The sequence below is a fragment of the Pelagibius litoralis genome, assembly GCF_011683915.1.
Classification (GTDB): domain Bacteria; phylum Pseudomonadota; class Alphaproteobacteria; order Kiloniellales; family Kiloniellaceae; genus Pelagibius; species Pelagibius litoralis.
In genome coordinates, this window is the sequence record NZ_JAAQPH010000009.1 from 1 (window position 1) to 56,405 (window position 56,405).

Consider the following 56,405-nt stretch of genomic DNA (forward strand, 5'->3'; position numbering starts at 1 on the left):
CTGGGCCTTCACCCTCACCGCCACCGCCTGCAATCTTGTGCGAATACCAAAGCTCCTGGCCCAAACATGAGACCAACGCTCCACCAAAGCGCCGATCACCCGGGATAGACCAGCACCCAAAACCACCCTCATAGGGGGCTGACCTCAAACCAAGGCCCAAAACCCTATACGTCAGACTTTTTCAGCAGCCTGCTAACTGTTTGATGGCGATCGGATCATGTTTTGGCGCAACCACGAAGTGGTTTCGTCAAAACATGATCCGATCTAGTCGCCGAGAACTTCCTTCACCTTGCCGGCCAACTGTTTGAGGCTGAAGGGTTTGGGCAGGAAATGGATGCCGGCATCCTCGTCCAGGCGCTTGCGGAAGCTGTCTTCGGCATAGCCTGAAATGAAGATGACTTTCAGATCCGGCCGCTGCGCCCGGACCTGCTTTACCAGACTGGGCCCATCCAGACGCGGCATCACCACATCGGTTACCAGCAGGTCGATGGGCTCGCGCTCGCCCGCCAGCATCTCCAGCGCCGTCTCGCCGGAGTTGGCCTCCAGCACATTATAGCCCTTATTGCGCAACGCCCGGGCGCTGAAGGCGCGCACCGCATCTTCGTCCTCGACCAGCATCAGCGTGCCGGCACCGGTAAGATCGCGGCGGTCCTGCGCATCGGCATCGGCCATGCTCTCCACCACCTCTTCCTCGGCGGCCTGGGGCAGATAGATCGAAAAGACCGTGCCTTCATCAATAGTACTGTCAACGAAAACGTAACCGCCGGTCTGCTTCACGATGCCATAGACCGTTGACAGACCCAGGCCGGTTCCCGCCCCGACCTCCTTGGTCGAAAAGAAGGGGTCGAAGATGCGGACCAGGTTTTCCGGTGGAATGCCGCAGCCGCTGTCCACTACCTCAATCAAGGCATAGTTGCCCGGCGGCATCGCTTCGTCTTTGGATTTGCGCTCCACGGTAACCTGCTCGATGGCGGTGCGGATGGTCAGTACCCCTCCCCCCTCCATGGCATCGCGCGCGTTCACGGCAAGATTGATGATCACCTGCTCAAGCTGGCCCTGGTCGGCCTTGATCATCCCCAGATCGCGCCCATGGCTCATCTTCAGCTCGATGTTCTCGCCAATCAGGCGGCGCAGCAGATGAGACAACTCGGCCAGGATATCGGTAATGTTGAGAAGCCTGGGCTGCAGCGTCTGCTGCCGCGAGAAGGCGAGCAGCTGGCGCACCAGATTGGCGGCCCGGTTCGCATTCTGCTTAACCTGCATGATGTCCGCGAAAGACTGGTCACCCGGCCGGTGGCGCAGCAACAGCAGATCGGAGAAACCGATCATCGCGGTCAGCAGATTGTTGAAGTCGTGCGCGATCCCGCCGGCCAACTGACCAACGGCCTGCATCTTCTGTGACTGCGCGAACTGCTGTTCCAGGTTCTTCTGTTCGGTGCTGTCGATGAAGTGAACGACAAACCCGTCCAGGGAACCATCGACCCCCTCCATGCGGTTGACATAGAGCGAGCAGATCTGCTCCTCCTCACCCGCAAGATGAGCTTCAAGAGGCCCGGCAAGGCCGGCATCGCCGCCCTTGCCGCTAGGCGCCAGAACCTGACGCAGGGCTGCAACGTCGTCTTTGGCCAAGAGGTCGAAGGTCGAGACAGAGCGGAGCTCGTCGGCCGGTTTGCCGATCAGCCTGCCGAAGGCATCGTTGCACTCCTGAACCGCACCCTCCGGATCGATCAGCACGATACCGGCCGGCGCCTTGGCAAACAGCTGCTCGAAGCGGCGCTCGGATTGCTCAAGAGCCTCGGCCATGGCCTCTTCGCGAGACAGGTCGCGCACGACGGAACGGGTGCGCAGCACGGCCCCGCCATCGCCGTGGACCACGTCCTGGCGTATCGATGCGCGAAAGCCCTCGCCGTTCGCCCCCTTCAGGATAACTTCACCCTGGGAACGCCCCCCTTCGCCGAAAGGATCAAAGGGCGAAGCACCACCCGGCAAGGTATCCTGCACCACGTCGTGCAGCCGGATGCGGCCCAGCTCCAGATCGTTCTGGGCCAGGCCCAGCCACTCGCAAAGCGTATGGTTGGCGAAGAGAAAACGCCCCTGCGCATCGCAGGAATAGAACCCGACCGGAGCGTTTTCCAGAAGATCGACGAAACGCTCCTGCTCCTCGCGCATGATCTGTTCCATCTGGCGCCGCGGTGTGATGTCGTCCACCACCCAATAGACGCAGCCGGGATGATCCGGCAGGGGGTAAGCGGCGACAAAGCGCCAATCGTAACCCTCGTCACCGGCGCCCTGATCGTCGCCGGCCCGACGCGAAGGCACCCGGATCTCGATAGAACCGGCTATGCCCGTGCGGGCCTGCTCAGCCAGTTGGCGAATCTCGCCGCTGGCCTCTGCGTCGTCTGCGACCTGTTCGCCCAGCAGATCGGGGATGGGACGGGTATCCCCGACAAAGAAGTGATCCAGCGCCGGGTTTGCCAAGAGCACACGCCCCTCGGCGGAAACCACCTGCCAGGGCTTCGGCACAGCGGCGAAAACCGCACGGCAGAGGCTGCGCCGTTGCAGCCAAAACCAGGTCACTGCTGCGCCGGCCAAGCCACCGAGCGTAAAGCAAAGCAGTTCCAGCACTAGTGGCGCCCCCGCCGGGCCAAGCGCAGCGGTTCAGCGGCAAAAGCCGGCAAATTCGGATATCCTCGGATCATCCCCTCGATCCTACTCTTCCAATGGTTAACCAAGATTAACCACGACGGCGGAGTCTTGGGCAAGATGATTGGCGTCAGGGGATTGGTTTCGGTGCCAGTGTCGCAAGCCGGGATCCCTGGTGGAGCGCCCTGGTATCAGCGCCGCGTCCGGCCTTTGAGGCCACGCCTCATATTCATCACGTAACCGATGATCTCAGCCACTGCCTTATAGTGCTCGGGGGGGATCTGATGGTCGATCTCCACGGCAGCGTGCAGGGCACGGGCGACCGGCGGATTCTCGACAATGGGAATATCGTATTCCTCGGCCAGCTCGCGGATCCGGAAGGCGACGTTGTCGACGCCCTTGGCCAGAAGCTTGGGCGCCTCCATGGTGACCTGATCGTATTTCAAAGCGACCGCGAAGTGGGTCGGGTTGGTAATCACGACATCCGCTTCGGGCACCGCAGCCATCATGCGTTTGCGGGCACGCTCGGCACGGATCTGCCGCAGACGCCCCTTGACCATGGGATCGCCCTCGGACTGCTTGTGCTCGTCTTTGATCTGCTGCTTGGTCATGCGCAGCTCTTTGTGGTGCTGATAGCGCTGATAGAGCACGTCGATCAAGGCGATGATGCTCATCACCGACAGGACCCCAATGATGACCTTCACCGATTCGTACTTCACCATCAGCAGGACAGCCGCCACATCCATGCTCGGCATATCGAGCACCATGTTCCGGTCCGGCCAGATGATGAGCGTGACGACCACCCCGACGATTGTAAGCTTCAAAAGGCCCTTGACGAAGTCGGTCAGCGCCCGGCTGGAGAACATCTTTTTGAAGCCTTTCTTGAACCCGATGTTCGAAAGCTTCGGCTGGATCTGCTCGGTGGTGATGATGATGCCGTTCTGGATCGTGCCAGCCAGCAACCCTGCCAACAGGATGATCGCCAGCGGAATGGCCGAGACGCGCAAAATATCCACGGCCGTGCCGCTCAGCATCTCCTTCAGCGCGCCATTATCCAGGGGCATCAGGTGGGGTTGCTGGAGGTAGGGCTGCAAAAGACCGCCGAAGTCCGTCATCAGCGATTCGGAAAAAATGCCGACGACGATGGCCAGGGCAAGAATCATAAACCAGTGCGAGACTTCCTGCGAGCGGGCCACTTGGCCCTTTTCGCGCGCATCGCTTAGGCGTTTGCCTGTCGGTTCCTCTGTTTTTTGTGAGTCGTCGTCTTCACCGGCCATCTTCCGCGCGCCTCACCGCGGTCCGACGAAGGGTAGCGTAACTTCCTGAAAGCCGGTCATGAACCAGCCCATGACCGCCGGCAGGGCGATCATCAGGACCGCCAGGCCGATCAGGATCTGCAAGGGGATCGCGATGAAGAAAACCTGCATCTGCGGCATCAACCGCGACAGCAGGCCGAGCCCAAGGTTGAAAATGAGCCCGATAGCGACGAAAGGCGAAGCTATCTGGAACCCGAGCAGAAAAGCCTTAGAGACAACGCGGGAGATCATCAGCGACATATCGCCGGCAAGAAGCGGCTGGCCCGGAACGAAAAGCTGATAGCTGTCGATCACACCGCGCAGCAGGAGATGATGCAGGTCGAGGACAATGATGATCAGCAGGGCCAGGGTCGACAGGAACGAACCGGCGATCGACCCTTGCTGGGCCGCCGTCGGGTCGTTGGTCAAGGCATTGGCCAAGCCGGTCACCGTCGCGATGATCATGCCCCCGATCGAGAGCGCCGCCATCAGGATCCGCGCCACGGACCCCAGAAACAGGCCGATGAAGGCCTCACCAAAGACAAGAAGCAGCAGCCCGGTCGGACTGGCCGGCAAGGCCGGCAGCGATGGCGCAATCGCCGGATGGATCACAAGGGAAACGAGGAGCGCCAGCAACAGCCGGATCCGCATTGAAATATAGCTTTCGCCAAACCCCGGCATCAGCATCAGCGCGGTGCCCATACGCGTGAAAATCAACAGCAGCGCGAAAACCTGGGCAGGAAGCAGTTCGGCCAACATGCCGGCTAACCCAGGGCGATCATACGGTCGAAAAGGGTTTGCGAGAAAGTCGTCAGGCTGGTCAGCATAAAGGGCAACAGCATCATGAGCCCGACGAACATGACGATAATCTTGGGAACGAAGGTAAGGGTCATTTCCTGGATCGACGTCAATGCCTGAAACAGCGCAATCACCAGGCCGACCCCAAGCGCGATCAGCATCAGCGGGGCGCCGATCTTCAGCATCACATAAATCGTATCGCGACCGATCTCGATCGCTTCAGTGCCGTTCACTTTGCGGGTTTCCTGCGCTGCGAGAGGAGATTGACGTACACCTTCGCGCGGGCCTAGATCGGCATGCGCAGGATGTCCTGGTAGGCTTGAACGACCTTGTCGCGCAACGTGACGACAGTCTGCAGGGTCATCTCGGCCTTGGACACAGCCATCACCACCTCGGTCAGGTCCGCGGTACCGGCAGCCGCCTGCAGGGTCTGGCTCTCGCCCTCCAGCATGGTGTCGGCGGCCCGTTCAGCGGCACGGTGCAGCATCGACGAGAAGTCGGCCCCCCCCTGGTCACGGGCCTCCAGACCGGCGGCCCCGCCCTGACGCAGCATTTTGTCATAGGCCTGTACGGCCCCACTGGGATTCGTAATCATGGCACACTCCTTGAGGCATCAAACCTGCCTCTGGGAGCCATCCTGGCGGTCGGCACCGCCATCCTGGCGGTGCAATAAAGCTGCGCGTCTAGCGCAGGATATCGATGGTCTTCTGCAACATGGCGCGCGAGGATTCGATGACTTTCAGGTTCGCCTCGTAGCTGCGCTGCGCCTCTCGCATGTCGGACATTTCCATGAGCGAGTTGACGTTGGGTGTCAGGACATAGCCGTCCTCGTCGGCGGCCGGGTGGCCGGGTTCGAAGCGGCGGCCGAAGGCGCCGCGGTCTGCGACGATCGAATCGACCCGCACCGTTTCCACGCCGATCGCATGATCGAGAACGTTCTCGAAGGTAACCAGCTTGCGGCGATAGGGTTCGCCGCCCGGCGTCTGGGCAGTCGAGCCGGCATTGGCAATGTTCTCGGCGATCACCCGCAGGCGCGTTCCCTGCGAGCGCATGCCGGCCGCCGAAATGTTCAGTGACTTATCCAGATCCATTCTGCTCAGGCCTCCTGCTCTAGCGTGACCGGCTGACCGTTACCGGCGCCCGTCACCTACTGGCGCCCCTCACCTATTGACGCCCCGTCAGCGCCATCTTCATCATCGCCACCTGCTTGCGGTAGAGATTGGTGATGGCGTTGTAGTCGTTCTGCGTCTGGGCGACCTTGATCAGCTGTTCCTCGACGACCACCGCGTTGCCGGAAGGCGCCGTCTCATAACGCTCCTTCTGCTCCACACTTCGGTTGTCGACACGCAGGCTGGAGGTCTGGATATGCCCGGCCTGTGTCGCTTCCGGTGTCGCCAGCGGCATGGCACTGCGTTCGACCATCCGGCGAAACTGCTGCGGCTTCAGATCACGGGGAACGAAGTCCGGGGTATCGGCATTGGCAATGTTCTGCGCCAGCACTTTCTGGCGCTGCCCGAGCCAGTCCATACGGCTGGCAAGCAAACTGAAGATTCCCGGTTTCCCGTCCATGACGTTCCTGATCAAGCATCGACAAGTCTCAGAACCCTAGGAAACCCCCCGTTCCACGGGTCTCTAGCCCCTATGATCAAGCCTGCCTTGTTAAGAATCCGTAAAACGCGCTAAATTGGATATATTAACCATGGTCGGGGGGCCGGGGAGCCGAGAGGGCGATGCTTTATCTGACACGCAAAATCGGCGAGTCCGTGATTATCAACGATGATATCGAGGTCACCGTGGTGGATATCCGCGGCAAATCGATAAAGCTCGGGTTTACTTTTCCGAGTGATGCAACGGTCTTGCGGCGCGAAATTTTTGAGCGCATCCAAGAGGAAAACCGGGCCGCCGCCGCTGTCGGCAGCGAGGCGCTGGCTGATGCTATCCGGGATGCCGGCGGGACGGGTGTGCCATCTGACCCGCCAAAAAGCGAGACCGGCTCCTAAAGTATTCTAGGTCTTCGGTTTTTCTCGTCTACTGGCGGCCATCTCTAACCATTCATTAAGCATGATGGGTCACCATCGCTAAACCAGCGAAGCGGGCTTCGTTGGCGATACTTGTTGCTCTGCCCCTACGAGGCGGCCAGGGCAGGAAGATAAAGCGACACAGGACCCGGTGTGACCCAGAAAGACCGACCAAAACAGACGAAGCTTGGGGCCGCTGCAGCGGCCTCGAAGGGCGCCGCGCAGGCACCTGCCAGCCTGGCTATCGCACTGGAGAACGTGACCCCCCGGGCGCTGGAAAGGCTGTCAGAATCGGGGGAGACGTCAGGCGGCGACCGCGTATCCGGCGCCGGGCCCAAGATTACCGCATCCGGCCGTGGCGCCGTCGCCGAGCAGATCCTGCAGATCGCCTTTGAGCGCGGGGTCAAGGTGCGCAAGGACAGCGATCTGGCCGAGATTCTTTCGGTGGTCGAGGTCGAGAGCGAAATCCCGCTGGCCGCCCTCGCCGGCGTCGCAGAGATCCTTCGCTACCTCTACCAGACAGACGCGGGAGCCGGCCCCACATCGGACGCGGCGGCGCAGCCCGCAGCAACCTCATTCGAAGAGAAGAGATCATGACCCAGGAAGAACTTATGCAGCGCAATTCCATCGAATCGGAGATGGGCGCCCTTGCCAACCGTCTGCGTACGGCCCGCCAGACCCTGGCCAAGGGAACGATCGTCGATCTCGCCCCTATCGAGCAGGATGTGCGCTGGCTCTGCAGCTCGATCGAATCTCTTCCCGGCGCACAAAAGCGGGAGCTGCATCCCCGCCTGGTCGGGCTGCTGGAAGAGATCAACTATCTGGGCGAAAACCTGCGCGCCGGGCTGGGGGAACTGGCGCAGCTGCTGGGCGCTGCCGGCGAGCGCACGCGCGCGCTTTCCGCCTATGCCACACAAAAAATGAACAAGCCCTAAGCCGCCGCGGTCCCGGAGAGCCTTTATGGATTTTGCGGAGTACATTCGCTTCTTTATGGCGCTGGGCTTTGTCCTGCTCCTGATCACCGTTCTGGCTGCCCTGGTGCGCCGCTCGGGCCTTGGTGATCGGCTTGCCGTGACCAAAGGCGGCAGCGACCGCCGCCTCGCCCTCGTCGAGGTACGACCCTTGGACGCCAAGCGTAAGCTGGTGCTGCTGCGGCGCGACGACCGCGAGCACCTTGTACTTCTGGGCAGCGGCAGCGATCTGCTCATCGAAACCAACATACCGGCGGCGGCCGTACGAAACGACGAATCCACGGCTGCCGAGCCCACCGCACCTGCCGCAGGCGGAACCATCGTCGAGCGCGTCCTCACCAAACTGCGGGCGACACCGTCATGACCGGGTGGTACGCCGGCCAACGGTTTGGCCTTGCTGCGGTCGCCACGCTGGCCTTGCTGCTGGCGCCGGATCCGGCCTGGGCACAGGCCCTGACCTTCGACCTCGGCGCCGAGACCGCCGGCACCACGACCGGGCGGATACTGCAGTTGATCGCGCTGATCACGGTGCTCTCTCTGGCGCCCTCGATCCTGGTGATGATGACCTCATTCACCCGCATCGTTGTGGTCTTGTCGTTCCTGCGCACCGCCCTGGGGCTGCAGCAGACGCCGCCAAACTCGGTCATCGTCAGCCTCGCGCTCTTCCTCACCGCCTTTATCATGATGCCCACGATAGAGGCGGTCTATGACGAGGCCCTGGAACCCTTGATCGCCGAGGACATCACCGAATTCGAAGCGCTGGACCGCGCTCAGGGCCCGGTCCGCGACTTCATGATGAGCCATGTGCGCGAATCCGATCTGCGTCTCTTCCTCGATCTGACGGATACGGAGACCTTGGAAGACCCGGAAGCAACGCCGATGCGCGCCCTGATTCCGGCCTTCATGATCAGCGAGCTGCGGCGTGCCTTTGAGATCGGCTTCCTGTTGTTCCTGCCCTTTTTGATCATCGACATGGTGGTCGCTTCGATTCTCATGTCCATGGGCATGATGATGCTGCCGCCGATCATGATCTCGCTGCCCTTCAAGCTGATCTTCTTCGTCCTGGTGGACGGCTGGTACATGGTTGCCGGCAGTCTGGTCCAGAGCTATGGCGGATAACCTCGGATAAGCTGAGCCGGGTTGGGCGGAAATTCTCCGCCGGTTGATTCCTGTCGCGACCTTCCGGGGCCGGATAAACCGCGCTAAAGTGGATGCCGCTCAGCAGCAGCGCCATCTTTTCCGGAGGACCTCTTGCTCAGGATCTCAGCCGCCGTCGTCGCCGCCCTCACTTTGGTAGCGACGGCCCTGCCCGCCTCCGCTTCTGAGGCCGCAAACCGGGTTATCAATCAGGCGCGCCAGGACTGCCGCATGTTCGAGGAAGGTATTCTCGAAACAACGCCGCAGGCCATCGCCTTCGCCGACCTGACGGGAGATGCAATGCCCGAGGAAATCGTCGACGCCAGCCAGTTCTCCTGCTCCACCGCCGCCTCCCTGTTCTGCGGCACCGGGGGGTGTACCATCACCGTGATCGTAGATGGGACTGCCACCGAGTTCCTGGCGAAGGGCTGGAAGGTCGTCGACTGGGGCGGCCAGCCGATCCTTCTGCTGGCGGTTCATGGAAGCGCGTGCGGCGGCACAAATCTGCGGCCGTGTTTCGAGGCTTTGGTCTGGAGCGAGGGTGACTTCAGGTCGGTCGATCCAAGACCTGACAACGACCGATAGCTGTTTCAGCGTCTTCGATCAGGTTTTTCAGTTGACCTGACTGAGCTCACCATCCTTCAGGCGTTCACGGTAGTTGGCCATGAAATCCTGGGCCTGGGCCACTTTGCCCAGCTCATCGGCGATCGATGAGATCGCGCTTTTCTCGCCGTCGCCAACCAGCAGGTTGAAGGTGTCACTGTGCGGCCCCTTGGCCATCGCAGCGCCGTAACGCCGGTTGAGGTCTTCCAGCTCGACAGCCTGATTGGAAAGCATCAAAGCGACCGCCAGGTTGACAACCTGTTGGCTTTCGGACAGCAGCATCGCCCGCGCGGGCGGCAGCAGGGGAACCAACTTGGCAAGCGAATCAACAGCTTGCGGCCATTGACGCAAGCGCCAGTGAATGTCCGCGCGCAGCATCTCCGCGTCCAGGCTGTCGTCGCCCTCCAGCATTTTCAGACCGTCGTCTGCTCTATTCAGATCTGAAAAAGCCCGCGCGCGGAGTTGCCGGCGCTGCGCCATCAAGGCCGCATCGCCCCCTTCGGCCTCGCTGACCTCAAGCGCCGAGAGGCTGGCATCGGGATTATGGTTCAGCAGATGGATAAGGGCCAGGCGCGCACCGATCCTTGCCTTTTCTTCGCCTTCCAGGCGATAGCGAACCTGACCTTCCAGCAGCTCAGCGGCGCGATCCAAAAGGTCCACCTCGACCAAACGGTCTGCAAGGCCGGTGATCAGCCGATCACCCTCGGCACCGGCAGGCGTGAGTTCCTTGAACTCCTGGTAAAGCGCCAAAGCCCGAAGGGGCGGCACATCGGGGTCGCCGACGTCGCGGTAGATCTCAGCAAAGGTTTGGCGCATCTTCTGTGCGGAATCCCTGGCGCCGGGACTGTCGGGAAAGCTGGTCACCGCCTGTCGCAGCGTATAGAGCGCTTCACGGTGCCGGTTTTCCGCCACGTACAGATCCGCAAGGCGGCGCAGCAGGGTAAATTCGAACTGGTCGCCGCGCCAGGCGAAGCGCAACCGCTCCAATTCCGCGATGGCATCATCGGCGGACAGGGACCCGTCTTCCAGGCCAAGATCGACCAGAGCCAGGCGCGCGCGCGCCTGGGAGGGTCCATGACGGCTGTCGCGCGCGGCATTCCATAGCCTGCGCGCCTCCTCGGCGTTACCGCGAACGAGCTGCAAAGCACCCTGTACGACCTTCACCTGGGCCTCTTCCCTGCGATTGAGGTCTTCCCGGCGTAGAGCGCCGAGTTGCAGGGTCGCGGCAGCGTCGTCGCCCGACATCAAAAAGGCGTCCGCCGCGGCCAGCCGCAGCCGCAGTCTTATCCGCCGGGCATAGCTGTCGATCAGATCATCGGTGGCGGCGAAGCCGTTCGCCGCGGCTTGCCAGTCCTCGGCCTGAGCCGCGAGGGCGGCCTGCCAAAGCAGAGCTTCTCGCTCGCCGGCTAAAGAGGCATGCGCAAGCCCGGCCGCTGCTGCCCGGAAATCCCGTATAAGCCACTGGCTGGCTGCCTGCATCAGTCGAATTTCGGGGTCCAGGGCCAGACGCGGATGCTTTTCCTCAATAACCCCAAGCGAACCAAGGGCTTCGCTGTCGAAACCATGCGCAAAATGAAAGCGCGCCAGCTCAACTCTCTGGACTCCCAGCTGATCGCCGCTGCTGCCGATCATCGCGCCCAACAGGTCACGGCGCTGAACCTGGTAGTCGTCCAGAGAACCGCGACGCCAGGCGACAAGATCGAACAGGCGCGGTTCTGTCTGCTCCGCTTCGCCGCGCCGCACGGCCTGGCGTTGCTGCGGATCGGAAACCAGAAGGCCGTTGGGGTCTCGAACCAGAACGCCGCTGCGGATCACGGCAACCTGCAGGCTGGATGCAAGCGGCTGCAGGACCACCCCCTGTTGGCTCTGAAGGCTGCGAAACTGGGGATAGGCGTAGGGCAGCGTCATCCCCATCCCCGCTCCGCGGGTGGGCACAATGACTAGACGATCGCCGGCGTCGGGGTCGGTCACCCAATGCAGCCGTTCGGCGCCCGACAGGGGAAAACGGACCCTGCTGTACTCCTTCTTCTCGACGACCGGTGCGGCCAAAGCCTTTTGCGGCAGGGTACTGCGGGGCCGCAGATCGACGATCCAGCTGTTGCCGTCCCGGGTAAGACGCGGGGCCACGGTCGGCAGAGCGCCGATCACCATCACTGTCGCACTGCCGGCTTCCACAAGGCGAACACTGCCAAGGTGGGGCGCGGTCGCTGCGATAAGCTTCACCAGGTTGCGTGGCGGTGGGCGATCAAAGGTGAGCCAAAGGTTCTCACCCCGTCGGAAAGCCGCCGCCGCAGTGGGTCGGTCCCAATCAAAGGTCAGAATCACCGGGACAAAACGGTCGGCAGTCGGGCCCTGAGCGGAAGAACTCTCGAATGTGATGACAGGCTCGAGCGCCACCGTCAAACGGCTGCGGGCAGAGTCAGCAAAGTCTACCGCCGTCGCGGACGTTTGCCCGTAGAACTGCGCGGCGGCTTTTTCATCGGTAGCCGAATCCTTCCCGGCCGATGCGCCAACCGATGCTGTCTGCAGGCCTGCCGGGGGCGATGAAGCCGCCACCCTGCCCTGCTCCGCCGACTCGTTCTCAACCACCTCCGGCGCCGGTGCTCCGGCTTTACCGCCCATGGACTCCGGAACCAGGGATGTAGGGCTGGCGGCCTTCGCTTTACTGTCGGCGGCCTCGGCCGGACCGGTGGCCGCCTCTGTCGGCAGAGCTGCCTCCTTCTCCGCGGCGGCGGCGGGCGCGGGCCGGGGCGTCACATCCGCGACCTTGGGCTTATCCTTTTGCGGCGCTACGGCCGCCTTGGCCGGCGCGGCCTGCTTGGCGGCAAGGACATCCAGGATAACCTTGGTACCACTGCGCTGGACGCGCAGTTGCGAGCTCTCAGGCAAGGTGATGCTGACGCCGTCGGGCTCGGCCGAGACCGCAGCGATCTGCGGCAGGCCTTTGGGTCTCACGGCCGAAGTATCGAAACGCGCCTGCCGGTCGAAGACGATGCGCGCGCGGCCGGGGCTCTCCTCCAGCCGGCTGGCGACCGCATCCGGCCAATCGAACACCAGGCGGCTGTACTCGGGATGCCTTCCGCCCCGTACCTTTACCGTCGGAAGCGCCGCCGTCTTCGCATCGGCCACAGTTTCGCCAGCAGTTTCGCCGGCAGTTTCAGCAGCGGCTTTGGCTTTCTGCGGTGCAGCCACGTCCTCGCGGCGTAATTCCAAGACCACCTTCGGACCGGCGCGGAAATGGTTCATGGCGAGCGCGCCGGTCAGACCAAAGCTGAGGCTGCGACCGTTGTCCGACACCTGCGGCGGCTCCGCATAACCGCGCAGGCCGTTGCGCAGCGGCTCACCGGCAAAAGCGGCTTCCTCCGCGAAACTGACGATCAACCGTCCCTCTTCAAGACGGGCTTCGTAACCGACCTCACGGGGCCAATCGAATACGATACGCCCATGGTCCGGGTGTAAACCGCCCCGCATGGTAACCGGCTCGGCCGCCTGAAGAGGCGGCCCCCAAAGACCAAGTATCAGGAAAAGCCCAAGCAGCCGAGGAAACATCATCGCCGCTCCGCCGCATAAGCATGGATGATGATATCCACCCGCCGGGCCGCAGCCATGCTGGCGGCAGTATCGCCGCCGTCGGGTGGCGCCTGATACTGGGCGTGACCATAGCCGCGCACCAGAATCTCACCCTGATACCCCGAAGTCGCGAGCATTTCGGAGAGCGCCGCTGCCCGGGCCAGCGAAAGCTCCCAATTTGTCGCAAAAGTACGCTTGGGCGGCGCCGGGTCGGCGTAACCGGCGACTTCGACGACATTGCTGAGATTGCGCAACACGCCCCCCAGGGCGAATATCGCGGCCTGTGCTTTGTCGTTCAGGGCCGTGGAGCCGGAGGCAAAAAGAAGGTCGCCGGGCAACGACAGGACGATCCGCTCGTCCCCTCGGTCGATCTCGGCCTTGGCCAGGATCTCGTCTTCTTTTACCTGATCTTTCAGAAGATTGGCGAGGTAGTCCAGATCCGTACCGGGAATACGTTCGACAGCTTCCGCGTCCCGGTCGCTGCTCGGCATTGCCACTGTGACTTCCTGAACACTGGACAATCTTGGCGACAAGGCCTCAATCAGATTCTGCCAATCATCGTCGTTGATCGTCGACATCGAATAGAGCAGCACGAAGAAGGTCAGCATCAATGCCGTCAAGTCGGTAAAGGTCAGCAGCCAGGCCTGACCGCCGTCATTCGCCTTTCCCCGGTAGGCTGGAGACCCTTGAGACAGGTCCAACCAGACAGGGCCGCGTCCGGGCTGTGCTTCGCCTGACCGGGACATGATCCTATTCGCCCCCTGAAGAGTCGGCAGCACCGCCGTCACGGGCCGGCGGAAGCGTGAAATGAATGCGGATGCTATCGGCAAAGGACGGCAACAGACCTGTCGAAAGACGCGCTGGAGGCAGCGCCTCGCGCTCGAGCGCCGTTACCAGGGCGCCGGCACGGCGCAGGGCCAGAAGCCGACCCTGGCTATCGCTGCTTCCCCCCGCAAGCCCATAGAGAAGGTCGACACGGTAATCCTCTCCGGCAAAGCGGTTGTCGCTTAGCACCACCGCAATGGCCGCCAGGGTATCAAGTGCCTCTCCATCGATCACCGCACTGCCGTCGGCGAAGAAATCCGCGATCGGCATGTCGATCTGCAGGATGCGATTGTTGGCTGAGTCGTTGCTCTCCACGATCGGCAAAGTCTCGTCGAACAGGCGCCCAAGTGCCTCGACAACGTCGTCTGAGCCATCCATGACACCCAGGCCGGCCGCGCCGATGGAAACGCTTTGCTGAGCGGGAACCACGCCACGGAAGGCTTCACGAACGCTGTCCAACACCGCTGTGCTGCGCTCGACCTCGAAACTCGAAAGGGCGTTCAACAGAATGAAAAAGGCAAGCAACAGCACCTTCAAGCTCAACAGCGCCATGATATGGCTGTTGCTCTGCCTTTGGCCGGTATGGTGTTGCACACCCGCCATGCCGGGTTCACCCGAAAAGGGCGTCGATGTCGTCCTGGCTGATCGCAGCCTCCGGCATTTGCGGCCCGTTCAACAGATCCTCGTCGGGGCGCGCGGGAGCACCGCTGGGTGTGGTGGTTTTCTTTTCCGGCTCTTTGGGTCGCTCGCTGCGCTTGATGTCGTCGCCGAAGGCATGAAGCAGGGCATCGACCTTCTCTTCAACCTTCTGCAACGCCGTCACCACCTTGGTGATCCGCTGACCGGTGATATCCTGAAAGCCGCAAGCCTCGAAGATCGACGTCACTGCCAGGGAGATTTGCTCCGCAACCTCCGGCGGCATCTTATCGGTAAGCCCCTCGATGCTTTCAACGGCTTCAAAGATGGTGTTGGTCGCCTGCTCGGTCGATCCGACAATGGCTGTCAGCTCATCGGTCGCCGCAGGAATATGCTCATCATTGATATCGTCCGGACGCAGATCCGCAATCTCGGCGCGGGCCGTATTGATATAGAGAGCCAGAGCCTCAATATCGGCATAAACCTTCAGTCCATCCGCAGACAGGTCACCCTGAACACTGTCCACGATCGACTCGACGATCGCGACAAGCTCTTCAGGATCGACCGACCCGTCAGCCTTCTGCAACACTTTCAATTGTGCTGCTATTTTCTCTTTGACCGCCGCGACAGCCATAATACGGCTCCTTACGCTGATGGGGGAGCTTAGAAATTACCGAGAACAGCAGAAAGTTTGGTCTTCAGCGTCGCCGCGTTGAACGGCTTGACGATGTAGTTGCTCACACCCGCTTCCTTGGCGGCGATCACATTCTCGGTCTTGCTTTCAGCCGTGATCATGATGAAGGGCAATTCCTTCAACTTGGTATCGGCGCGCACTTCGGTCAGAAGCTGCATGCCGCTCATCGGCTCCATGTTCCAGTCGGAGATGACCAGATGATAGTCCTTGTCACGCAGCTTCTGCAGCGCGGCGCTACCGTCGGTCGCCTCGTCCACGTTGTTGAAACCAAGCTGCTTCAGCAGATTGCGAATGATCCTAAGCATGGTCTTGTAATCGTCCACGATCAGGATCGGCATACCCATGTCGACTGTCGACATAACTCACTCCCGTAAAAGAATTCAGCCCTAGAAGGCGCGTATCCGTCTGCAGCGAAACTAGTCAATCGGCGTTAATAGTCAGTAAAAGGCACTGGAAAAGCTTGTGAATCGCCCTAATTCCGCGGGATCGGCAGCTCCCGCCGCTGCGCCAGTTCAAGGGTGACGGTCTTGGCGCGCTGCGGGTTCATCTGTGCCAGGATCGGCGCGGACTTACGCTCTTTCATGCGTTCGATCACCTCCAGCAGCACTTCCATATCGAGCTCTTCGAAGATGCGGGCCGCCTGTTTGGGCTTCATGCTCTCGTAGATCTTGACGAGGCTCTTCATCTGGGTCTCGCTCTGCTCGTCGTGCTCAACCAGCAGGGCCTCGATCGACTGCTGAAGACCTTCCAGCTCGCGGATCTTCTGCTCGATACGCTGCTCCGCCGCCTTCAGCAGAACCTCACGCTCGTCCACCTCGCGGGCGCGCTGTTCGAGCTCCTCGCGACGCTGGGACAATGCCTGGAGAAGCCCCAACTCCTCGTCGGTCAGATCGAAGAGGTCAGAGGAGAGGTCGGTGATCTGTCCTGCAGGCACGGGCGTATCCGCCACTGTAGCCAGCTCCTGGGGCGCGTCCCCCGTCGAAGCCGCTGCATCCGCCGGCTCTGCCGCCAAAGCCAGCGTGGGGCCGCCGACGCCCTGCCAGATGCCGGCAAGCTTCGCCGTCATACCAAGGCCGGCAATCAGGATAAAAACAGGCAGAAGCCTAAGACGCATTGTGAAAACTCACTTGGTAAAAACTCACTTGGGTTTCACCTCAGCGCATCGCCTGAAGCGTGCGCATCAGCTCACTGTCCGACCCTGAGAGCTTTCTCTTGGCCAGCTTGGCGAGCCCGCTCACCGGCTTGGCAGTCTCCGATGCAGCGGCGTGCTGGCTCTGGGACTGCGTTCTATCCATCTTGGTGATATCCATCGGCGCGCGATGAAGCTGCTGCTTGGCAAGTTTCTCGACAGACCGCGACTCCTCACGCTCCAGCTTGCGCGAAGCCGCGACGGCGACCTCCAGCCGGTCGGCAATCTCATGGCCTTTCTTGACCAGGAAAGCCATCTCGTCAGCCAGGCGGCAGGCATCGTCCACATTCTTGGCCAGACCTTCGCCGGCATCGACGCTGCGCTTTTTCAGCGTTTGCAGGCCGCCCTCCGCCTGGCCGGTCGCGGCCGTGAACTCGGTGATCATCTTTTCCATGTCACCACGTGCCGAGCGTAATTCGCTCAGTTTGCGGTTCAGGACCATCGCATAGCCAATGGTCGTCACCAGCAAAACGCAGATGGCGATATCGAAAACAAGACCGTAATCCTGTAACCAGATCATTAGGATTCTCCCTCACGCACAATCTTGTCGGCCACCTGCACGGCGATATGGCTGTTGCGGCGGCCCATGCGTCCCTTGAACATCGAGACGTCGCCGCAGCGCAGTTCAACTTTCGAATTGGGGCTGCAGTTCAACTCAAGTTGACTGCCTTCAACCCACTCCAGAATCTGTCCCAGCGGCATCTCCACCTGATCGAGAACCGCATCGATGCTGACATCGGTCTGCCAGAGTTCCGCCGTGAGATGGCCTTCCCAGATCGAATCCCGGCCGAACTTCTCACCCATGAACATCTGCAGCAGCAGCTCGCGCACCGGCTCCAGCGTGGCATAGGGAATCAACAGCTCGATCAGTCCACCCCGGTCTTCCATATCAACGCGCAGCGTGACCACGATGACCGCGTTGGCCGGGCGCGCGATGGTCGCGAAGCGGGGGTTGGTCTCCAGGCGGTCGAAGCGGAATGTAACCGGTGAAAGCGGGTCGAAAGCGGCCGAAAGGTCGGCCAGCACGACATGAACCATGCGCTCGACGAGATTGCGCTCGATGGTCGTATAGGGCCGCCCTTCGATCCGCATCGCCGCGGTCCCGCGCCGCCCGCCCAGAAGGACGTCGACGATCGAGTAGATCAAGGCGCTGTCGACGGTCATCAGGCCATAGTTGTCCCACTCCTCGGCCTTGAAGACAGACAGCATCGCCGGCAGCGGAATTGAGTTCATATGATCACCGAAGCGCGCCGAGGTGATGTTGTCCAGGCTGACTTCCACATTGTCGGAGGTGAAGTTCCGCAAGGAGGTGGACATCATGCGGACAAGGCGATCAAAGACCACCTCCAGCATCGGCAGGCGCTCATAGGAAACCAGGGCGGAGTTGAGAATCGCCTGGATACCGGATTCGTCGCCCTCGTCCTCACCACCACCGGCAACGCCGAGAAGACTGTCGATCTCGTTCTGATCGAGGACACGCGCAGAGCCGGCAGGGGCGGCCGCCTCGGACGCGTCGCCACCGCCGTCGCCGTCGGTCTCGTCCTCGTCGGCCATGGCTTCCCACTCGGCCATCATTGCTTCATCGTCGGCCATCTAGCTCAGCATTCCTCGTTCATCGGCCTTAGTATTGCCCGTGGTTCGATGCGGCCCCTACTGAACCAGCATCTCTTTGAACAGGACGTCTCGTACCTGAATCGGCTGCGCTGACGTGTTGACCCGGATCAGCAACTCTTCACGCAACCGCTGCAGGCCCGCCGATCCGCGCAAATCTTCGATCCGGAGTTCGCGCAGGTAGACCTGGAAGTTATCGACGATGCGGGGCAGCAGCGTTGCGAGCTCCGCGCGATCCTCTTCGCGCGCCAGCTCCAGGCTGATGGAGATCTTAAGGTAGGTGTTCTTGCGGCCGCTGGAGTTCAGGTTGACCAGCATCTCCGGCAGGTCATAAAACACGGCTTTGCTGGCGACCGGCGCGACTTCTTCCTCGGCTACCAGCTCCGGGTTCTTGCCCAACAGCGGGTCCAGAAGCCCCGCCAGATAGGCGCCAACGGCACCACCGACCAGCAGCAATATCGGTAAGATAATGAAAAGAACGAGCTTCTTGCCATTCATCCCCGATTTCGGGGTGGCTTCAATCTCTATATCGCCTGTCGCTGCAGCCTGATCGGCCATCACTGTCAACCTATTCAGTTATTTTGAGTTTTCGACTGCCAAGAGCCTACGGATGGTTGGTTAAGACTTTGTTGAAAGAAGCGGATTCCGGCGCTTTTAGCGGTCACGGCAAGATCTGCCCGGCAAGCCCTGCCAGATGTCGATGAAACAGTGGATCGAAATGGCCCATGACAACCCTAACATACTGAAAATACTTATTTTTCAGACTGGCATGGCGCTTGCGTCAGTGACAGGGCCGGGCAAGCAGCCCGACAACTGCCCAACTGCTAACAGCCCAACGAGCGTCAGGTAAAATCATGGAGAATGCAGGTTACATAGCGCTATCGCGCCAAATGGTCCTGAGGCGGGAGATGGATGTGATCGCCAACAACATGGCGAACCTCAACACCCCGGCCTACAAGGGCGAAAGCATGCTTTTCGTCGAGTACCTGGAAAAGACCGATTCCGGGGAAAAGATGAGCTTCGTTCAGGATATCGGCCTGGTCAGGAACCTGACCGAGGGAAACCTGAGCGCCACCGACAATCCGCTGGATACGGCTATTTCCGGCGATGCCTACTACGAGGTGGAGACCCCGCTGGGCCCCCGCTACACCCGTAACGGCGCATTCCGGCTGAATGCGGAGGGTGAACTGATCACCGTGAACGGCGACAAGGTCCTGGGTGACGGCGGCAATCCCATCACTCTGCCGCCCAACAGCCGCGATGTGACCATTACCCGCGACGGAACGGTATCCACCGACCAGGGCCCGGCCGGCAAAATCCGCCTGGCCCGCTTTGAGAACGAGCAGGCCCTGATCAAACAGGCCAACGGCCTCTACGAGGCGGACGGCCAGGACGCCCTGCCCGCCGAAGGGTCGGAAGTCGTCCAGGGCATGGTCGAGGACTCAAACGTCGCCGGCATCATCGAGATGACAAAGATGATCGCCACGGTGCGCAGCTACAGCTCGACCGGCCGCATGGTCAATAACGAACACGAACGCCTGCGCCGGGCCATCCAGGCGCTGGGCAGCCCCGCCCGATGATAAGCCCCGGGCATAGGTGAGGATGAAATCATGAGATCATTGAATATTGGCGCAACCGGCATGCTGGCTCAGCAGCTGAACGTCGAGGTTATCTCGAACAACATCGCCAACATGAACACCACGGGTTACAAGCGCCAGCGCGCGGAGTTCCAGGACCTGCTCTACCAGAACATACGCCGCGTCGGCTCGGCCTCCTCGGATGCGGGGACCATCGTCCCCACCGGCATCCAGCTCGGTCTCGGCGTGAAGTCGGCCGCGATCTACCGCCTGTCCGGCCAGGGCAATATCCTGCAGACGGAAAACCCCCTCGACCTGGCGGTCAACGGCCGCGGCTTCCTGATGGTCGAGCTGCCGAACGGCGATACCGCCTACACCCGCGCCGGCTCACTTCAGCTCAGCCCCGACGGCGACATTGTCACCTCCGACGGCTATGTGGTGCAGCCGGGGATCACAGTGCCGGAAGACGCCCAGGCCATTACGATCAACGAAAGCGGAGAGGTCTATGCTGACCTCGACGGCCAGACAGCCCCGCAACGTGTGGGGCAGCTGGAACTGGCGAACTTCGCCAACGAAGCCGGCCTGGACGCCATCGGCAACAATCTGCTGCTGGAGACCAACGCCTCAGGCCAGGCATCGGTGGCAACGCCGGGGTCTGCCGGTTTTGGCCGGATCATTCAGGGTGCTCTGGAAACCTCGAACGTCAATGTGGTTTCAGAGATCACCAACCTGATTACCGCACAGCGCGCCTACGAGATGAACTCCAAGGTCATCGAATCATCGGATGAGATGATGCGCAGTGTGAGTCAGCTTCGCTAAGGATTGAAATTGTGATGCACAAGTTCCTTTCCACATTGCTGATCGTCTCGTCCCTGGCGGCAGCGCCGGGCGCCGGTGCCGCCAGTGGCGGCGCGATCAATGGCGATGCAGAAAATGTCGACACGAAGGTCGCGACCTTGATCACCCTGAGAGGCGAAGCCATCGTCGAGGATCGGGTCGTGCGGCTTGGTGACCTTTTTGACGGCATCGCCGAAGCTGCCCTCGCGGAAACGCCGGTCGCCCATGCGCCCCGCCTCGGCGACACGGTCGATATCGGCGCACGTTGGCTGTTCGCCGTTGCCAAAGCCCACGATCTGGCATGGCAGCCGCGATCCCGCTATGACCGCATCACGGTGCTGCGGGCAAGCAGCAAGATCGTCACGGCGGACATCGAGGCTGCAGTCCGCCAGGCCCTGGCCGAGCGCGGACTGGACGGCCAGTTGCAGTTGGCGCTGGATAACCCGAGCGTGGCAATGCAGGTGCCGACATCCAGTGAACAGAGCCTGGCGGTCACCGGCCTCACGGTGGACCGCAACAGCGGCCGCTTCATCGCCCATGTCACGGCCCCGGCGCACGGCGAGCCTCAGGCACGGGCCTCGGTGACCGGCCGGGCCTTGAAGCTTGTCGATGTTCCCGTACTACGCCGCAACCTGAGGCCCGGCGACGTGATCCGCTCCGGCGACATCGAGTGGATCAGCATGCCGATCAACCGCATGACCCGCGGCACCGTCAGTGAGCAGCAAGCCCTGGTCGGCATGAGCCCGCGCCGTCCGATCCGGTCTCAGCAGCTCATCCGTACCTCAGACCTGCAAACCCCTGTCGTGGTGGCGAAAAACAGCTTGGTGACCATTCGCCTGCAGACATATCGCATGGAACTGTCGGTCAAGGGCCGGGCCATGGAAGACGGCGCCGAGGGTGACGTCATCAGGGTGATGAACACCAAATCCAACAGCGTCGTAAACGCCGTCATCATTGACGCCGGCAACGTGACCGTAACCCCGCTCACGACCGCCAGCGGCAATTGAGGAGAGCAAGAGAGATGACATCCGATATTCTGACAAAGCCGACGAAGATCCTGCCCCTGCTGCAGCGCAGCCTGTTGCTGGCCCTCATCGGCTTTTCCCTCAGCGCCTGCAACATGCTGACCCGTCTCTCCGAGGTCGGCGAGGAACCCAAACTTTCGGCGATCGACAGCCCCGCACCGTTGGCCGGGCCGCAGGCCGTGTCCCTGCCGATGCCGGCACCGGTCGAGATCGAGCGTCAGCCGAACTCCCTCTGGCGGCCGGGCTCTCGTGCTTTCCTGAAGGATCAGCGCGCCAGCAATGTCGGCGACATCCTGACGGTGATCATCGAGATCCAGGACAATGCGGCGATCAACAACACCACGACGCGGACCAGAACCAACGCCGAGGATTCCTCTGCCAGCGCCTTCCTGGGCTACGAAGCCAGCCTTGCGCAACTACTGCCCGAGGCGGTCAACCCAACCAACCTGGTCGATCTCGACAGCACCTCAACCTCTGAAGGCAGCGGCGGCGTCAACCGCAACGAATCGATCAATCTGCGCGTCGCGGCGCTTGTCACCCAGGTTCTGCCCAACGGCAATCTGATCCTGGCCGGCCGCCAGGAAGTACGGGTGAACTACGAAAAACGCGAGCTGCAGGTCGCCGGAATCATTCGTCCGGAGGACATCACCTCGCAGAACACCATCGGCTATGACCAGATCGCCGAAGCCCGCATTGCCTATGGCGGCCAGGGCCAGATCTCGGATGTCCAGCAGCCGCGCTACGGCCAGCAGGTCTTCGACATCATCTGGCCGTTCTAAGGCGCCCTTTCCGCCTTCAACGCATAAGCAAAGGGCCGCGTCGATGACGCGGCCCTTTGACTGTTTGATCTTCTGTTCTGCTGCGTAACTGCAGCCCGGCGGCTGTCTCAGTCGTCGCGATGCGTACGTTCCATACGCTCGTGACGCTCCTGCGATTCGATCGAAAGCGTGGCAATGGGCCTCGCTTCCAGACGGCGCAGTGAGATCGGTTCACCGGTTTCTTCGCAGTAGCCGTAAGAATCCTCTTCGATCCGGCGCAGTGCCGCATCGATCTTGGAGATCAGCTTTCGCTCACGATCACGTGTCCGCAATTCAAGCGAACGATCGGTTTCCAAGGAGGCGCGGTCGGCGATATCTGGTTCATGCAACGACACCTCCTGCAGGTGCTGCAGCGTCTCTCCCGATTCGCGTTGCAGCTCATCCTTCCATTGCAGGAGTTTCTGGCGGAAATACTCGCGCATACGCGGGCTCATAAAAGCCTCGCGCTCGCTGGGTCGATAGTTTTTAGGCAGCTTGACAGTCATCCCTGGTCCTGTTGATGAGTACCAAAACGCGCCGGGAGTATATGGAATTTGCCTTCCCCGGCAAGCCTCTGAAATCATCAAATCTTCTTGCGTCCGTAGCCGCGGCCGCAAAAGCGGGCAGAAAGCCTCCTACCGGGCTTGCCGATGCCGGTCAGCGCCCTCTCTTGGCCAGCTCGACGGCTGCGCGGATCTCGATTTCGTTAATGATTTCAGCTAGTTTAGGGTCTTCGACATCATCTTCCCGCTGTGCGAGCAAATCGGCAAGCTGTTCTAGTTTGCCGATAGATACCGAGCCAAGAACAAGCGAAAGTCGCAAATCTTCCAACTGGTCGAGAATATCTTCCGCCCGCTGTCGGCCTTTGCTGGGCTGTTCGGTGGCATCGCCCACCTCTTGCAGGGCGAGCAGCGCATTGACCGTTTGGGCCGGCGCGGCCGCTGAACTGCCTTGGCTCTGCGACGTCGATCCAGCCAATGCCTTGGCAAAGCCGCCGTCCCCCGTGGCGGAAGAGGCGCCGCTGCGCCGCTTTGAGGAGGTGCGTGCCCCTGAAAGGCGATCGATCTTCATACCCTGCCCTGCGCTCGGTGTTTCTAGGGCGACACTGCGCCGACGCGGTTAACAAGCAGTTAAACCTCTGAAAAAGCGGCAGAATTTTCCTATGCCTTCAGGACGTTTTTTGCCCCTGGGACGAAGCCCCTTCCGGCCCCGTACCACCAATCTGGCGGGAAACCGCCGTTTCGGGCGCTTTTCCCGACTTGGCACGCCTTTCGCATTCACACCACCGAGTACAGAACCTTTTCGTTGGAAGAACCTGATGACCTTTGCCTTGAACAAGCCCCAGTCCATCCAGCCCAAACGCCGAATCGGTGCCGGCCGCCTGCCGCTGGTCCAGCTGCTGTGCTTTGCGATGTGCCTGCTGCTGGGGGCCACCAGTGCCGCGGCCCAGGGGCAGTCGAGGATCAAGGACGTGGCCGACTTTGAGGGTGTACGTGACAATATGCTGGTCGGCTACGGCCTGGTGGTCGGCCTGAACGGCACCGGCGACGACCTCGGCAGTGCGGTTTTCACCCGCGAGAGCCTGATCGGCATGCTTCAGCGCATGGGTGTCAATGCCCGCGACAACGACCTGGACACCGACAACGTGGCGGCGGTGATGGTGACCGCCGACCTGCCCCCCTTCGCCCGCCAGGGCACGCGCATCGACATTCAGGTCTCGGCAATCGGTGATTCAGAGAGCCTGCTGGGCGGCACCCTGCTGGTGACCCCACTGCTCGCCGCCGATGGCGAGGTTTACGCCGTCGCCCAGGGCGGCATTGCCGTCGCCGGATTCAGCGCCGCCGGCAACGGCGAAACGGTCGTGCGCGGCGTCCCCACAGCCGGCCGGATCGCCAATGGGGCCATCATTGAGCGCGAGCTGGGCTTCGAGCTGGAACAATTGCGCTCGGTCAAGCTGTCCCTGCGCAATCCGGACCTGACCACCGCGCGGCGCGTTGCCGACGCGATCAACAAGTTCACCGGCGAGACGGCCGCCCGCTCTCTGGATCCGGCGACCGTGCGCATCTCGGTTCCGGCTAAGTACAACGGCGACACCGTCGCCATGATGACCGATATCGAGCAGTTGCGCATTCGCGCCGACCAGCCGGCCCGCGTCGTGATCGACGAAGCCTCTGGCATCATCGTGATGGGCGAGAACGTGCGCATCAGCACTGTTGCAATCGCCCAGGGAAACCTGACGATCCGCATCACCGAGACCCCCCAGGTCAGCCAGCCCAACGCCTTTTCCAACACCGGCGACACTGAAGTTGTGGACCGAACGGATATCCAGATTGACGAAGATGCGGACAACCGCCTGGCCGTCGTTCCCGCCGGTGTCAGCCTGCAGGAGTTGGTGAACGGCCTGAACGCCCTGGGGATCGGGCCGCGAGACATGATTTCCATACTTCAGGCAATCAAGGCCGCCGGTGCTCTGCAAGCCGAGATCGAGGTGCTTTGATCATGATCGAAACCTCAGGCAATCCAATCCTCGCCGGCCTGAAATCGGGCGCGGCACTGTCGGAAAAGAACCGCACGGATGTCACGGCAGAAGAGCGGGCGGCGATGAAAGCGGGCGAAGAGTTCGAAGCCCTGTTCATCGCCGAGATGCTCGGCCCTGTCTTTGAAGGACTGAAGTCAGATGGCATGTTCGGCGGCGGCTCCGGCGAGGAAATCTACCGCTCCCTGATGGTTCAGGAATACGGCAAAGCCATCGCCCGCTCCGGCGGCATCGGCATTGCCGAGACGGTTCAACGCGAAATGCTCAAGATGCAGGAGATGCAGTCATGACCGAGCAAGATCTTCAGACAGTTCCCCCTTCCCCGGCGGAACTGCGCCAGATCATCCAGCTGGTCGAGGACCTGACGGCTGTTATGAGCCGGGAAGTCGATCTTCTGCGTGCCATGCGGGTGCGCGACTTCGGCGAACTTCAGGATCACAAGCTGTCGCTCGTGCAGAGCTATGAGAAGCAGACCGCACCGCTGCGCAGCAACCCCGCCTTCGCCAAGCTGATCGACCCCCGATTGCGTGATGAACTGACCGATGTCATGGAGCGCATGCACGCCGTCATGAGCGAAAACGAAATGGCGATCAACGCGGCCCGCAGCGCCAATCAGCGCATCGCGACCGCCATCGTCAACGCCGTACAGGGTGAGCAGAGCGAAAACAGCGGCTACTCGAAGAGCGGCGGCGTCAACCAGTCGACATCTCAGCCGCCGGTGTCGGTACAGATCGATCAGCAGCTCTAAGCCGATACCAGTGACCCAGCGGATCAGACCAAAGCGGGACGCATAACATGTCGCTCAGCATCGCCCTTTCCAACGCCCTTTCCGGGCTTCAGGTGAATCAGACCGCGTTGCAGGTCACGTCCAGCAACGTGGCGAACGTCAACACCCCGAACTATGCCCGCAAGATCCATGACCAGCAGGCGCGGATACTCAGCGGCCAGGGCGTCGGTGTCGACACCGCCCAGATTATCCGCCGGATCGACCAGTTCCTGCGCCGCGATCTGATGACCGAAACCACCGTACTGGGCAGCGCCACGGTCACATCCGATTACTACAATCGCATGCAGTCCATGTTCGGATCGCTTGGCAACAATAACGCGCTCGGCAATTCGATCACCGATCTTTCGGTCGCGATCGAGAATGTCGCCAACAGTCCGGAGGTCGCCGCCCATCGCTTCGATGCGGTCAACGAGGCGGTTGAAATGGCCCAGTACTTCAACAACATGGGCACCGACGTTCAAAAGCTCCGCGCCCAGGCAGATGCGGAGATCAGCGCCGCCGTCGACATCATCAACAGAGAGCTTGAGGTCATCTCCGACCTCAACGCGCAGATTGCCAACAACGGCGTCAAAGGACTGCCGGTAGGTGACCTTCAGGATCGCCGCGACGTCGCCGTCAAAACCATATCGGAATACATGGAGCTGCAGGAGTTTACGGATTCTTTCGGTCAGATCAGGCTTTTTACCGCCTCCGGCCGCTCGCTGGTTTCCGGCACCTCTTATGGCACCCTCTCCTACACCACCACACCCTTCATGACGGCCAACGAGGACTATCCGACCACGATCAGCGGCATCTTCCTGAACGGCGGTGCCGCGCCGCCGCCAAGCGCCGACATGACCACGGAAATCCGCGGTGGAAAACTCGAAGCGTTGATCCAAATGCGCGACCAGACCCTGCCGGCGATGACCAACCAGATCGACCAGCTTGCCGCACAGATGCGCAATGAAGTGAACCGGGTCCACAACCGCGGCGCCAATACACCTTTCGGCCTGGGTACGGGGGCCGGCGATCCGGCCGCCCTCTACGGTACCCGGGTGATCACGACGCCGGGCGATGCGCTCACCCTGGGCTCCGACGTCAACTTTGCGATTCTCGATGCGAACGGCGACTCGGTCATCCCGCCACTGACCATCCCCGCCGGGGCGACGACGCCCGATGCCATCCTCGCGGCAATCAACGGCCACCTCACCACGGCTCCGGGTTACGGCACCGCCGTCTGGAACAACGACCGCATGGAAATCAAGCTGGAGCCTGGTCATCGGCTGGCCATCCTGGACAATGGGCCGGCTGCCGATATGGGCGATGCGACGATCCAATTCGATGCCGACGGCGATGCGGCACAGGAAGATTACCTTGGTTTCTCGAATTTCTTCGGTCTGAACGACATGTTCGTGACGCCGAACCTCGTCACCGGCACCCCAGCCCTGGCCAACCAGGGAAGCCAGGTCGGTATTTCCAGCACCATCGCGGTGCGTCAATCTATCGTCGACGACCCTTCTTACCTGTCGCGCGGCAGCCTGCGCGGTACCCCGCCAGCCATGACACTGGGCGTGGGCGATAACGAGATCGCCCAGCAGCTGGCCGGTGCTTTCGGAGAAAACTTCAGCTACGCCAGTATCGCCGACGGCCCCTCGGCCACCAGCACAACCTTTTCCGGTTACGCAGGGGTTATCCTCTCCTTCAATGCATCGGCAACGGCATCAGCCGACGATGCCTTGAACTTCCAAACCTTCTTCTTTGAGGACCTGCAGGCAAAGTTCCTTTCGGAAGCCGGCGTCAATATGGACGAGGAATTGGCCAACATGACGATCTTCCAGAACGCTTACAACGCCTCGGCCCGGGTGGTTCAGGCCGTTGATGAGATGTTTGAAACACTTTTGAACCTGTGATGAGGATAGGAGGCTTCTGATGTTTCGCGTTGCAGATTTTGCGCAGTACCAGCTGACCATGTCCTATACCATGCGCACCCAGGGACAGGTGGCCGAGCGGCAGATCGAGATGGCCAGCGGTTATCGTGCTCAGCAGTATTCCGCCATCTCTTCAGATGCCAGCGAGCTGGTGAACATCGAACGCTCAGTGGCCCGATCCACACAATTCAACCGTAACATCGACCAGGCGCTGACACGGCTGGGGATCATGGAATCCTCCGTCGCGATCATGGTGCAGCGTTCCACCGAAGTTCTGGCAATCATGAGCTCGGCCATTTCCGGCGAGAACATCAATGATGTGCCGCTGCAGGAATTCTCCGCCACCTTCCTTGCAGAGATGGAATCCCTGCTCAACACCCAACACGAAGACCGCTATCTCTTCGCCGGATCGCAAACCGATGGCGCGGCCGCTGACCTGAGCGATGCGGCCTATACGCCCCAGGCCGGCCTGCCGGGCGTCTTCAACGTGGACACCGGTTACTATCAGGGCGACAACGTGACGTTGACGGTCAGAACCGACGAAACCTTCGAGACCGACTATGGCATCACGGCTGATGAGCCGGCCTTCGAAGAGATGCTGCGCGCGCTTTCCTACATGGATTATGCCGGCGCCAATCTGGACGTCACGGTCCTCGAAGAGGCCTATACGATGATGAAATCCGCCGTCGACGGGCTCAGCGACGTTCGCGGCCGTATCGGCGCCAGTTCCAAAGTGCTGGAGGCCGCCAGCGGCGGCCACGACGATTACCTGACCTACGCCGGCAACCTGGTCTCGGTTCTAGAAGAAGTGGACATCGCCGAGGTCACGACCCGCCTTGCGCGGGACGAAGTACAGCTTCAGGGCTCTTACCTGTCGCTGTCGCGGATCAGCCAGCTGAGCCTTTTAAATTACCTGAGATAGCGATTTCGTAACCAGATAGCGGCGATAATAGGGCCGTCAAGAGTAAGGAGTTAACCATGCCCCGCGAACAAATGGCAGCCAAGATGGCAGCACCAGCCGCCCCTGGAGCGATCGCCTCGGCAACGCCGTCCGAAGGGGTTAAGACAAAGACGATCGATACCCGCTTCGGGACCATCGAATTCGATCTTAATCAGGCCTTAACCTTTCCCAAAGCGATTCCGGGTTTCGTCGGCTATCAGTCTTTTGGCCTGGCGATGGTGCCCAGCGAGACGCAATCCAGCTTCATGCTGCTGCAGGCGCTGGAGCCGACCGACCTTTCCTTCATCGTGCTGCCCTACGATCCGGCCGCCGCGCTGATCGAGACCAAGGACGTCGAGGCCGCGCAGCAGCAACTGGGCATAGCCCCCGCGGACTGCGCCGTCATGCTGATCGCGACCTTCCGCAAGCTCGGCAGCAGCTTTGAGACCTCGGTGAACATGCGTGCGCCGATCTTCATCGACACGACCAACCGCCTGGCCTGGCAGCACATCATGACCAATGATCGTTACGACGTGCGCCATACTCTCTAGATCGGATGTGCGCCAAAACATGTGAATCCGATCGCCATCAAACAGTTAGAGCAGATTCACCCGGTCGATGGATCGCCTCCGGCGATTCCATCCGACCAGGATCTGCTCTAGGCGGAAACCCAACCAAGCGCAAAACCAAAAAAAGGGCCCGCTTAATGCGGGCCCTCTTTCGTTCGTCGCAACGGCACGAACCTTGGTTCAGCGGTTCGCTTCGAGCCTCGCTTCCAAAGCCCGGGCCATGCGGGCGATCAGGACCTTCCAATCCTCCGTCCAGTGACGCCGCCAGACGATGCGGTTCTTCACAGCATACTCGCCTTCCGGCGGCTGCATCGGCTGCCGGCCACCAGCCGTCATCAACCAGACCTCGACACCGACAGCATCGGCGATGCGTTCCGGTGAGGTGGAGGTTGAAATCACCATGTCGAGCTGCGAGCTGAGAGCAAAGGCGCCCTCCAGATCGTTCCTGAGATCCAGATCCGGCCAGCGGTGAACCCTGATGCCAATTTCGTCCTCGACCGCCTGCAGTTCAGCTTCACTCTGCTCATAGTGAACATTGACAAAGGTGATGCCGGGAATCCGAAGGATCGGCTCCCACATCTCGAGCTTGGTGTAGTGAATGTCGCGGTCGCGATGGCTGTACTGGCTTCGCCAGCAGACACCGATCTTCAGGCCGTCGGGTAGCTCGGCGAGCCTGGTCTTCATCTCCTCGACACGCTCGGGGTCAGGCACCAGATAAGCCTCGGCCTCCTTGCTGCGCTCCCCTATGACGAAGGCCGCCTCGATATCGTCTTCCGGGTAGTGAACTAATTCCAGCTCTTCCTGTGTAAAAGGAAAATACTGAAGCAGATTACCGGCCGACAAGTGGAGATCGCAGTCGTTCCGGTTCCAATCGTTAGCAGAATCCAGCCGTTCAGGCAGGAAAGTGGCATCCGGAAATGAACGTTTGAACAGCGAAACCAGACGTTTGTCCGCCTCGATAACCGTCGCACCGGCTTTGTCGATCACATTGCGGAAGCGCCGGGCGAAAGCAACCTCGTCACCGACGCCCTGTTCGCGCCAGACCAAAAGGCGCTTGTCGGGGATGTCCTCGCCCTGCCAACGCGGCACCTGGAATCGTCGATGTGGCAATCTCAGCTCAGCGGCCAGGCCAGCGTCAAAATGCTTCCAGGATTCCTCGAACTGGCGGTTATGCCATAGCGAACGAGCCAGCGAGAATTCCAGGCCAAGGTGCTTTGGTGCGAGCTTATGGGCCAGGCGGAACTTCTCAAGAGCCGTCTCATGTAGTCCCTGTTCCTGGTAGACAAGCCCCTGGTTGTGATGAAACTCGCCGCGCTCCGGCTCCAACTCAAGTGACTTTTCATAGGCCGCATGGGCCCTGTCGAGAACGTGGAGCAAACGTAGCGCGTTGCCGTAGTTGAAATAGCTGCTGGCAAAGCTCGGGTGGAATTCCATGGCTTTGCGAAAGCAGACCACTGCCTTCTGGTACTGATGCAAATCCATATAGACGTTGCCGAGATTGGATTGTGCGGCGCCGCTCAACTCGTCCAGATCAGCGCCCAGCTGGGCATGAACCAGAGCCTCGTCGAACCTCTTCATCTCCCGCAGGACCATTCCGAGATTGACGTGAGCCTGACCCAGCTTGGGGTCGGCGTCGATCGCCCTGCGGCAAGACCGCTCGCCGAGTTCCATTTTCCCGTTGTCGATAGCGATCTTGCTGAGATTGACCAGGGCCTCCGCGTAGTCCGGCCTGATCCCGACAGCGACGCCGTAGGCTTCGAGCGCCTCCCCGTCCTTCCCTTGCATCTTCTTGACCAGACCGAGATGGTAGAATGCGGCCGCATCCTGCGGATTCAGCTTTATCGCCATGACCAGCGCTTCAACAGCCTGGTCGAGCACACCGGCATCAATCAGTAGGACCGCCAGTTCCCGGTAAGCATCCGCATATTCCGGGTTAAGCTGCAACGCCTGGGTATAGGCGTTTGCGGCCTGATCCATCTGACCGCAACCGTGCAGGAATTTGCCATGCTGAAGATGGACCTCAGGCTCCTGCGGACCGGCCTCGACCGCCTTTCTTATCATCTTGCGCGCTTCATCGAACTTGCGGTACTCAATATAGGCTCTGCCCAGAAGTGCCATTATCACCGCATTGCCACGATCAGCGCTTAAAGCGCGTTTCAGAAAATTGATAGCTTCCTTCGGGCGCTTTGCCTTCAGCTTCTCACGCGCCGCCGCGACCATCTTATCGGTGTTGCGCAGGGGTTTGGCGCCCGCTCCTTCGCCACGGCGACCCTTTTTACCGCTTTTTTTGGATTTGGGAGATTGCCGGGCTTCTTGGGCCGCCTGCTCGTAGCTCATACTGTCCTGCTCATCAGATGCTGAAAGATGCAATCGAGCGGCGACACGACCGGGGATCGACATCGGGCCCGCTACCAGCAAGTTAAGCCATCATTTACTAAAAGAACCTTTCCAGGCGTTAACTTGATCACCGGACAGACCACCGGGAGCGAGAAAATGCCGAAAAGTGAGGCTGAAACGCCGGCCAGCCCTTTTCAGATCGAGAGCGTCAGCGAGGAGATGTCGACCGGTTTCTCGGGTTCCTGGGCCGCTTGGGCCTGGCGGGGCTTGCCGTCGGCGGAGCCGGTGCGCTGCTCGTTCTTGGCCAGTTCCGACCAGCTGGTCCGCACTTCACTCAAGGCGGTGATGATTTCGTCGCAGCCCTTGGCGGAGTTCTTCATGTTGACCTGCTGCAGGTCGCGGAAGATCGTGTGATAGAACTGATCCAGCATCAGCGACACGTCGCCGCCTTTGTCGAAATCGAGGTGCGACTGCAGCCCTACCAGGATCTTGCAGGCCTTCTGGGTGGCGTTGAAGCGGTCTTCGATCCGCCCTTCCTCGATCGCCGTCTTGGCCTCGGCCACCTCTTTGATCATCGCATCATAGAGCAGGACCACGGCCCCCAGGGAGCTGACCATCTTGGAGGCCGCCTTGTAGGCGGAAAGGGCGTTATAGGACTGCGTCAAGTTCCCGAACCTCGAACATAAACTGGGGAAGCGGCGATAGCGGCCACTTAGTCGTCGCCGGCATTCAGGAAAGCCTTCAGCTGGCTGGAGGCCGCTTCAGCAGCGGCGATCGCCCGCTCCATGGCCGCGTACTTTTCGATCAGCTTGTTCTGGAAGATCACCAGGCGCGCCTGGATCGTTTCGATCTCGTCGACAAAATCCTCGTTCTGCCCAGCCAGACGGTTGACCTCCTCGGTGATCAGACCGTTGCCCTGATTGGTATAGTCGTCAAGGCGCTGGAAGAGCCGTTCGGCGATGCCCAGGCTGGTGGAGATATCGATGTTCTGGGGGGCGGCACCTGCATCCGTGGTGTCCCGGTTGTAAGCCAGGACCATGCCTTCATAGGCCGTCCCGTCCAAACCGCGCAGCAAGCCGCCATCAACTTCGAAGGCATCGACGCCGCCGACCTGAAGGTTCGTCCCGTCGACCGCTCCGCCGGGGTCGACAATGGTGAAGTCACCGACGTTCAGCAGCTCACCGCGGGCAACCATGCGGATGTCCGGCGAGCTGGCCTGGAAGCCGAATTCGAAGACGCCGCGCACCTCATCGATTTTATCGACCAGATTGGAGTTCAACGTTCCCTCGTCGATGGTCAGCAGGCCCGCCTCGTTGATCTCGATACCGATGTTACGCAGTGTCGACAGCGCGGAGGGATCGAGCCCCCCCACCAGTTCGGCGAGGTCGGTGCCCAGGTCCCGGCCGAGGGAGCGCAGCAGGGTGTCGCCGAAGAGGATCGCCGAGGCGTCGACCTCACCCTCCTCCGAGACGACGCTTTGGGACTGCATGAAAAGTTTGACGTCGTTGTAGGATGCGACAAAGGCGTCGATCTGCGCCCGGACCCCGGAGAGATCCGCTTCGATCTCAAGAGTCACGGTGGTGATAGGATCACCAGCCCCATCGACATCCGCCTTGAAGAGATCGATAGTGACGTTGTCGATCAGATCGTCGATCTCATTGTTATCGCGTTCGATTATCGTGGCAATGCCGTCGAGCCTTAGTCGGGCAGGCTGGGCTGCCTCAAGCTCCGTAGGCGTTGTGGCGTTCAGAGCGATCAGGGTATTGGCGCCGGTGAGCTCAATATTTTTGTTGGTCTCTTCGGCAGTGAAGACAATGCGGTAGTCATTCTCCGCAATCTTCAGCGCCGAAGCGCGAACACCGGTGGTGCCGCTGACCGCATTGATGGCAAAGACCACGTCGGACGCCGTCATACCCGGGACGATATCAATGTTCGCAGTCTCTTCGGCGGTGGCGCCGGCAAGGTTGATGGTCAGGGTCTCGGTTACGTTCAGATCCGTCGTCACGTCAGCCAGGGTATCGCTGGAGATCTTGTGCGCTTCGGCGATCTGAAGGACCTCGATCTCGTAGGTGCCGGACGCGGCATTGTTCGTCGCCGTGGCGCCCAGAATATCGGTCGCCGGCGTGGTCGTGTCCGACGAGGCGAAGGCAGACTTCTGCTCGAAAATATTGTTCAGAATGCCGACGGAGCCCGGCGGATTGCGCAGGCCGTTAACCGCCGACTGCATGGTTTCCAGCAGCGCCTTGAACTCGTTGAAAGCCGCGGCGCGCGTGTCGTTCTCGGAAATCCGGTTGTTCAAGCGGTCGATTGGGATCCGCTTGACGGCCAGCGAGGCCTCGATGATGGCAGCCGTGTCCAGACCGGAAAACGAACCGGTCAGAAGTGGGGAGTTTCCTATAAAGGAAACTGTGCCTTGGGTACCTGCAACCATCAGACTCCTCCTATCCGCCCAATGCTACTGCCCCAATCGCTTAAATTTCATTAAGAATTATTGGTTATCAATGAGTTAAGTTATGCCAAAATGGTGGTCCTGGGCTTCCCCACAGCACTCGCCGGCGGGTTCCCGGCTGGGCGAAATGCCTTCTCAGGTGGAAATTCGACCAAAACATCTCCGCTCTCACGATCATACACGCGGACGATCAGACGCCCGCTCTCCTGATCGCGGTATGTGGTCAGTGCAGAGTTCGGTGCAGACTGGCGCAAAACCGCGTTCTGGATCGATGCGCCGGCGGCAGCCGATCCACTATCCTCGATAGCCGATACCGGGCCGGACACCGCTGCGGCAGCGGCAATCTTTCCCGACGCCTCGCCAGCCGCCACGCTGGGCGCCGGAACGCTGGATCGCGTCTGGCTATGGGATTGCGGCGCGACCAGCGTCGTTGACGCCAAGAGTTTCGTATCCATGGTACAAAGCCCTCCTTATGCGGGCTCGGGTTCCACCCCGGCTCAGCGGTGGGCGACGCCGGATGACGCCGCCCCCAAACTGAAAACCCAAGCTAGCTCCCGGCTTACTGGAGCACTCTCAAGAGAGACTGCGGGATCTGGTTGGCCTGCGACACGGCCGAGACCGCCGCCTGAACAAGCACCTGGTTGGAGACCAGCTTGCTCTGCTCAGCCGCTAGATCGACGTCCATGATCGCGGACTTGGCCGCATCGATGTTCTCGAGCGAGGTAGCGATCTGCTGACCGCGGAACTCGAAACGCGAAATCAACGCACCGGATGTCGCCCGCGCTTCGGAGACCGTATTGATCGCCGTGTCGATGGCCGCCATCGCCGCCGAGGCCCCTCCCGCGGTATCCACTGACACCGCAACCGCAAGAGCGGTCGACGTGAAATTAGACGTCGCCGCAAGCGTGTTGAAGTTGACGGTGATGGTGTCCGAGACATCGGTACCGACGAAGTAGTCAGCGATTGCCACACCGGCCGTACTCGAAGTGCCCAGCAGAGACTGGCCATTAAAGCGGGTGGTATCGGCAATATCGGTGATCTCGCCGACGAGCTGCTGGAACTCGGCGTCGATGAAGCCACGTTCCGTGTCCGTCGGAACGCCCGACAGAGACTGGGCCGCCAGGGCCTTCATACGCTGCAGCACGTCACCGATACGGCCGAGACCGCCGTCGGCAACCTGCACCACCGAAGCACCCTGGGAGGCGTTAATCCCCGCCTGGGTCAGGGCCGTCACATCGGCCATCAGACGGGTGCCGATGGCCAGGCCGGCGGCATCGTCAGAGGCCTTAACAATGCGGGAGCCGGAAGCCAGCTTACCCACGGAGGCCGAAGCCTCTGAAGAGTTGTTATTCAGATAACGGAGGGCCGAGTTGGCCGCCGTATTCGTAGCAACAACAGGCATAATTTTAATCCTTCTACTTGAAGTCTTGCCGCCCGCCCCTTCCTGGGGCGGGCAAAATCAACCGGCCTACTTGGCCAGAAACCTAGACTACTGAAGCACCCGCAACAGGGACTGCGGGATCTGGTTGGCCTGCGATACGGCGGAGACCGCCGCCTGAACAAGGACCTGGTTTGATACCAACTTACTTTGTTCAGCCGCCAGATCGACGTCCATGATCGCAGACTTGGCCGCATCAATGTTCTCGAGCGAGGTGGCGATCTGCTGACCGCGGAACTCAAAACGCGAAATCAACGCACCGGATGTCGCCCGGGCCTCGGAGATCGTATTGATCGCCGTGTCGATGAGGGTCATCACGTTTCCAGCAGATGCCGCAGTACCGACACCAAAAGCGCCGGCCGTAACAACCAGGCCCAATGCTGTAGCCGTAAAGTCGGCCGCAGCACCGGAAAGGGTATTCAAGTTGACGGTAATGGTGTCAGAAACATCGGTACCGACAAAATAATCGGCGATTGCCACGCCAGCCGTACTAGCACTACCCAACAACGACTGACCATTGAAACGGGTGGTATCGGCAATATCGGTAATTTCCGCCGACAACTGTTGGAACTCGGCATCGATGAAGGCACGTTCCGTATCCGTCGGAACACCCGACAGGGACTGAGCTGCCAGGGCCTTCATGCGCTGCAGCACATCGCCGATACGGCCGAGACCGCCGTCGGCAACCTGCACCACCGAAGCACCCTGGGAGGCATTGATCCCCGCCTGGGTCAGCGCCGTTACGTCGGCCATCAGACGGGTGCCGATGGCAAGGCCGGCGGCATCGTCAGAGGCCTTAACAATGCGGGAGCCGGAAGCCAGCTTACCCACGGAGGCCGAAGCCTGGGCCGAGTTATTATTCAGATAACGGAGGGCCGAGTTGGCCGCCGTATTCGTAGCAACAACAGGCATATCTCAAATCCTTCTACTTGAAGACTTGCCGCCCGCCCCTTCCTGGGGCGGGCAAAATCAACCGGCCTACTTGGCCGGCGCCTTAACCTAGTCCAATGCTTACTGGAGCACCCGCAGCAGCGACTGCGGGATCTGGTTGGCCTGCGAGACGGCGGAGACCGCCGCCTGAACAAGCACCTGGCTGGATACCAGCTTGCTCTGCTCAGCCGCCAGATCGACGTCCATGATCGCAGACTTGGCCGCATCGATGTTCTCGAGCGAGGTGGCGATCTGCTGACCGCGGAACTCGAAACGCGAGATCAACGCACCGGCCGTCGCCCGGGCCTCGGAAACCAGATCGATCGCCCGGTCAATGGCAATCATCGAGTTAGAAGCAGCACCGGCGGACGCCACGCTGCTCGTAATGCCGAGCAGAGCGGCTGTGAAGCCCGCGACACTGCCCGCCAAAGCAGAAAACGTCACCGAAATCGTGTCGGAAACGTCCGTACCGACGAAGTAGTTCGCCGTCGTCGAGGCAGCAACGCCACCATCCAGCAACGAAGCGCCGTTGAAACGGGTCGTACCAGCGATATCCGTTATTTCGAGCGCCAGCTGCTGATATTCGGCATCGATGAAGCCACGTTCCGTATCCGTCGGAACGCCGGACAGCGATTGGGCCGCCAGGGCCTTCATGCGCTGCAGCACGTCACCGACACGGCCGAGACCGCCATCGGCAACCTGCACCACCGAAGCACCCTGGGAGGCATTGATCCCCGCCTGGGTCAGCGCCGTCACGTCGGCCATCAGACGGGTGCCGATGGCCAGGCCGGCGGCATCGTCGGAAGCCTTAACAATGCGGGAGCCGGAAGCCAGCTTACCCACGGACCCGGCCGCCTGGGCCGAGTTATTATTCAGAAAACGGAGGGCCGAGTTGGCCGCCGTATTCGTAGCAACAACAGGCATATCAAAAATCCTTCTACTTGAAGTCGTTTCGTCCGCCACTGCCTGCAGCGAACAGTCTCAACCGGCCTACTTGGCCGGCGTCTTAACCTAGTCCAATGCTTACTGCAGCACCCGCAGCAGAGACTGCGGGATCTGGTTGGCCTGCGACACGGCCGAAACCGCCGCCTGAACAAGCACCTGGCTGGAGACCAGCTTGCTCTGCTCAGCCGCCAGGTCGACGTCCATGATCGCAGACTTGGCCGCATCGATGTTCTCGAGCGAGGTGGCGATCTGCTGGCCGCGGAACTCAAAACGGGAAATCAACGCACCCGCCGTCGCCCGGGCCTCGGAGACCATATCGATCGCATTGTCGATCAACGTCATTGCCGCCGCGGCCCCCGTGGCAGAAGCCACAGTGATCGCTGCGGTCGTGAAGATCGCCGTGGCCGTAAAGCCACTCACCGCAGCAGCCAGATCGGCGAAGCGTACCGAGATGGTATCGGAAACGTCCGTACCGACGAAGTAGTTCGCCGTTGTCGTCGCCGCCGCCCCACCATCCAGCAACGAAGCGCCATTGAAGCGGGTCGTACCGGCGATATCGGTAATTTCGCTTTCCAACTGCAGGAACTCGGCGTCGATGAAGGCACGTTCCGTGTCCGTCGGAACGCCCGACAGGGACTGGGCCGCCAGGGCCTTCATGCGCTGCAGCACATCGCCGATACGGCCGAGACCGCCGTCGGCAACCTGCACCACCGAAGCACCCTGGGAGGCGTTGATCCCCGCCTGGGTCAGCGCCGTCACGTCGGCCATCAGACGGGTGCCGATGGCAAGGCCGGCGGCATCGTCAGAGGCTTTAACAATGCGGGAGCCGGAAGCCAGCTTACCCACGGAGGCCGAAGCCTGGGCCGAGTTATTATTCAGATAACGGAGGGCCGAGTTGGCCGCCGTATTCGTAGCAACAACAGGCATATCAAAAATCCTTCTACTTGAAGTCTTGCCGCCCGCCCCTTCCTGGGGCGGGCAAAATCAACCGGCCTACTTGGCCGGCGCCTTAACCTAGTCCAATGCTTACTGGAGCACCCGCAACAGAGACTGCGGGATCTGGTTGGCCTGCGACACGGCGGAGACCGCCGCCTGAACAAGCACCTGGCTGGACACCAGCTTGCTCTGCTCAGCCGCCAGGTCGACGTCCATGATCGCAGACTTGGCCGCATCGATGTTCTCGAGCGAGGTGGCGATCTGCTGACCGCGGAACTCAAAACGCGAAATCAACGCACCGGATGTCGCCCGGGCCTCGGAGATCGTATTGATCGCCGTATCGATGAGCCCCATCGCGACGCCCGCCGCCGTCGCCGTCGACACAGCCGCCGGAGCCGTTGCGAAAAAGCCCAATGCCGTAGACGTGAAATCGTTCACAGCAGCGGAAAGGGTATCGAAGTCGACGGTAATGGTATCGCTCACGTCGGTACCGACAAAGTAATCGGCTGCTGCAGCAGCAGGCGCCGCGGTCGTACCGGTACCCAGAAGAGAGGCACCGTTGAAACGCGTCGTCTCGGCAATGTCCGTGACCTCGCTTTTGAGCTGCTGGAACTCGGCGTCGATGAAGGCACGTTCCGTGTTGGTCGGCACACCCGACAGAGACTGGGCCGCCAGGGCCTTCATACGCTGCAGCACATCACCGATGCGGCCGAGACCGCCGTCGGCGACCTGCACCACAGAAGAACCCTGGGAGGCGTTGATCCCCGCCTGGGTCAGGGCCGTCACGTCAGCCATCAGACGGGTGCCGATGGCCAAGCCGGCGGCGTCGTCGGAGGCCTTAACAATACGGGAGCCGGAAGCCAGCTTACCCACGGAGGCCGAAGCCTCTGAAGAGTTATTGTTCAGATAACGGAGGGCCGAGTTGGCCGCCGTATTCGTAGCAACAACAGGCATATCTCAATTCCTTCTACTTGAAGTCATTGCGTCCGCCGCTTCTTGCAGCGAACAATCCCAACCGGCCTACTTGGCCGGCGCCTTAACCTACTGCAGCACTCTCAAGAGAGACTGCGGGATCTGGTTGGCCTGCGACACGGCCGAGACCGCCGCCTGAACAAGCACCTGGCTGGAGACCAGCTTGCTCTGCTCCGCCGCCAGATCGACGTCCATGATCGCAGACTTGGCCGCATCGATGTTCTCGAGCGAGGTGGCGATCTGCTGACCGCGGAACTCAAAACGCGAAATCAACGCACCAGCCGTCGCCCGGGCTTCGGAAACCAGATCGATCGCCCGGTCAATGGCAACCATCGACGCGGAAGCCGCACCAGAGGTCCCCACGCTGCCCGTAATGCCGAGCAGAACGGCCGTGAAGCCCGCGACACTGCCCGCCAAGGCAGAGAACGTCACCGAGATGGTATCGCTGACGTCGGTACCGACGAAATAGTCCGCCTGAGTGGCAGCGGGAGTGGCGCCGTTCAGAAGCGAAGCGCCATTGAAGCGGGTCGTACCAGCGATGTCCGTTATTTCGAGCGCCAGCTGCTGATATTCGGCGTCGATGAAGGCACGTTCCGTATCCGTCGGAACGCCGGACAGCGATTGGGCCGCCAGGGCCTTCATACGCTGCAGCACGTCACCGACACGGCCGAGACCGCCATCGGCAACCTGCACCACCGAAGCACCCTGCGAGGCATTGATCCCCGCCTGGGTCAGGGCCGTCACATCAGCCATCAGACGGGTGCCGATGGCCAGGCCGGCGGCATCGTCGGAAGCCTTAACAATGCGGGAGCCGGAAGCCAGCTTACCCACGGACCCGGCCGCCTGGGCCGAGTTATTATTCAGAAAACGGAGGGCCGAGTTGGCCGCCGTATTCGTCGCAACAACAGGCATAGTTTTGTTCCTTCTACTTGAAGCGTCCCCACCACCTCCTGCGGCGGGGTACGGGAGACGCCCTACTTGGGCATCCCGGAGATCTGCGTCGGACGGAGTCCGGGCGCAAAGATCCGGCAAGCACTGAGCAAAACGGATGCCATCATTAAGACTATGACGAAAAGTTATTTATTTATAATCATTTATATATGTCAGTTGAGTAATTAAATAGATATTCTATCTGTCCAAATCGGCAATATCTACCTGATTGCTCGGCAAGATTTGCCGACCAAGGGCCACGATGCGGCAAATTCTGCCGCCTGCGGGTTCCTATTCTCACGACGGTGCCAGGGAGACCGCCAGCGATGAAAGCGACTGCCCAGCACCAAGCGCACCGCATCCGGGCCTGCGACCGGCCACTACGGTGTTCTTCAGACGACTTGGGACAGCTTATTGGCCCGGCAGAACGCCGAGCCCTGGCCCTGCACAAGGTTTTTTTTGGAGAGGATTTCAGTGTGTTGATGTCATCGCGCCAAGCAGTGATCTGCTGAGCACGGACCTCAAAACTGGAAATCAACGCACCAGATATCACCGACGCTTCGGCGAGTCAGACCGATTGTATCGGCAGACGCCCGGGGTATTGTCATCTGGAAACGGGGGTGGGGATTGAACCGGCCGCCATACCTGTCGCGACGGCGGGCCCATCGATGCCCTTGCTTGAAGACGTTCCGCCACGGAAATAGTCATGCCTGGCGCAGCCGGACTACTCGATCGACCAACAACAACAAAAAAAGGGGGCGCCGGCAAACCGGCGCCCCCCAAAAAAGGTACTTCTTATCGAATTTACTGGAGCACCCGCAACAGAGACTGCGGGATCTGGTTGGCCTGCGAGACGGCGGAAACCGCCGCCTGAACAAGGACCTGGTTTGATACCAACTTACTTTGTTCAGCCGCCAGATCGACGTCCATGATCGCAGACTTGGCCGCATTGATGTTCTCGAGCGAGGTGGAGATCTGCTGACCGCGGAACTCGAAACGGGAAATCAAAGCGCCAGCCGTGGCCCGGGACTCGGAAATCGTATTGATCGCCGTGTCGATTCGAGCCATCGCGACACCCGCCGCCGTCGCCGTCGCAACGTCCGTCACAAAAGCCGTACCAGCGCCTGCAGACCCAACGAAGCCCAATCCCCGAGACGTGAAACTGGTCGCAGAAGCGGCAAGGGTACTGAAGTCGACGGTGATGGTATCGTTCACGTCGGTACCGACAAAATAGTCGGCTGCCGGCGCGCCAGCCGTACCCAAAAGAGAGGCACCGTTGAAACGCGTCGTCTCGGCAATATCGCTGATTTCGCCCAACAACTGCTGAAACTCGGCGTCGATGAAGGCACGCTCCGTATCGGTCGGAACACCCGACAGAGACTGAGCCGACAGCGCCTTCATACGCTGCAGCACATCACCGATACGGCCGAGACCGCCGTCGGCAACCTGCACCACCGAAGCGCCCTGGGAGGCGTTGATCCCCGCCTGGGTCAAGGCCGTCACGTCGGCCATCAGACGGGCGCCAATGGCTAGGCCGGCAGCGTCGTCGGAGGCCTTAACAATGCGGGAGCCGGAAGCCAACTTGCTTACCGAGCTCGCTGCGTTGGCAGTGTTATTGTTCAGAAAACGAAGGGCGGAATTAGCCGCCGTATTTGTCGCAACAACAGGCATAGTTTTGTTCCTTCTACTTGAAGTGCCCCCACCGCCTCCTGCAGTGAGGTGCATTGTTCGTCCTACTTGGACAAACCCCTATGGCCCTACGCTGGACAGACCCAGCACAGGATGCCTGTCGCCTACTCCGCAAAACAGATGCCAGATTCCGCGCCCATAGATTGATATTGTTTTACAGCAATATGTTATCGGCACTTGCTATCAGAAAACACGAGAAATGAAATTGAAAAAGCGGCAGATTTTGCCCAGCTACCTGGGCAAAATCTGCCGCTTTTCAAGCTTAAGCGGTAGAGCCTGCCGATGCAAAACTCTTATAGCGATAATGTTTCCACTATAGCGACAACGTCATAATCTTGTCCTAGAGGTGCGATCCTGGCCACTATGACTGGGCCTTTTGACGAACGCCCCCTCGCGGAAATGCGTTGTTACTGCAGCAGTCTCAACAGTGCCTGCGGTAGCTCGTTGGCCTGGGATAGCGCCGAAACCGATGCCTGCACAAGGACCTGGGAGGAGACCAATCTACTCTGTTCCGCCGCTAGGTCGACGTCCATGATCGACGACTTTGCCGCCTCGATGTTCTCCAGGGAGGTGGCTATCTGTTGACCACGGAACTCAAACCGGGAAATCAACGCACCGGCCGTCGCCCGGGCCTCGGAAATGATGTCGATGGCCGCATCGACCACACCCATGGCTGACGCCGCCGCCGTCGCCGTCGACACAGCCGCCGGAGCCGCCGTAGCCATCAGGCCTATGGCCGTAGCGGTGAAGGCAGAGGCCGCCGCCGCCAAAGAAGAGTAGGATACGGAGATGTTGTCACCGGCTTCACTGCCGACGAAAAAGTTCTGCGGCGACTGGCCGGTTCCGTCGAGCAGCGAAGAGCCGTTGAAACGGGTGGTCTCGGCAATCGCCGTGATTTCCTGCTTCAATTGCTGGAATTCCGCATCGATGAAACCGCGCTCAGTATTCGAGGGCACGCCCGACAGGGATTGGGCCGCCAGGGCTTTCATGCGCTGCAGCACATCGCTGACGCGCGCCAGGCCGCCGTCGGCCACCTGCAGCACCGAGGCACCTTGCGCGGCGTTCACCGATGACTGGCGCAGCACCGTCACATCGGCCAGCAACCGGGTACCGACGGCCAGGCCGGCGGCATCATCTGATGCTTTCACGATACGCGAGCCGGAGGCCAGCTTGGAGACGGAAGAGCCGGACTGCATCGAATTGAAGTTCAGGAACCTCAAAGCCGAATTGGCGGCGGTATTCGTCGTTACTGTAGGCATCGTCTACTCCAATTACCTGCTAGGGCCAGTGCCCGGGAACCGGCTGCCTGCCGAAGCCCCGCACCTGCAGAATGCAATGCGCCAAGGGACATAGGGTTATGAGCACAGATCGTGCCAACTCTGGATATCGATTATTAATGTTTAAAAACAATAGCTTAAATAATTAAACCGGAACTGTTCCGTGATATCCGGTCGACAGGGGGGCAGTTCTTTCTGCCCTCCCGGAAAGCTTTGCCCAGCGGTAGGACGTTTCCTGAGCGGCACACACGCCGCCCGGTATCGCCGAAGGCGCAACAGCCTTGCCTGAGGGTGAAAAAGATCGGGGCGAGCAACCTGACCTGGTTGCCCGCCCCGTTCACCTCTGCCCAACGAGGTTATTACTGAAGTAGTCTCAAGAGCGCCTGTGGCAGCTCGTTCGCCTGGGATAGCGCCGAAACCGATGCCTGCACAAGGACCTGGGAGGAGACCAATCTACTCTGTTCCGCCGCTAGGTCGACGTCCATGATCGATGACTTTGCCGCCTCGATGTTCTCCAAAGAGGTGGCGATCTGCTGGCCGCGGAACTCAAATCGCGAAATCAAGGCACCCGCCGTGGCCCGGGATTCTGAAATAAGATCGATCGCCCGATCCACCACCGACATAGCCACCACGGCGCCAGTGGCACTCGCCACATTGACTGCAGCGGTGATCCCCAGAGCTGTCGCTACGTAGAAATCGACGCTCGCAGCCAGGGCCGAGTAGGTAACGGTAATGTTGTCACCCGCCTCGCTGCCGACGAAGAAATTCTGCTGCGTCTGACCCGACCCATCGAGCAGCGAAGAGCCGTTGAAGCGCGTGGTTTCGGCAATCGCCGTGATTTCCTCGGTCAGTTGCCCAAACTCTGCATCGATGAAACCGCGCTCAGTATCCGAGGGCACACCCGACAGGGACTGGGCCGCCAGGGCCTTCATCCGCTGCAGCACATCGCTGATACGGGCCAGACCACCGTCGGCGACCTGCAGCACCGAAGCGCCCTGGGCGGCGTTCACCGAGGACTGCCGCAGTACCGTCACGTCGGCCAGCAGCCGCGTACCGACTGCCAGGCCGGCGGCATCGTCTGACGCCTTCACGATGCGCGAGCCGGAGGCCAGCTTCGAGACCGACGATCCGGACTGCATCGAATTGAAGTTAAGGAACCGCAGCGCTGAGTTGGCGGCTGTGTTGGTTGTTACTGTAGGCATGGTCCACTCCAATATCCTGCTAGGGCAGAGGCCCGAAACCTGCTTGCCGTTTACAAGCGCTGGACCGCCAAGAGGCACGATCGCAGTCGGGCAACAGGCATTCAGCACAGATCATGCCAAATTCCCGATTCGAAATTTTTCATATATAAAACAATTATTTAAATGACACCCTTGGCATTTACGGAGCGGCAAAAACTGCGGCTGCCGGAAAAAGCTGCAGCTTCATGGAGGCAAACAATTCCCCTTTCAGGCGAGCAACCATCGCGATGGCAGAGCCAATACACCTTCGCTACGCACCTTATGAATCTCCGGTGGCCAGGCTGCCCCATCTGAAAGGCCTGTTGATCTCAGGCGTCTTTAAAGACCTCGGGGCTCGGTTCCTTACAAAGCGGCACACGGCCCTGCGGGGAAGCCGATAGCGAACCGGCGGACCCGGCAAGCTTGTCCGCCTGGCAGCAAGAACTGCAGGGTAAAATCCGTCTTCGCGCCGAGTTAGTGCGTAGAGCGCATCATTTTCTATAACAGAATCAATCACCTTGCTTGGTTTCAGCAAACTGGCCCGGGGCTTGCTTTCATCTCATCAGAATTGGATTGACCAGACGGATGTCGCTGGCCGGTCCGGCGACCGGGCCCGCCAAGAGCGCAAACCACGGCTCGCTGTTCTGGAAGCAACACGGAGAGAGATCATGCCGCTTATAGCAACTGACGCATTCCGTAGCGAAGTCGCCCGGGCGCGCCCCACGCGCCTGGTGGTGATGCTCTATGACGAAGCCATCAACGGCCTCGCTGCCGCCATCAACGCGATCAGCGATAACGAGATCGAGGAACGCTGCAATCGCATCAACGTAGTGACCGAAATTGTCGCTACCCTTCACCTTGGCCTGGATATGGACAAGGGCGGCGAGATCGCCGAGCAGCTGGGAAGCATCTATCGCTTTATTCTCGGCCAGTTGATCCGCGTTAACATCCATAGCGACTCGCAAGGCGCCGCACAGATCATCGACGTTCTGAAGCCACTGCGCGATGCCTGGGTCGAGGTGGATAAGCGTCTCGCGGAAGGCGAGGACATGTCTGCAATGGAAGCCGCCATGCTGCGACGCGTTGAGGCTGCCGGCAATCGCCTGACGATTCACGCTGCTTAGCCGCCTGGAAATCCCCACCGTCCCTTTGAACGAAAGCGTGCAGATCAAGCGATGCAAGTGAACAATCCCGACTTCTTCACACCTCCAGGCTCCGGCTCCTCGGCCCCCAGGGAGAATTCCCGTGACGGTCTCTTCGATACTTTACTGCGCGAAGAAGAGGCGCGTTACGAGAACGCACCTCCGCCCGCAAGCGAGCGCGGCGATGACTACCGGGACGACCACCGGCGGGACGACCACCGGGATGATTATCGGGCGGATGACCATCATCGGGACCGCGACCGGGATGAGCCGCCTGTCGGTCGCGATGATAGCGGCGATGACGAAGGATGGCAGGACGACGACGGGGAACCTGTGGTCGCAGCTGACGCCCCCCCGGGCGATGAGGCCGACGTTCCTGAAGGCCAAAACCAGGCCTCCCCTGGTGAGCAGCCGAAAGAACCGGCGGAACAACCCAACAGCACGGCCGATGCCGGATCCAAGACTGAGGGTGAATCGCCAGGCACCGAAGCGGGCGCTGGCAGTCAAGGTGTGGCTGGTACTGCGCCGGCCACTGACAGCACGGCAGCCCAGGCCGCCAATGTGCCCACAACCCCAGCGGTGCCGGGTGCTGCTACGAGCCAAACAATTTCCAGCGGCGTGGCGGCCTCGGCCAGTCAGACGGCGGCAACGAACGCCTCTCCGACTCAGGCTGTCACGCAAGGTGCTGCAGCGGCCGCTCAAGGGGCCGGTAACCCCACCAAGCCGGCCGCCAAGGAAAATACTGCCGAGAAGACGGCACCGCTGGCCGCTGCGAAGCAGACCGCGGCGGCACAGCCCAGCCAGCCAACAGCGCAGAACACCGGCGGTACGGCTAATACGGCGCAACCCAGTAGCACCACGGAAGACCTATCGGTCACTGTCACCAATGCCGGCCTTACCTCTCGGCCCTCGGCGGCCCTTGGGGGTGCAGCAGCCACGACTGTCCTGGCGGAAGAAGCCAAGCCTGGGACCCCTGCCCTAAACAACGGCAACCCGGCGAAGAAGAAAGCCGGTCAGCCGGGCACCCCAGCCATCGGCGCTCAATCGAACCCGAGTGCGCAGGGCGCCAAGCCGGGCCATATGACAGACTCCGCCACTTCGGGTCCAACCGCAGGCACAGACAAAACTGCCGGTGAGGTACGGGCTCCGGGGCCGCTTGGGTCCGGGGCCCCTGGTGCAACCGGCGGCAACGCCCAGATGCCCTCGACGAGCCCGGCCGCGCCCGGCTTGAGCGGTGGCTCGGTTCAGAACGCATCTTTCGCCGATAGCCTGACAACGGCGCGTGGCAGCAGTTCTTCGGCACCGGCCGAGCAGATTGCCGTGCAGGTACACAAAGCCAGCGCCGCCGGCAAGGAGCAGATCAACATCAAGCTTCACCCGGCAGAACTTGGCCGTGTCGAGGTGAAGATGGAGAACGGCACCGACGGCGTCTTGCGCGCGGTCATCTCGGCCGAGCGGTCTGAAACCCTGGATCTGCTGCAGCGCGACGCCCGCGGGCTGGAAAGAGCCCTGCAGGAAGCCGGCGTAAAAACAGATTCCGGAAGCCTCAGCTTCAATCTGAAGGGCCAGCAGCAGCCGGGTCAGGAACAATCGGGGGGACAAGCATCGGCGCAGCCGGATGGTGTCTCCGGCGAACCCGACGAATCAATGGCACCACCACCAGCGTCCGCGGCCCTGTCAGGTCATGACGGCGCACTCGATATCCGGGTTTAGGTCGGGAAGGAAAGCAACATGGAAATCGGCCAAACACGCGCACCGGTAAATGGGGTGCCCTTCATTGACGCTGAGAACGGCGGGTTGAGCAACGGCAACTCGCTTGCGGATACCTTCGATACCTTCCTGACCCTGCTGACCACCCAGCTGCAGTATCAGGATCCGCTGGACCCGATGGACGCCAACGAATTCACCTCGCAGCTCGTGGAGTTCACCGGCGTGGAGCAGTCGATTGCGACAAATGGCAAGCTGGATGAGTTGATCGCCCTGCAAGGCGCCGCCCAGCTGAACGATGCGGCGGCCTATATCGGCAAGACCGTATCGGCCGACAGCATCATCCTGATGCTTCAGGACGGCAAGTCGACCATCAACTACGAACTGGGGGCGAAAGCGGCGGAAACCAACATCCTGATCATCGATGAACTCGGAAACACCGTCCGCACGCTTGAAGGCGGCACAGAGTTCGGGTCCAACGAAATGGTCTGGGACGGCCTGGACGACGACGGTAAACCGCTGGAGGACGGTCTCTATGGCTTCCTGGTCACCGCGATCGACGCTGACGACAAACCGGTGCCGCTGGTGCAGGGAACCGCCGGCGAGGTCACCGGCGTGAAGTCGGTCAATGGTCAGGTGATCGTCGAGATCGGTGAACTGGAGATTGAACTCACCAAGATTCTATCGGTCCAGCAGACCGCGGCCGTAGAGACACCTGATGAAGAGACGCCTGATGAAGAGACGCCGGATGAAGAGACACCGGATGAAGAGACACCGGACGAGGAAACCGATCCGCCCGCCGATAGCTAGCGCGGTGCGACAAGACAGAATGAGAGATTGAGAGTCGATATTCAGGTCCGGGGCATGCCCAGCAACAGCACGACCCCGGCTGTAACCAAGGAGACGAAGTCATGAGTATCTACGGCGCAATGTTTGCCGGTGTGTCGGGCCTAGCGGCCCAGAGTAATGCCCTGGGCATGATCTCCGACAACATCGCCAACGTGAACACCGTCGGCTATAAAGGCGTGAGCGCGCGCTTTTCGACCCTGGTCACGCAGGCGGCGACCCAGACGACGCATACCCCTGGCGGCGTTTCTTCTGCACCCTATTCCTTCATCGATCGCCAGGGCCTGCTCCAGGGCTCAGCTTCCGGCACCGACCTGGCCGTCGCAGGACAAGGTTTCTTCGTCGTCAACGAGTCCGCCAACCCAGGGTTCGGCGACGACTTCTACTTCACCCGCGCTGGTTCCTTCAATCCGGATGAGAACGGCAACCTGGTGAATGCGGCGGGCTATTACCTGCAGGGCTACGACCTGCGCAACGGGACTGCGCCGCCAAGTTCCAGCACCTTCACCGGCCTTTCCACCGTGAATATTGCCAACCTTTCAGGCAGTGCCGCGGCAACGACCAACATTTCCTTGGGCCTCAACCTGCCTTCAAATGCCGCCGACGGTGACTCTCATTTTGTAACCACCCAGGTCTTCGACTCGCTGGGCAACTCCCATGACATGAACATCACCTTCACCAAGGTAACTGCCAACGAGTGGACCTGGACCGCATCGGACCCCACGCTTGACGGCGGCGCCACGTCCTCCGGCACTGCCGTGGGTAGCGGTGCCATAATCTTCGACGGTACCACTGGCTCGCCCTCGGCGTTCTCACCAGTCACGCCCACCATCACGCTTACCGGCTTCACCACCGGTGCCGGCAATGAGGTAATCACCGTCGATCTCGGCACCATCGGTTCCACGAACGGCTTGAGCCAGTTCGGCGGTAACTTCACCATCGGCAACATCGACCAGGACGGCGTGCGCTTCGGCAACTACACCGGCATAAACATCAATGATGAGGGAATCGTGACAGCCGTCTTCGATAACGGGCAGAGACAGGACATCTATCAGCTGCCCCTGGGCATGTTCCGTAATCCCAACGGGCTGCAAGCCCGCTCCGGCAACGTCTATCTGGAAACCGACCGCTCTGGCAACTTCCAGCTTAACCTTGCAGGCGCCGGCGGAGCTGGTGACATCGCCCCCGCAGCGCTGGAAGCTTCCACCGTCGATCTGGCGGAGGAGTTCACCAAGATGATCATCACCCAGCGCGCCTACTCGGCGAACACCAAGGTGATCACAACCGCGGATTCAATGCTCGAAGAGCTGATCCGTGTGAAACGATAAGTTAACAGCCTAGGGCCCGACCGGCGCTAAGCCTAGCGTTAGCGGCGGTCGGGTCATTAAGGAAGCCTTCAAGTTCTCTAAAGCAAGCCTTAACTACCTGATTTAGCGAATTTTAAACAGCAGCGGCCTATCCTTGTAAGTGATGAGAGATTGTGATGAACCACGGGAACTGTTTGATGTACTCCGACAGCTCAGGTAGGCCCAACAACATCATTGGTCCGGCAGGCAAGCCGCTGACCCTTGATGACCTTCCCCCGCCGTCCACGCGGCGCTGGGTGATTCGTCGCAAGGCGGAGGTCGTGACGGCCGTACGCGCCGGCCTCCTGACCCTGGAGGAAGCCTGCGAACGCTACAGCCTCTCCGTCGAGGAGTTCCTGTCCTGGCAGAGCCTGATCGACAAGCACGGCATGCGTGGCCTGCGGACGACGCGGCTGCAGCAATATCGTCGGGTTACCGGGCGGATGACCGCCACGGAGAAGGTAGACGACAATCACTCCGGCTCCTGAACCGGCGGCAACAGGTTAACGCTGCAGCCCTATAAATTAACCCAATCGCGCTCACCGCCGCCGACCTTCTCCGACTATCCTTCGGTCCATTGCCGCGCCGCCTCGAGGGCGGAAAAAAATTCCTACCGAGTAGGCAATATTTGCCCGCCGTTAACGGCACATTTACCGGAACCCCCTAGCCTGAAAAACATAAGCCAGCCAATACGATGAACCGAGGCCGCTGGCTTCCGAGGTCTTTTTGGTCGAGGACTTCGTTCTAAGGTCGGTAATGTTTCAGGACGGTACATTTTGAACTCTCTATTAGAGACGCTGAAGAACCTGGGTCCCGCCAGGCTGGGCACTATGGCTGCGGTGGCGGCCGGTATCATCGCGTTCTTCATCTATCTGACAAGCCGTCTGGCTTCCCCGGAGATGTCGCTGCTCTACGCCGACCTTGACGCGCAGGACAGCGGTCAGATTACCGCGCGCCTGGAGCAGATGAATGTCCCCTACCGCATCACGGAAGACGGCGGCAAAATCCTCGTACCGCAGGATCAGGTCGGACGTACACGTCTGGTTATCGCCGAGGAAGGCTTACCCAGCGGCGGCTCAATCGGTTACGAGATATTCGACCGCTCCGAAGGGCTGGGCACGACCAACTTTGTTCAGAACATCAATCATGTACGTGCACTTGAGGGGGAACTGGCAAGGACCATTCGCTCGGTTTCCAATGTAAAGCAGGCAAGGGTCCACCTCGTCCTGCCGCGCCGCGAACTGTTCAGCCGTGATCGCCAGGAACCAAGTGCTTCTATCGTACTCATGATCGGTGGTGCGCGGGGCATCGACCGTCAGCAGGTCTCGGCGATCCAACACTTGGTCGCGGCGGCGGTTCCCGGCCTGAAGCCCTCCATGGTTTCCATCGTTGATGACAGCGGTAGCCTGCTGGCCCGCGGCGCCGCAGAGGGCGCGGTTGAGCAGTCTGCCTCGCGCGCCGAGGAGATGCGGGTCGGCTACGAGGCCCGCATGGTGCGTACGATCGAGGAGCTGCTATCGCGGTCCCTGGGCGCCGGGAACATCCGGGCCCAGGTTTCGGCGGAAATGGACTTCGACCGGATCACCGAGAATGCGGAGATCTTCGATCCCGACGGCCAGGTGGTGCGTTCGACCCAGGTCGTGGAGGAGAACGCGAACAGTCAGGACGGTGCCCCGGCTGGCGTAACCGTCGGCAACAACCTGCCGGACGCCCTGCCCGACCTTGACGACGGCAACGGCAGCCAAAGCCAGACATCGCGTACCGAAGAAACCGTGAACTATGAAATCACCAAGACCGTGAAGACCCATATCCGGGAGGCTGGCATGGTACGCCGCCTTTCGGTCGCGGTCATGGTCAACGGCAAGACTACGGTCGACGCGGAAGGTCAGACGACTTACGAAGCCCGCCCGGAAGAAGAGATCGAGAAAATCAAGGCCCTGGTTCGCTCCGCCGTCGGATTCGACGAGGCCCGCGGCGACACCATTGATGTTGTCGAAATGCCCTTCGTTCAGCTTGACGGCTCGGACGGCACCATCGACACCCAGTTCCTGGGCCTTTCCAAATCCGACTTTATGCGGGCCGCTGAGTTGCTGGTCTTGGGTGTTGTGGCCATTCTCGTACTGCTGCTGGTCGTACGTCCGCTGCTCGGCCGGCTTCTGGAGGTCGACGAAACCGACGGTGCCGAAGGCGCCCTCGCTCAGTTGTCGGGGGATCCGGCTCAAGCCGCCCTGACCGGCCCCGACGGTCAACCCGTACCCCGCTTGGCTGGCGACCCGGCAACCGCCGTGGCAACCAGGGTCGATGCCGACGGCAATGTGGTCGAGCAACACAACATCGCAAGCGAGATCGACCAGATGATCGACCTGAACCAGGTTGAAGGCCGGGTGCGCGCCTCCTCGGTTCGCAAGATTGCCGAAATCATTGAAAAGCACCCGGAAGAGGCAGTCGGCATCATCCGCAGCTGGCTCTACGCCGAAACCTAGGCCGGAGAAGAATCGACAATGGCGCGCGAAGACCTACAAAGCATGAGTGGCCCGGACAAGGCCGCGCTTCTGATGCTGGCCGTCGGTGAAGACAACGCGGCCCGCCTGTTCGGCATGATGGAAGACGACGAGATCCGGGAACTCTCCCAGGCCATGGCCAATCTCGGCACCGTCACTTCCGAGCTGATCGAGCAGATGCTGGTCGAGTTCGCGGATCGGATTTCCACAACCGGCTCGGTCACCGGCAACTACAGCAGCACGGAAAGGCTGCTCGCCAAGGTTCTCGACAAAGACAAGGTCGACGGCATCATGGAAGAGATCCGTGGCCCGGCCGGCCGGACGATGTGGGACAAGCTGGCCAATGTGAATGAGATGGTGCTCGCCAATTATCTCAAGAACGAGTATCCGCAGACGGTCGCTGTCGTTCTCTCGAAGATCAAGCCGGAGCACGCCGCGAAGGTTCTTGGTGTCCTGCCCGAACCTTTCGCCATGGAAGTCGTCATGCGCATGCTCCGCATGGAAGCAGTCCAAAAGGAAGTTCTGGACGACGTGGAACGCACCCTGCGCAACGAATTCATGTCGAATCTGGCCAAAACGAACCGGCGCGATTCCCATGAACTGATGGCAGATATCTTCAATTACCTGGATCGCACCCTCGAATCGCGCTTCCTCACCGCGCTGGAAGAGCGCAACCGCGATTCGGCAGAACGCATCAAGGCCCTGATGTTCACTTTCGAGGATCTCGGTAATCTCGATCCCGGTGGCGTACAGACCTTGCTCAGTGCCTCCGACAAGTCAAAGCTCGCGATCGCTCTGAAGGGTTGTTCCGAATCCCTGCGCGACTTCTTCTTTTCCAATATGTCCGAACGCGCCGCGAAGATGATGCGCGAGGACCTGCAGTCCATGGGCCCGATCCGGCTGAAAGACGTCGACGAGGCACAGATGTACATGGTGACCACCGCTAAGGACCTAGCGGACAAGGGTGAAATCGTGATCAGCGAAAGCAAGGGGGAAGACGAACTCGTCTACTAGACGGGCTTCGGACCACACCATGGACACATACGAGAAATTCCTCTTCCAGACTTCGTTCGAGGTGGCCGCGCTCGCCAGCGCCGCCGAAGCGAAGGCGGCTGAAGAAGTCGCGGCGGAAGAACTCCCTGCCCCGACATTCAGCGAGGAAGAGCTTGCCGCCGCCAAACAGTCAGCTTTCGCCGAGGGCAAAGCGGCAGGCCTGACCGAAGCAGAGGCCGGCATTGCCCGCCAGACCGAAGAACGCCTCGCCGCGCTGACCGAGCGATTCGAGTCTCTGGCCGGCATTATCGACGAGAAGATCAGCGAGAATCATCAGGAATCGCTGCTCGCCGCCATGACGGTGGTGCGCAAGTTGTTCCCGCAACTGAGCAACTCCGAGAGGTTGATGGAGGCTCAGGCTGTGGTCGAAGACTGCCTGGAACGCCTGCGCGAAGAGCCGCGCATGGTCGTCCGTGCAGCGGATCAGGATCTCGACAGCCTGAAAGACCACATCGACACCTGCATCGCGCGCAGCGGCTTCAACGGCAAGCTCGTCTTTCTTGCCGACAACCGCCTAAGCCCCGGCGACATTCGGGTGGAGTGGGCAGATGGCGGGGCCGAACGCGACCAAAACGCGATCTGGCAGGAGATCGACGGCATCATCGCCAGAACACTCGGTGCGGCCAAGGAACAAGACGGCAAGTCGCCCCCCACAGCGGGGGCCGACGGCACTGAACAGAAAGATACTTCGCAGCCGGCACCGCCGGCTGGAACCGAGCCGCTGCGGCGGGCAGAGACTGCATAGCAGCGGAAAGTTGAGAGGAGGTCTCCATGACCGACGAAGATAGCCTTGACCTGGCCGACCTGGACCTCGATGGCGCGGAGGTACCGCCCGAAGAGAACCAGGAAGATCAACTGCCTGACGGCGGTCGGCCCCCAACCAACGCCAAGGAACTGGAAGCGGTCTACGACATTCCGGTTCAGGTCTCGGCGGTTCTCGGCAAGGCCAACATGCAGGTCAGCCAGTTGCTGAAGCTCGGGCGCGGTGCCGTGGTTGAACTTGACCGCAAGGTCGGCGAGGCCATCGACATCTATGTGAACAACCGCCTGGTTGCCCGCGGCGAGGTCGTCGTGGTCGAGGAACACCTCGGCGTGACCATGACGGAAATCATCAAAGTAGATCGCAACTAGGCAATGAAGGCATTGGAAGCAAGGTAAGATGGCGAGTACGGAAACATCGGGCAGTCGCGAGCAAATCGCTGCAGCGCCAAAGGCGCCGCGGTTGAGCCCGACTGTTGACTTCGCCACCTTGCTCGGCATCAGCGGCGCCTTTGCCATGATCGCAGGGGCCATGGTGCTGGGCGGGCAACCTTCGGCCTTTCTGGATATCCCTGCGGTCCTGATCGTTATCGGCGGCACCTTCCTGGTGACCACCGTCTCATTCAGCCTGGGTGAAGTAGGTCATGCCCAGGGCCTTATGTTCAGGGCGGCGGTCTATCATGCCGAAACCCAGGAGAATGCGGTCCTGCAGGCGCTTTACCTTGCCGACCTGGCCCGCAAGCGCGGCCGCCTCGCCCTTCAGAATGTCACCGACGAGTTGGCGGACGCCCCTTTCCTCCACCATGCGATCTCCCTGGTGGTCGACGGACTGCCGGCAGAGGAGGTCGAACGCATCCTGGCGCAGGACACCCAGGCAACCTACGAGCGCCATCTGCGTTCCGCCGGCATACTGCGCCGCGCCGGCGAAGTCGCGCCGGCCATGGGGCTGATCGGCACCCTCGTCGGCCTGGTCCAGATGCTGGGCAACCTGGACGACCCTTCGACCATCGGCCCGGCCATGGCTGTGGCCCTTTTGACGACTTTTTATGGCGCGGTTCTCGCCAACATGGTGTTCACACCGCTCGCCACCAAGCTTGAGCGCAATGCCCAGATCGAATCTGTGGTGCGCCAGATTTACACGATCGGGGCGGCTTCCATAAGCCGCCAAGAGAACCCGCGACGCCTGGAAATGCTGCTGAACACGGTCTTGGCGCCCAGTCAGCGGGTAGATTACTTCAGTTAGAATTCGGTATCGGAAACAACAGTTAAGACTTGGAGAGAAGGCATGCGGCTTCTCATAGTGGGAACCCTGGACGGACACCTCGCGACAGCGGGCAAGCTCGCGCTGCAAAGCGGCGCAAAGGTTGCTCATGTCGACGATATCGAGGACGCGATGAACGCCCTCAGATCAGGGCAAGGCGCCGATCTGGTGATGGTCGAAGTCAACCTGGATGTCGGGAACCTCTGCAGCTGCCTGACGAGGGAGCGCATTGCGGTGCCGGTCGTCGCCTGTGGAATCGGAACCGAGCCGAGTGCCGCCGCAGATGCGATTCGAGCCGGGGCGCAGGAGTACATTCCCCTGCCACCGGATGCTGAGTTGATCGCCGCCGTGCTTTCCGCCGTCGCCGAGGAGACCAGCACCGTCGTGTTCCGCGATCCGGCCACGAGCGAGGTGCTGCGCCTGGCCGAGCAGGTCGCCCCTTCTGACGCCAGCGTCCTTATCACCGGTGAGTCCGGCACCGGTAAAGAGGTCATGGCCCGCTTCCTCCACACCAAGTCCAAGCGCTCAAACGAGCAGTTCATCTCCGTCAACTGCGCGGCCATTCCTGAAAACCTTTTGGAATCAGAGCTTTTCGGTCACGAAAAAGGTGCCTTCACCGGGGCGGTCACGCGCCGTGTCGGTAAATTCGAAGAAGCCAACGGCGGTACGCTGCTGCTGGACGAAATCTCCGAAATGCATCCGCGTCTGCAGGCCAAACTGCTGCGTGCGATCCAGGAGCGGGAGATCGACCGGGTTGGTGGCGGCAAGCCGATCAAGGTCGACATCCGCCTTCTCGCCACCTCAAATCGCAACCTGGAGCAGGCCGTTCGCGACGGCAGCTTCCGGGAGGACCTCTACTACCGTTTGAACGTGGTCAACATTCCGCTGCCGCCGCTGCGCGACCGCCCTCAGGACATCCCGATCCTTGCCCAGCACTTTGCCGCCAAGTACGCCGAGGCGAACGGGGTGCCACCGCTGCAGGTAACCGCAGCAGCGCAGGACATCCTTTCCAAGCATCACTGGCGCGGCAACGTTCGCGAACTTGAGAACACCATGCATCGCGCAGTGCTGTTGGCGCGCGACGGCGTCATCGACCCGAACGCCATCATCCTGACCGGCCAGAGCCTGATGCCGGCAGAGGGTGACGGCGCCGATAGAGCAGCGGCCAGCGCCGCCGAGGACGAGACGGCTGCCGGTGACGTCAAGGTACTGGTGGGCCGCACGGTCGCCGACGTGGAAAAAGACCTGATCCTGGACACCCTGCAGCATTGCCTGGGCAACCGCACCCACGCAGCCAATATTCTCGGCATCTCGATCCGGACCCTGCGCAACAAGCTGAAGCTCTACAGTCAGGATGGCGTCGCCGTTCCTATGCCCGGCGAAAACGAGCGCGCACCAGCCTGAGCTAGGTCGGATCGCGCAGCGAGATAGCCAAGATGGCAGAAACCAACGCAGAGCAGACGGGTCCCGGCGGCGGCCAGCTGACCGCAATCGTCAATATACTCAAGCGCGGCGACGTGGCGCTTGCGCTGGGTGTGACGACGATCCTGGTCGTCCTCATCCTGCCGATGCCCAGCTGGATGCTGGACGTCTCCCTCGCCGTCTCCATTACCTTTTCAGTCTTGATCCTGATGACCGTACTGTTCATCGGCAAGCCGCTGGAATTCAGCTCTTTCCCAACCGTCCTGCTGATCGCCACGAT

Annotated in this window: 59 protein-coding genes (1 of these 59 running past the window's edge); 28 read left to right on the top strand and 31 right to left on the bottom strand. The window is 60.8% G+C overall.

Annotated elements, in window-relative coordinates:
• Positions 1-264: 264 nt before the first annotated feature.
• From HBA54_RS12590 to flgB, 7 genes are all read right to left on the bottom strand, one after another.
• Positions 265-2,625, bottom strand: a complete 2,361-nt coding sequence (locus HBA54_RS12590) for a hybrid sensor histidine kinase/response regulator (RefSeq protein ID WP_167225040.1) — start codon at positions 2,623-2,625, stop codon at positions 265-267.
• A gap of 209 nt (positions 2,626-2,834) precedes the next feature.
• Positions 2,835-3,920, bottom strand: a complete 1,086-nt coding sequence (gene flhB, locus HBA54_RS12595) for a flagellar biosynthesis protein FlhB (RefSeq protein ID WP_167225042.1) — start codon at positions 3,918-3,920, stop codon at positions 2,835-2,837.
• Between the two features lie 12 nt (positions 3,921-3,932).
• A complete protein-coding gene (gene fliR, locus HBA54_RS12600) occupies positions 3,933-4,697 on the bottom strand; it encodes a flagellar biosynthetic protein FliR (protein ID WP_167225044.1) in 765 nt (254 codons plus the stop codon).
• 5 nt (positions 4,698-4,702) lie between these two features.
• Entirely contained in the window at positions 4,703-4,969 is a 267-nt protein-coding gene (gene fliQ, locus HBA54_RS12605) for a flagellar biosynthesis protein FliQ (protein WP_167225047.1), read from the bottom strand.
• A 53-nt stretch (positions 4,970-5,022) separates the two neighbouring features.
• Positions 5,023-5,331, bottom strand: a complete 309-nt coding sequence (gene fliE, locus HBA54_RS12610) for a flagellar hook-basal body complex protein FliE (protein ID WP_167225049.1) — start codon at positions 5,329-5,331, stop codon at positions 5,023-5,025.
• Positions 5,332-5,419: 88 nt separating this feature from the next.
• Positions 5,420-5,827 carry a flagellar basal body rod protein FlgC gene (gene flgC / locus HBA54_RS12615; RefSeq protein WP_167225051.1) on the bottom strand — a complete coding sequence of 136 codons (408 nt, stop codon included), beginning with the start codon at positions 5,825-5,827 and terminating at the stop codon, positions 5,420-5,422.
• A gap of 73 nt (positions 5,828-5,900) precedes the next feature.
• Positions 5,901-6,278, bottom strand: coding sequence for a flagellar basal body rod protein FlgB (gene flgB, locus HBA54_RS12620; RefSeq protein WP_240932662.1), 378 nt, complete (start codon positions 6,276-6,278; stop codon positions 5,901-5,903).
• Positions 6,279-6,466: 188 nt separating this feature from the next.
• Here flgB and csrA point away from each other — a divergent pair, with 188 nt between their 5' ends.
• The 6 genes from csrA (at position 6,467) to HBA54_RS12650 (ending at position 9,447) form a co-directional block, all read left to right on the top strand.
• The gene (csrA, locus tag HBA54_RS12625; RefSeq protein WP_167225055.1) at positions 6,467-6,736 is read left to right on the top strand and encodes a carbon storage regulator CsrA; all 270 of its coding nucleotides are present in this window, start codon (positions 6,467-6,469) and stop codon (positions 6,734-6,736) included.
• Positions 6,737-6,907: 171 nt separating this feature from the next.
• Entirely contained in the window at positions 6,908-7,351 is a 444-nt protein-coding gene (locus tag HBA54_RS29055) for an EscU/YscU/HrcU family type III secretion system export apparatus switch protein (RefSeq protein ID WP_322096034.1), read from the top strand.
• Complete coding sequence (locus HBA54_RS12635; RefSeq protein WP_167225057.1) at positions 7,348-7,689, top strand: hypothetical protein; 342 nt, start codon at positions 7,348-7,350, stop codon at positions 7,687-7,689. The genes HBA54_RS29055 and HBA54_RS12635 overlap by 4 nt, the downstream gene beginning before the upstream one ends.
• Before the next feature lie 25 nt (positions 7,690-7,714).
• Positions 7,715-8,089 carry a flagellar biosynthetic protein FliO gene (locus HBA54_RS12640; RefSeq protein ID WP_167225059.1) on the top strand — a complete coding sequence of 125 codons (375 nt, stop codon included), beginning with the start codon at positions 7,715-7,717 and terminating at the stop codon, positions 8,087-8,089.
• Positions 8,086-8,844 (top strand): flagellar type III secretion system pore protein FliP, encoded by a 759-nt coding sequence (gene fliP / locus HBA54_RS12645; RefSeq protein WP_167225061.1) that lies wholly within the window; start codon positions 8,086-8,088, stop codon positions 8,842-8,844. The genes HBA54_RS12640 and fliP overlap by 4 nt, the downstream gene beginning before the upstream one ends.
• 132 nt (positions 8,845-8,976) lie before the next feature.
• Entirely contained in the window at positions 8,977-9,447 is a 471-nt protein-coding gene (locus HBA54_RS12650; RefSeq protein WP_167225064.1) for a hypothetical protein, read from the top strand.
• 27 nt (positions 9,448-9,474) lie between these two features.
• Here the strand turns inward: HBA54_RS12650 and HBA54_RS12655 are convergent, their stop codons facing one another.
• The 9 genes from HBA54_RS12655 to HBA54_RS12695 form a co-directional block, all read right to left on the bottom strand.
• On the bottom strand, positions 9,475-13,017 hold the full coding sequence (locus HBA54_RS12655; protein ID WP_167225066.1) for a tetratricopeptide repeat protein: 3,543 nt from the start codon (positions 13,015-13,017) through the stop codon (positions 9,475-9,477).
• Entirely contained in the window at positions 13,014-13,781 is a 768-nt protein-coding gene (locus HBA54_RS12660; RefSeq protein WP_167225068.1) for an OmpA/MotB family protein, read from the bottom strand. Before HBA54_RS12660 ends, HBA54_RS12655 begins: the two co-directional genes overlap by 4 nt.
• A gap of 4 nt (positions 13,782-13,785) precedes the next feature.
• The gene (locus tag HBA54_RS12665; protein WP_167225070.1) at positions 13,786-14,463 is read right to left on the bottom strand and encodes an OmpA family protein; all 678 of its coding nucleotides are present in this window, start codon (positions 14,461-14,463) and stop codon (positions 13,786-13,788) included.
• 7 nt (positions 14,464-14,470) lie between these two features.
• Positions 14,471-15,130 carry a protein phosphatase CheZ gene (locus HBA54_RS12670; RefSeq protein ID WP_167225072.1) on the bottom strand — a complete coding sequence of 220 codons (660 nt, stop codon included), beginning with the start codon at positions 15,128-15,130 and terminating at the stop codon, positions 14,471-14,473.
• Positions 15,131-15,159: 29 nt separating this feature from the next.
• Positions 15,160-15,549, bottom strand: a complete 390-nt coding sequence (locus tag HBA54_RS12675) for a response regulator (protein WP_167225074.1) — start codon at positions 15,547-15,549, stop codon at positions 15,160-15,162.
• A 113-nt stretch (positions 15,550-15,662) separates the two neighbouring features.
• The gene (locus tag HBA54_RS12680) at positions 15,663-16,304 is read right to left on the bottom strand and encodes a MotE family protein (RefSeq protein ID WP_167225076.1); all 642 of its coding nucleotides are present in this window, start codon (positions 16,302-16,304) and stop codon (positions 15,663-15,665) included.
• 40 nt (positions 16,305-16,344) lie between these two features.
• Positions 16,345-16,899 carry a DUF6468 domain-containing protein gene (locus tag HBA54_RS12685; RefSeq protein WP_167225078.1) on the bottom strand — a complete coding sequence of 185 codons (555 nt, stop codon included), beginning with the start codon at positions 16,897-16,899 and terminating at the stop codon, positions 16,345-16,347.
• Positions 16,899-17,972 (bottom strand): flagellar motor switch protein FliM, encoded by a 1,074-nt coding sequence (gene fliM, locus HBA54_RS12690; RefSeq protein ID WP_167225080.1) that lies wholly within the window; start codon positions 17,970-17,972, stop codon positions 16,899-16,901. Before fliM ends, HBA54_RS12685 begins: the two co-directional genes overlap by 1 nt.
• A 57-nt stretch (positions 17,973-18,029) precedes the next feature.
• Positions 18,030-18,548: a flagellar basal body-associated FliL family protein gene (locus HBA54_RS12695; protein ID WP_167225082.1), complete on the bottom strand. Its 519-nt coding sequence runs from the start codon at positions 18,546-18,548 to the stop codon at positions 18,030-18,032.
• A 296-nt stretch (positions 18,549-18,844) separates the two neighbouring features.
• Here HBA54_RS12695 and flgF point away from each other — a divergent pair, with 296 nt between their 5' ends.
• The 4 genes from flgF to flgH are packed head-to-tail and all read left to right on the top strand — an operon-like array spanning position 18,845 to position 22,208.
• Positions 18,845-19,570, top strand: a complete 726-nt coding sequence (gene flgF / locus HBA54_RS12700) for a flagellar basal-body rod protein FlgF (protein ID WP_167225084.1) — start codon at positions 18,845-18,847, stop codon at positions 19,568-19,570.
• Between the two features lie 30 nt (positions 19,571-19,600).
• Positions 19,601-20,386: a flagellar basal-body rod protein FlgG gene (gene flgG / locus HBA54_RS12705; protein WP_167225086.1), complete on the top strand. Its 786-nt coding sequence runs from the start codon at positions 19,601-19,603 to the stop codon at positions 20,384-20,386.
• 14 nt (positions 20,387-20,400) lie between these two features.
• Positions 20,401-21,411: a flagellar basal body P-ring formation chaperone FlgA gene (gene flgA, locus HBA54_RS12710; RefSeq protein WP_167225088.1), complete on the top strand. Its 1,011-nt coding sequence runs from the start codon at positions 20,401-20,403 to the stop codon at positions 21,409-21,411.
• Between the two features lie 14 nt (positions 21,412-21,425).
• Complete coding sequence (gene flgH, locus HBA54_RS12715) at positions 21,426-22,208, top strand: flagellar basal body L-ring protein FlgH (protein ID WP_167225090.1); 783 nt, start codon at positions 21,426-21,428, stop codon at positions 22,206-22,208.
• Positions 22,209-22,315: 107 nt separating this feature from the next.
• On the opposite strand, the gene dksA is transcribed toward flgH, so the two are convergent.
• Complete coding sequence (gene dksA, locus HBA54_RS12720) at positions 22,316-22,732, bottom strand: RNA polymerase-binding protein DksA (RefSeq protein ID WP_167225092.1); 417 nt, start codon at positions 22,730-22,732, stop codon at positions 22,316-22,318.
• 151 nt (positions 22,733-22,883) lie between these two features.
• Entirely contained in the window at positions 22,884-23,297 is a 414-nt protein-coding gene (locus tag HBA54_RS12725; RefSeq protein WP_167225094.1) for a flagellar assembly protein FliX, read from the bottom strand.
• 247 nt (positions 23,298-23,544) lie between these two features.
• Between HBA54_RS12725 and HBA54_RS12730 the strand changes: the two genes are divergently transcribed.
• The 6 genes from HBA54_RS12730 to fliW are packed head-to-tail and all read left to right on the top strand — an operon-like array spanning position 23,545 to position 28,947.
• Positions 23,545-24,723, top strand: coding sequence for a flagellar basal body P-ring protein FlgI (locus HBA54_RS12730; protein ID WP_167225096.1), 1,179 nt, complete (start codon positions 23,545-23,547; stop codon positions 24,721-24,723).
• 2 nt (positions 24,724-24,725) lie between these two features.
• Complete coding sequence (locus HBA54_RS12735; RefSeq protein ID WP_167225098.1) at positions 24,726-25,052, top strand: rod-binding protein; 327 nt, start codon at positions 24,726-24,728, stop codon at positions 25,050-25,052.
• Positions 25,049-25,510, top strand: coding sequence for a hypothetical protein (locus tag HBA54_RS12740; protein WP_167225100.1), 462 nt, complete (start codon positions 25,049-25,051; stop codon positions 25,508-25,510). Before HBA54_RS12735 ends, HBA54_RS12740 begins: the two co-directional genes overlap by 4 nt.
• A 47-nt stretch (positions 25,511-25,557) precedes the next feature.
• A complete protein-coding gene (flgK, locus tag HBA54_RS12745) occupies positions 25,558-27,438 on the top strand; it encodes a flagellar hook-associated protein FlgK (RefSeq protein ID WP_167225102.1) in 1,881 nt (626 codons plus the stop codon).
• 19 nt (positions 27,439-27,457) lie between these two features.
• Positions 27,458-28,378 (top strand): flagellin, encoded by a 921-nt coding sequence (locus HBA54_RS12750; protein ID WP_167225104.1) that lies wholly within the window; start codon positions 27,458-27,460, stop codon positions 28,376-28,378.
• A 56-nt stretch (positions 28,379-28,434) separates the two neighbouring features.
• Positions 28,435-28,947 (top strand): flagellar assembly protein FliW, encoded by a 513-nt coding sequence (fliW, locus tag HBA54_RS12755; protein WP_167225106.1) that lies wholly within the window; start codon positions 28,435-28,437, stop codon positions 28,945-28,947.
• A 198-nt stretch (positions 28,948-29,145) separates the two neighbouring features.
• Here the strand turns inward: fliW and HBA54_RS12760 are convergent, their stop codons facing one another.
• The 13 genes from HBA54_RS12760 to HBA54_RS12820 all read right to left on the bottom strand — a co-directional run bounded on the left by HBA54_RS12760 (position 29,146) and on the right by HBA54_RS12820 (position 44,070).
• On the bottom strand, positions 29,146-31,302 hold the full coding sequence (locus HBA54_RS12760; RefSeq protein WP_167225108.1) for a tetratricopeptide repeat protein: 2,157 nt from the start codon (positions 31,300-31,302) through the stop codon (positions 29,146-29,148).
• 194 nt (positions 31,303-31,496) lie between these two features.
• Positions 31,497-31,967, bottom strand: coding sequence for a flagellar export chaperone FliS (fliS, locus tag HBA54_RS12765; RefSeq protein ID WP_167225110.1), 471 nt, complete (start codon positions 31,965-31,967; stop codon positions 31,497-31,499).
• Positions 31,968-32,014: 47 nt separating this feature from the next.
• On the bottom strand, positions 32,015-33,733 hold the full coding sequence (gene fliD, locus HBA54_RS12770) for a flagellar filament capping protein FliD (RefSeq protein ID WP_167225112.1): 1,719 nt from the start codon (positions 33,731-33,733) through the stop codon (positions 32,015-32,017).
• Between the two features lie 80 nt (positions 33,734-33,813).
• A complete protein-coding gene (locus HBA54_RS12775) occupies positions 33,814-34,206 on the bottom strand; it encodes a FlaG family protein (protein WP_167225114.1) in 393 nt (130 codons plus the stop codon).
• Positions 34,207-34,310: 104 nt separating this feature from the next.
• The gene (locus HBA54_RS12780; RefSeq protein ID WP_167225116.1) at positions 34,311-35,153 is read right to left on the bottom strand and encodes a flagellin; all 843 of its coding nucleotides are present in this window, start codon (positions 35,151-35,153) and stop codon (positions 34,311-34,313) included.
• A gap of 87 nt (positions 35,154-35,240) precedes the next feature.
• On the bottom strand, positions 35,241-36,101 hold the full coding sequence (locus HBA54_RS12785) for a flagellin (protein WP_167225118.1): 861 nt from the start codon (positions 36,099-36,101) through the stop codon (positions 35,241-35,243).
• Between the two features lie 99 nt (positions 36,102-36,200).
• Positions 36,201-37,043: a flagellin gene (locus tag HBA54_RS12790; protein ID WP_167225120.1), complete on the bottom strand. Its 843-nt coding sequence runs from the start codon at positions 37,041-37,043 to the stop codon at positions 36,201-36,203.
• 99 nt (positions 37,044-37,142) lie between these two features.
• Positions 37,143-37,991, bottom strand: a complete 849-nt coding sequence (locus HBA54_RS12795; RefSeq protein ID WP_167225122.1) for a flagellin — start codon at positions 37,989-37,991, stop codon at positions 37,143-37,145.
• A gap of 99 nt (positions 37,992-38,090) precedes the next feature.
• On the bottom strand, positions 38,091-38,954 hold the full coding sequence (locus HBA54_RS12800; RefSeq protein ID WP_167225124.1) for a flagellin: 864 nt from the start codon (positions 38,952-38,954) through the stop codon (positions 38,091-38,093).
• A gap of 87 nt (positions 38,955-39,041) precedes the next feature.
• A complete protein-coding gene (locus HBA54_RS12805) occupies positions 39,042-39,884 on the bottom strand; it encodes a flagellin (RefSeq protein ID WP_167225126.1) in 843 nt (280 codons plus the stop codon).
• A gap of 822 nt (positions 39,885-40,706) precedes the next feature.
• Complete coding sequence (locus HBA54_RS12810; RefSeq protein WP_322096035.1) at positions 40,707-41,627, bottom strand: flagellin; 921 nt, start codon at positions 41,625-41,627, stop codon at positions 40,707-40,709.
• Between the two features lie 371 nt (positions 41,628-41,998).
• On the bottom strand, positions 41,999-42,850 hold the full coding sequence (locus HBA54_RS12815) for a flagellin (RefSeq protein ID WP_167225130.1): 852 nt from the start codon (positions 42,848-42,850) through the stop codon (positions 41,999-42,001).
• A 377-nt stretch (positions 42,851-43,227) separates the two neighbouring features.
• Positions 43,228-44,070, bottom strand: a complete 843-nt coding sequence (locus HBA54_RS12820; protein WP_167225132.1) for a flagellin — start codon at positions 44,068-44,070, stop codon at positions 43,228-43,230.
• 686 nt (positions 44,071-44,756) lie between these two features.
• On the opposite strand from HBA54_RS12820, the gene fliS (HBA54_RS12825) reads away from it, so the two are divergent.
• The 12 genes from fliS (HBA54_RS12825) to flhA all read left to right on the top strand — a co-directional run.
• Positions 44,757-45,212 carry a flagellar export chaperone FliS gene (fliS, locus tag HBA54_RS12825; RefSeq protein WP_167225134.1) on the top strand — a complete coding sequence of 152 codons (456 nt, stop codon included), beginning with the start codon at positions 44,757-44,759 and terminating at the stop codon, positions 45,210-45,212.
• Between the two features lie 51 nt (positions 45,213-45,263).
• Positions 45,264-46,943 (top strand): flagellar hook-length control protein FliK, encoded by a 1,680-nt coding sequence (locus HBA54_RS12830; protein WP_167225136.1) that lies wholly within the window; start codon positions 45,264-45,266, stop codon positions 46,941-46,943.
• Positions 46,944-46,961: 18 nt separating this feature from the next.
• Complete coding sequence (locus HBA54_RS12835; protein ID WP_167225138.1) at positions 46,962-47,747, top strand: flagellar hook assembly protein FlgD; 786 nt, start codon at positions 46,962-46,964, stop codon at positions 47,745-47,747.
• A 101-nt stretch (positions 47,748-47,848) separates the two neighbouring features.
• On the top strand, positions 47,849-49,111 hold the full coding sequence (flgE, locus tag HBA54_RS12840; protein ID WP_167225141.1) for a flagellar hook protein FlgE: 1,263 nt from the start codon (positions 47,849-47,851) through the stop codon (positions 49,109-49,111).
• A gap of 176 nt (positions 49,112-49,287) precedes the next feature.
• Positions 49,288-49,617 (top strand): CtrA inhibitor SciP, encoded by a 330-nt coding sequence (sciP, locus tag HBA54_RS12845; RefSeq protein ID WP_167225143.1) that lies wholly within the window; start codon positions 49,288-49,290, stop codon positions 49,615-49,617.
• A 288-nt stretch (positions 49,618-49,905) separates the two neighbouring features.
• The gene (gene fliF / locus HBA54_RS12850; protein WP_167225145.1) at positions 49,906-51,612 is read left to right on the top strand and encodes a flagellar basal-body MS-ring/collar protein FliF; all 1,707 of its coding nucleotides are present in this window, start codon (positions 49,906-49,908) and stop codon (positions 51,610-51,612) included.
• Positions 51,613-51,630: 18 nt separating this feature from the next.
• Entirely contained in the window at positions 51,631-52,644 is a 1,014-nt protein-coding gene (gene fliG / locus HBA54_RS12855; protein ID WP_167225147.1) for a flagellar motor switch protein FliG, read from the top strand.
• A gap of 19 nt (positions 52,645-52,663) precedes the next feature.
• A complete protein-coding gene (locus tag HBA54_RS12860; protein WP_167225149.1) occupies positions 52,664-53,428 on the top strand; it encodes a FliH/SctL family protein in 765 nt (254 codons plus the stop codon).
• A 26-nt stretch (positions 53,429-53,454) separates the two neighbouring features.
• A complete protein-coding gene (gene fliN, locus HBA54_RS12865) occupies positions 53,455-53,814 on the top strand; it encodes a flagellar motor switch protein FliN (RefSeq protein WP_167225151.1) in 360 nt (119 codons plus the stop codon).
• Between the two features lie 91 nt (positions 53,815-53,905).
• On the top strand, positions 53,906-54,685 hold the full coding sequence (locus tag HBA54_RS12870) for a motility protein A (RefSeq protein WP_240932663.1): 780 nt from the start codon (positions 53,906-53,908) through the stop codon (positions 54,683-54,685).
• Between the two features lie 42 nt (positions 54,686-54,727).
• Positions 54,728-56,107, top strand: coding sequence for a sigma-54-dependent transcriptional regulator FlbD (gene flbD / locus HBA54_RS12875; RefSeq protein WP_167225155.1), 1,380 nt, complete (start codon positions 54,728-54,730; stop codon positions 56,105-56,107).
• A gap of 32 nt (positions 56,108-56,139) precedes the next feature.
• Positions 56,140-56,405, top strand: the 5' end (the start) of a protein-coding gene (gene flhA, locus HBA54_RS12880; protein ID WP_167225157.1) for a flagellar biosynthesis protein FlhA. It continues 1,840 nt past the right edge of the window; 266 of the gene's 2,106 nt are visible here — the first part of the coding sequence; it begins with the start codon at positions 56,140-56,142; its stop codon lies beyond the right edge, outside the window.

Excerpts from the sequence above, each read along its gene's own strand:
- HBA54_RS12860 (WP_167225149.1), top strand. The coding sequence starts at position 52,664 with ATGGACACATACGAGAAATTCCTCTTCCAGACTTCGTTCGAGGTGGCC.
- HBA54_RS12655 (WP_167225066.1), bottom strand. The coding sequence starts at position 13,017 with ATGATGTTTCCTCGGCTGCTTGGGCTTTTCCTGATACTTGGTCTTTGG.
- HBA54_RS12810 (WP_322096035.1), bottom strand. The coding sequence starts at position 41,627 with ATGCACCTCACTGCAGGAGGCGGTGGGGGCACTTCAAGTAGAAGGAAC.
- HBA54_RS12640 (WP_167225059.1), top strand. The coding sequence starts at position 7,715 with ATGGATTTTGCGGAGTACATTCGCTTCTTTATGGCGCTGGGCTTTGTC.
- HBA54_RS12740 (WP_167225100.1), top strand. The coding sequence starts at position 25,049 with ATGACCGAGCAAGATCTTCAGACAGTTCCCCCTTCCCCGGCGGAACTG.
- HBA54_RS12665 (WP_167225070.1), bottom strand. The coding sequence starts at position 14,463 with ATGGCGGGTGTGCAACACCATACCGGCCAAAGGCAGAGCAACAGCCAT.
- HBA54_RS12800 (WP_167225124.1), bottom strand. The coding sequence starts at position 38,954 with ATGCCTGTTGTTGCTACGAATACGGCGGCCAACTCGGCCCTCCGTTAT.
- HBA54_RS12815 (WP_167225130.1), bottom strand. The coding sequence starts at position 42,850 with ATGCCTACAGTAACGACGAATACCGCCGCCAATTCGGCTTTGAGGTTC.
- HBA54_RS12780 (WP_167225116.1), bottom strand. The coding sequence starts at position 35,153 with ATGCCTGTTGTTGCTACGAATACGGCGGCCAACTCGGCCCTCCGTTAT.
- fliS (WP_167225134.1), top strand. The coding sequence starts at position 44,757 with ATGCCGCTTATAGCAACTGACGCATTCCGTAGCGAAGTCGCCCGGGCG.
- HBA54_RS12635 (WP_167225057.1), top strand. The coding sequence starts at position 7,348 with ATGACCCAGGAAGAACTTATGCAGCGCAATTCCATCGAATCGGAGATG.
- HBA54_RS12760 (WP_167225108.1), bottom strand. The coding sequence starts at position 31,302 with ATGAGCTACGAGCAGGCGGCCCAAGAAGCCCGGCAATCTCCCAAATCC.
- HBA54_RS12670 (WP_167225072.1), bottom strand. The coding sequence starts at position 15,130 with ATGGCTGTCGCGGCGGTCAAAGAGAAAATAGCAGCACAATTGAAAGTG.
- HBA54_RS12830 (WP_167225136.1), top strand. The coding sequence starts at position 45,264 with ATGCAAGTGAACAATCCCGACTTCTTCACACCTCCAGGCTCCGGCTCC.
- sciP (WP_167225143.1), top strand. The coding sequence starts at position 49,288 with ATGTACTCCGACAGCTCAGGTAGGCCCAACAACATCATTGGTCCGGCA.
- HBA54_RS12735 (WP_167225098.1), top strand. The coding sequence starts at position 24,726 with ATGATCGAAACCTCAGGCAATCCAATCCTCGCCGGCCTGAAATCGGGC.
- flgF (WP_167225084.1), top strand. The coding sequence starts at position 18,845 with ATGGAGAATGCAGGTTACATAGCGCTATCGCGCCAAATGGTCCTGAGG.
- flgC (WP_167225051.1), bottom strand. The coding sequence starts at position 5,827 with ATGGATCTGGATAAGTCACTGAACATTTCGGCGGCCGGCATGCGCTCG.
- flgH (WP_167225090.1), top strand. The coding sequence starts at position 21,426 with ATGACATCCGATATTCTGACAAAGCCGACGAAGATCCTGCCCCTGCTG.
- HBA54_RS12750 (WP_167225104.1), top strand. The coding sequence starts at position 27,458 with ATGTTTCGCGTTGCAGATTTTGCGCAGTACCAGCTGACCATGTCCTAT.
- HBA54_RS12695 (WP_167225082.1), bottom strand. The coding sequence starts at position 18,548 with ATGGCCGATCAGGCTGCAGCGACAGGCGATATAGAGATTGAAGCCACC.
- HBA54_RS12790 (WP_167225120.1), bottom strand. The coding sequence starts at position 37,043 with ATGCCTGTTGTTGCTACGAATACGGCGGCCAACTCGGCCCTCCGTTTT.
- HBA54_RS12775 (WP_167225114.1), bottom strand. The coding sequence starts at position 34,206 with ATGGATACGAAACTCTTGGCGTCAACGACGCTGGTCGCGCCGCAATCC.
- HBA54_RS12675 (WP_167225074.1), bottom strand. The coding sequence starts at position 15,549 with ATGTCGACAGTCGACATGGGTATGCCGATCCTGATCGTGGACGATTAC.
- fliW (WP_167225106.1), top strand. The coding sequence starts at position 28,435 with ATGCCCCGCGAACAAATGGCAGCCAAGATGGCAGCACCAGCCGCCCCT.
- fliE (WP_167225049.1), bottom strand. The coding sequence starts at position 5,331 with ATGATTACGAATCCCAGTGGGGCCGTACAGGCCTATGACAAAATGCTG.
- flbD (WP_167225155.1), top strand. The coding sequence starts at position 54,728 with ATGCGGCTTCTCATAGTGGGAACCCTGGACGGACACCTCGCGACAGCG.
- HBA54_RS12725 (WP_167225094.1), bottom strand. The coding sequence starts at position 23,297 with ATGAAGATCGATCGCCTTTCAGGGGCACGCACCTCCTCAAAGCGGCGC.
- flgG (WP_167225086.1), top strand. The coding sequence starts at position 19,601 with ATGAGATCATTGAATATTGGCGCAACCGGCATGCTGGCTCAGCAGCTG.
- HBA54_RS12680 (WP_167225076.1), bottom strand. The coding sequence starts at position 16,304 with ATGCGTCTTAGGCTTCTGCCTGTTTTTATCCTGATTGCCGGCCTTGGT.
- flgK (WP_167225102.1), top strand. The coding sequence starts at position 25,558 with ATGTCGCTCAGCATCGCCCTTTCCAACGCCCTTTCCGGGCTTCAGGTG.
- fliD (WP_167225112.1), bottom strand. The coding sequence starts at position 33,733 with ATGGTTGCAGGTACCCAAGGCACAGTTTCCTTTATAGGAAACTCCCCA.
- flhB (WP_167225042.1), bottom strand. The coding sequence starts at position 3,920 with ATGGCCGGTGAAGACGACGACTCACAAAAAACAGAGGAACCGACAGGC.
- fliP (WP_167225061.1), top strand. The coding sequence starts at position 8,086 with ATGACCGGGTGGTACGCCGGCCAACGGTTTGGCCTTGCTGCGGTCGCC.
- HBA54_RS12660 (WP_167225068.1), bottom strand. The coding sequence starts at position 13,781 with ATGTCCCGGTCAGGCGAAGCACAGCCCGGACGCGGCCCTGTCTGGTTG.
- fliR (WP_167225044.1), bottom strand. The coding sequence starts at position 4,697 with ATGTTGGCCGAACTGCTTCCTGCCCAGGTTTTCGCGCTGCTGTTGATT.
- fliN (WP_167225151.1), top strand. The coding sequence starts at position 53,455 with ATGACCGACGAAGATAGCCTTGACCTGGCCGACCTGGACCTCGATGGC.
- fliM (WP_167225080.1), bottom strand. The coding sequence starts at position 17,972 with ATGGCCGACGATGAAGCAATGATGGCCGAGTGGGAAGCCATGGCCGAC.
- HBA54_RS12685 (WP_167225078.1), bottom strand. The coding sequence starts at position 16,899 with ATGATCTGGTTACAGGATTACGGTCTTGTTTTCGATATCGCCATCTGC.
- HBA54_RS12730 (WP_167225096.1), top strand. The coding sequence starts at position 23,545 with ATGACCTTTGCCTTGAACAAGCCCCAGTCCATCCAGCCCAAACGCCGA.
- HBA54_RS12820 (WP_167225132.1), bottom strand. The coding sequence starts at position 44,070 with ATGCCTACAGTAACAACCAACACAGCCGCCAACTCAGCGCTGCGGTTC.
- HBA54_RS12835 (WP_167225138.1), top strand. The coding sequence starts at position 46,962 with ATGGAAATCGGCCAAACACGCGCACCGGTAAATGGGGTGCCCTTCATT.
- fliG (WP_167225147.1), top strand. The coding sequence starts at position 51,631 with ATGGCGCGCGAAGACCTACAAAGCATGAGTGGCCCGGACAAGGCCGCG.
- csrA (WP_167225055.1), top strand. The coding sequence starts at position 6,467 with ATGCTTTATCTGACACGCAAAATCGGCGAGTCCGTGATTATCAACGAT.
- flgE (WP_167225141.1), top strand. The coding sequence starts at position 47,849 with ATGAGTATCTACGGCGCAATGTTTGCCGGTGTGTCGGGCCTAGCGGCC.
- HBA54_RS12805 (WP_167225126.1), bottom strand. The coding sequence starts at position 39,884 with ATGCCTGTTGTTGCGACGAATACGGCGGCCAACTCGGCCCTCCGTTTT.
- flgA (WP_167225088.1), top strand. The coding sequence starts at position 20,401 with ATGCACAAGTTCCTTTCCACATTGCTGATCGTCTCGTCCCTGGCGGCA.
- dksA (WP_167225092.1), bottom strand. The coding sequence starts at position 22,732 with ATGACTGTCAAGCTGCCTAAAAACTATCGACCCAGCGAGCGCGAGGCT.
- HBA54_RS12785 (WP_167225118.1), bottom strand. The coding sequence starts at position 36,101 with ATGCCTGTTGTTGCTACGAATACGGCGGCCAACTCGGCCCTCCGTTAT.
- HBA54_RS12795 (WP_167225122.1), bottom strand. The coding sequence starts at position 37,991 with ATGCCTGTTGTTGCTACGAATACGGCGGCCAACTCGGCCCTCCGTTAT.